Source organism: Janibacter sp. Soil728 (genome assembly GCF_001428305.1).
Classification (GTDB): Bacteria; Actinomycetota; Actinomycetes; order Actinomycetales; family Dermatophilaceae; genus Janibacter.
On sequence record NZ_LMRZ01000001.1, the window covers coordinates 394156 to 448647 of the forward strand.

The 54492-nt window shown below is 70.0% G+C and carries 59 protein-coding genes (2 of these 59 cut by a window edge); 33 read left to right on the forward strand and 26 right to left on the reverse strand.

The features are described from left to right. From iolB to ASG73_RS01900, 7 genes are all read left to right on the forward strand, one after another. Positions 1–12, forward strand: partial view of a 5-deoxy-glucuronate isomerase gene (gene iolB / locus ASG73_RS01870; RefSeq protein WP_082566925.1) — the final stretch only. The gene continues 924 nt to the left of window position 1, outside the view; only the last 12 of its 936 coding nucleotides appear in the window; its start codon lies off the left edge, out of view; it ends in the stop codon at positions 10–12. Next, positions 9–1982: a 3D-(3,5/4)-trihydroxycyclohexane-1,2-dione acylhydrolase (decyclizing) gene (gene iolD / locus ASG73_RS01875; RefSeq protein WP_055989954.1), complete on the forward strand. Its 1974-nt coding sequence runs from the start codon at positions 9–11 to the stop codon at positions 1980–1982. The genes iolB and iolD overlap by 4 nt, the downstream gene beginning before the upstream one ends. 70 nt (positions 1983–2052) lie before the next feature. Beyond that, positions 2053–3030, forward strand: a complete 978-nt coding sequence (locus ASG73_RS01880) for a sugar ABC transporter substrate-binding protein (RefSeq protein ID WP_200946644.1) — start codon at positions 2053–2055, stop codon at positions 3028–3030. Then, complete coding sequence (locus tag ASG73_RS01885; RefSeq protein WP_055989960.1) at positions 3030–4082, forward strand: ABC transporter permease; 1053 nt, start codon at positions 3030–3032, stop codon at positions 4080–4082. The genes ASG73_RS01880 and ASG73_RS01885 overlap by 1 nt, the downstream gene beginning before the upstream one ends. Continuing rightward, a complete protein-coding gene (locus ASG73_RS01890) occupies positions 4079–4987 on the forward strand; it encodes an ATP-binding cassette domain-containing protein (RefSeq protein ID WP_055989963.1) in 909 nt (302 codons plus the stop codon). The genes ASG73_RS01885 and ASG73_RS01890 overlap by 4 nt, the downstream gene beginning before the upstream one ends. A gap of 38 nt (positions 4988–5025) precedes the next feature. Continuing rightward, positions 5026–6075, forward strand: coding sequence for a Gfo/Idh/MocA family protein (locus tag ASG73_RS01895; RefSeq protein ID WP_268766351.1), 1050 nt, complete (start codon positions 5026–5028; stop codon positions 6073–6075). A gap of 143 nt (positions 6076–6218) precedes the next feature. After that, positions 6219–7715, forward strand: coding sequence for a CoA-acylating methylmalonate-semialdehyde dehydrogenase (locus ASG73_RS01900; RefSeq protein ID WP_055989966.1), 1497 nt, complete (start codon positions 6219–6221; stop codon positions 7713–7715). A 151-nt stretch (positions 7716–7866) separates the two neighbouring features. Here the strand turns inward: ASG73_RS01900 and ASG73_RS01905 are convergent, their stop codons facing one another. Next, complete coding sequence (locus tag ASG73_RS01905) at positions 7867–8679, reverse strand: alpha/beta hydrolase (RefSeq protein ID WP_082566926.1); 813 nt, start codon at positions 8677–8679, stop codon at positions 7867–7869. Between the two features lie 140 nt (positions 8680–8819). Between ASG73_RS01905 and ASG73_RS01910 the strand changes: the two genes are divergently transcribed. The 5 genes from ASG73_RS01910 to ASG73_RS01930 all read left to right on the forward strand — a co-directional run bounded on the left by ASG73_RS01910 (position 8820) and on the right by ASG73_RS01930 (position 14886). After that, positions 8820–10970: a HelD family protein gene (locus ASG73_RS01910; protein ID WP_055989969.1), complete on the forward strand. Its 2151-nt coding sequence runs from the start codon at positions 8820–8822 to the stop codon at positions 10968–10970. 215 nt (positions 10971–11185) lie between these two features. Then, on the forward strand, positions 11186–12304 hold the full coding sequence (locus ASG73_RS01915) for a fatty acid desaturase family protein (RefSeq protein ID WP_082566927.1): 1119 nt from the start codon (positions 11186–11188) through the stop codon (positions 12302–12304). Positions 12305–12315: 11 nt separating this feature from the next. Further along, the gene (locus tag ASG73_RS01920) at positions 12316–12627 is read left to right on the forward strand and encodes a non-heme iron oxygenase ferredoxin subunit (protein ID WP_055989972.1); all 312 of its coding nucleotides are present in this window, start codon (positions 12316–12318) and stop codon (positions 12625–12627) included. Next, positions 12611–13873, forward strand: a complete 1263-nt coding sequence (locus ASG73_RS01925; RefSeq protein ID WP_055989976.1) for an NAD(P)/FAD-dependent oxidoreductase — start codon at positions 12611–12613, stop codon at positions 13871–13873. The genes ASG73_RS01920 and ASG73_RS01925 overlap by 17 nt, the downstream gene beginning before the upstream one ends. Further along, positions 13870–14886, forward strand: a complete 1017-nt coding sequence (locus ASG73_RS01930; RefSeq protein ID WP_055989979.1) for a LacI family DNA-binding transcriptional regulator — start codon at positions 13870–13872, stop codon at positions 14884–14886. Before ASG73_RS01925 ends, ASG73_RS01930 begins: the two co-directional genes overlap by 4 nt. Positions 14887–14940: 54 nt before the next feature. Here ASG73_RS01930 and ASG73_RS01935 read toward each other — a convergent pair whose 3' ends face one another. From ASG73_RS01935 to ASG73_RS01945, 3 genes are read right to left on the reverse strand one after another with little or no spacing between them, the layout of a single operon-like run. Further along, complete coding sequence (locus ASG73_RS01935) at positions 14941–15972, reverse strand: Gfo/Idh/MocA family protein (protein WP_055989982.1); 1032 nt, start codon at positions 15970–15972, stop codon at positions 14941–14943. 1 nt (position 15973) lies between these two features. After that, positions 15974–16744, reverse strand: a complete 771-nt coding sequence (locus ASG73_RS01940; protein WP_055989985.1) for an SDR family oxidoreductase — start codon at positions 16742–16744, stop codon at positions 15974–15976. Then, on the reverse strand, positions 16744–17913 hold the full coding sequence (locus tag ASG73_RS01945; protein ID WP_055989988.1) for a phytanoyl-CoA dioxygenase family protein: 1170 nt from the start codon (positions 17911–17913) through the stop codon (positions 16744–16746). The genes ASG73_RS01940 and ASG73_RS01945 overlap by 1 nt, the downstream gene beginning before the upstream one ends. Positions 17914–18016: 103 nt before the next feature. Here ASG73_RS01945 and ASG73_RS01950 point away from each other — a divergent pair, with 103 nt between their 5' ends. Both ASG73_RS01950 and ASG73_RS01955 read left to right on the forward strand, forming a co-directional pair. Next, entirely contained in the window at positions 18017–18280 is a 264-nt protein-coding gene (locus tag ASG73_RS01950) for a type II toxin-antitoxin system VapB family antitoxin (RefSeq protein WP_055989990.1), read from the forward strand. After that, complete coding sequence (locus ASG73_RS01955; RefSeq protein WP_055989993.1) at positions 18277–18669, forward strand: type II toxin-antitoxin system VapC family toxin; 393 nt, start codon at positions 18277–18279, stop codon at positions 18667–18669. The genes ASG73_RS01950 and ASG73_RS01955 overlap by 4 nt, the downstream gene beginning before the upstream one ends. A gap of 21 nt (positions 18670–18690) precedes the next feature. Here the strand turns inward: ASG73_RS01955 and ASG73_RS01960 are convergent, their stop codons facing one another. Then, positions 18691–20163, reverse strand: a complete 1473-nt coding sequence (locus ASG73_RS01960; protein ID WP_055991316.1) for a multicopper oxidase family protein — start codon at positions 20161–20163, stop codon at positions 18691–18693. Further along, entirely contained in the window at positions 20160–20537 is a 378-nt protein-coding gene (locus ASG73_RS01965) for a hypothetical protein (RefSeq protein ID WP_055989996.1), read from the reverse strand. Before ASG73_RS01965 ends, ASG73_RS01960 begins: the two co-directional genes overlap by 4 nt. Positions 20538–20663: 126 nt before the next feature. Between ASG73_RS01965 and ASG73_RS01970 the strand changes: the two genes are divergently transcribed. Then, the gene (locus ASG73_RS01970) at positions 20664–21458 is read left to right on the forward strand and encodes a MerR family transcriptional regulator (protein ID WP_055989999.1); all 795 of its coding nucleotides are present in this window, start codon (positions 20664–20666) and stop codon (positions 21456–21458) included. Between the two features lie 111 nt (positions 21459–21569). Here the strand turns inward: ASG73_RS01970 and ASG73_RS01975 are convergent, their stop codons facing one another. Next, complete coding sequence (locus tag ASG73_RS01975) at positions 21570–22202, reverse strand: DUF5701 family protein (RefSeq protein WP_055990003.1); 633 nt, start codon at positions 22200–22202, stop codon at positions 21570–21572. A 125-nt stretch (positions 22203–22327) separates the two neighbouring features. On the opposite strand from ASG73_RS01975, the gene ASG73_RS01980 reads away from it, so the two are divergent. Continuing rightward, positions 22328–23092: a CHRD domain-containing protein gene (locus ASG73_RS01980; RefSeq protein ID WP_055990006.1), complete on the forward strand. Its 765-nt coding sequence runs from the start codon at positions 22328–22330 to the stop codon at positions 23090–23092. Here the strand turns inward: ASG73_RS01980 and ASG73_RS18240 are convergent. Beyond that, a complete protein-coding gene (locus ASG73_RS18240; RefSeq protein ID WP_235499328.1) occupies positions 23076–23426 on the reverse strand; it encodes a hypothetical protein in 351 nt (116 codons plus the stop codon). The genes ASG73_RS01980 and ASG73_RS18240 overlap by 17 nt on opposite strands. Positions 23427–23430: 4 nt before the next feature. Here ASG73_RS18240 and ASG73_RS18245 point away from each other — a divergent pair, with 4 nt between their 5' ends. The 6 genes from ASG73_RS18245 to ASG73_RS02010 all read left to right on the forward strand — a co-directional run bounded on the left by ASG73_RS18245 (position 23431) and on the right by ASG73_RS02010 (position 28102). Beyond that, entirely contained in the window at positions 23431–23847 is a 417-nt protein-coding gene (locus ASG73_RS18245; protein ID WP_235499329.1) for a class F sortase, read from the forward strand. Positions 23848–23948: 101 nt separating this feature from the next. Further along, a complete protein-coding gene (locus ASG73_RS01990) occupies positions 23949–24341 on the forward strand; it encodes a YciI family protein (RefSeq protein ID WP_055990008.1) in 393 nt (130 codons plus the stop codon). A gap of 19 nt (positions 24342–24360) precedes the next feature. Continuing rightward, positions 24361–25668 (forward strand): RNA polymerase sigma factor, encoded by a 1308-nt coding sequence (locus ASG73_RS01995; RefSeq protein WP_055990011.1) that lies wholly within the window; start codon positions 24361–24363, stop codon positions 25666–25668. A 33-nt stretch (positions 25669–25701) separates the two neighbouring features. Beyond that, positions 25702–26049 (forward strand): ArsR/SmtB family transcription factor, encoded by a 348-nt coding sequence (locus ASG73_RS02000; protein WP_055990014.1) that lies wholly within the window; start codon positions 25702–25704, stop codon positions 26047–26049. A gap of 18 nt (positions 26050–26067) precedes the next feature. Then, positions 26068–26553 (forward strand): SRPBCC family protein, encoded by a 486-nt coding sequence (locus tag ASG73_RS02005; protein WP_055990017.1) that lies wholly within the window; start codon positions 26068–26070, stop codon positions 26551–26553. A gap of 121 nt (positions 26554–26674) precedes the next feature. Beyond that, entirely contained in the window at positions 26675–28102 is a 1428-nt protein-coding gene (locus ASG73_RS02010; protein WP_055990020.1) for an alkaline phosphatase PhoX, read from the forward strand. Between the two features lie 24 nt (positions 28103–28126). On the opposite strand, the gene ASG73_RS02015 is transcribed toward ASG73_RS02010, so the two are convergent. The 3 genes from ASG73_RS02015 to ASG73_RS02025 are packed head-to-tail and all read right to left on the reverse strand — an operon-like array spanning position 28127 to position 29882. Next, the gene (locus ASG73_RS02015) at positions 28127–28429 is read right to left on the reverse strand and encodes a sulfurtransferase TusA family protein (protein ID WP_235499330.1); all 303 of its coding nucleotides are present in this window, start codon (positions 28427–28429) and stop codon (positions 28127–28129) included. After that, positions 28422–28904, reverse strand: a complete 483-nt coding sequence (locus tag ASG73_RS02020) for a glutathione peroxidase (protein ID WP_055990023.1) — start codon at positions 28902–28904, stop codon at positions 28422–28424. Before ASG73_RS02020 ends, ASG73_RS02015 begins: the two co-directional genes overlap by 8 nt. 9 nt (positions 28905–28913) lie before the next feature. Then, the gene (locus ASG73_RS02025; protein ID WP_055990026.1) at positions 28914–29882 is read right to left on the reverse strand and encodes a GlxA family transcriptional regulator; all 969 of its coding nucleotides are present in this window, start codon (positions 29880–29882) and stop codon (positions 28914–28916) included. Between the two features lie 101 nt (positions 29883–29983). On the opposite strand from ASG73_RS02025, the gene ASG73_RS02030 reads away from it, so the two are divergent. Next, entirely contained in the window at positions 29984–30619 is a 636-nt protein-coding gene (locus tag ASG73_RS02030; protein ID WP_055990029.1) for an isochorismatase family protein, read from the forward strand. A 213-nt stretch (positions 30620–30832) separates the two neighbouring features. Here ASG73_RS02030 and ASG73_RS02035 read toward each other — a convergent pair whose 3' ends face one another. From ASG73_RS02035 to ASG73_RS02045, 3 genes are all read right to left on the reverse strand, one after another. Next, positions 30833–32296, reverse strand: a complete 1464-nt coding sequence (locus ASG73_RS02035; protein WP_235499331.1) for a DUF4041 domain-containing protein — start codon at positions 32294–32296, stop codon at positions 30833–30835. 221 nt (positions 32297–32517) lie between these two features. Beyond that, positions 32518–34785, reverse strand: coding sequence for a heavy metal translocating P-type ATPase (locus ASG73_RS02040; RefSeq protein ID WP_055990032.1), 2268 nt, complete (start codon positions 34783–34785; stop codon positions 32518–32520). 36 nt (positions 34786–34821) lie between these two features. Beyond that, positions 34822–35028, reverse strand: a complete 207-nt coding sequence (locus ASG73_RS02045) for a heavy-metal-associated domain-containing protein (RefSeq protein WP_055990034.1) — start codon at positions 35026–35028, stop codon at positions 34822–34824. Positions 35029–35168: 140 nt separating this feature from the next. Between ASG73_RS02045 and ASG73_RS02050 the strand changes: the two genes are divergently transcribed. Both ASG73_RS02050 and ASG73_RS02055 read left to right on the forward strand, forming a co-directional pair. Beyond that, positions 35169–35828 (forward strand): lysoplasmalogenase family protein, encoded by a 660-nt coding sequence (locus tag ASG73_RS02050; protein ID WP_055990037.1) that lies wholly within the window; start codon positions 35169–35171, stop codon positions 35826–35828. After that, the gene (locus ASG73_RS02055) at positions 35825–37054 is read left to right on the forward strand and encodes an MFS transporter (RefSeq protein ID WP_235499332.1); all 1230 of its coding nucleotides are present in this window, start codon (positions 35825–35827) and stop codon (positions 37052–37054) included. The genes ASG73_RS02050 and ASG73_RS02055 overlap by 4 nt, the downstream gene beginning before the upstream one ends. On the opposite strand, the gene ASG73_RS02060 is transcribed toward ASG73_RS02055, so the two are convergent. After that, positions 37055–38548, reverse strand: coding sequence for a DHA2 family efflux MFS transporter permease subunit (locus tag ASG73_RS02060; protein WP_055991330.1), 1494 nt, complete (start codon positions 38546–38548; stop codon positions 37055–37057). A gap of 56 nt (positions 38549–38604) precedes the next feature. On the opposite strand from ASG73_RS02060, the gene ASG73_RS02065 reads away from it, so the two are divergent. The 3 genes from ASG73_RS02065 (at position 38605) to ASG73_RS02075 (ending at position 41484) form a co-directional block, all read left to right on the forward strand. After that, positions 38605–38880 (forward strand): DUF2277 domain-containing protein, encoded by a 276-nt coding sequence (locus tag ASG73_RS02065; protein WP_055990040.1) that lies wholly within the window; start codon positions 38605–38607, stop codon positions 38878–38880. Positions 38881–39247: 367 nt separating this feature from the next. Beyond that, positions 39248–40621: a replicative DNA helicase gene (dnaB, locus tag ASG73_RS02070; protein WP_055991333.1), complete on the forward strand. Its 1374-nt coding sequence runs from the start codon at positions 39248–39250 to the stop codon at positions 40619–40621. 134 nt (positions 40622–40755) lie between these two features. After that, positions 40756–41484 (forward strand): class I SAM-dependent methyltransferase, encoded by a 729-nt coding sequence (locus ASG73_RS02075; RefSeq protein WP_055990043.1) that lies wholly within the window; start codon positions 40756–40758, stop codon positions 41482–41484. Between the two features lie 60 nt (positions 41485–41544). Here the strand turns inward: ASG73_RS02075 and ASG73_RS02080 are convergent, their stop codons facing one another. Continuing rightward, positions 41545–42384 carry an oxidoreductase gene (locus tag ASG73_RS02080; protein ID WP_055990046.1) on the reverse strand — a complete coding sequence of 280 codons (840 nt, stop codon included), beginning with the start codon at positions 42382–42384 and terminating at the stop codon, positions 41545–41547. A gap of 144 nt (positions 42385–42528) precedes the next feature. Here ASG73_RS02080 and ASG73_RS02085 point away from each other — a divergent pair, with 144 nt between their 5' ends. Beyond that, entirely contained in the window at positions 42529–43044 is a 516-nt protein-coding gene (locus tag ASG73_RS02085) for a TetR/AcrR family transcriptional regulator (protein ID WP_200946645.1), read from the forward strand. A gap of 420 nt (positions 43045–43464) precedes the next feature. Further along, positions 43465–44610, forward strand: a complete 1146-nt coding sequence (locus tag ASG73_RS02090; RefSeq protein ID WP_055990050.1) for an FUSC family protein — start codon at positions 43465–43467, stop codon at positions 44608–44610. 13 nt (positions 44611–44623) lie between these two features. Here ASG73_RS02090 and ASG73_RS02095 read toward each other — a convergent pair whose 3' ends face one another. The 7 genes from ASG73_RS02095 to ASG73_RS18515 form a co-directional block, all read right to left on the reverse strand. After that, positions 44624–46252 (reverse strand): phosphodiester glycosidase family protein, encoded by a 1629-nt coding sequence (locus ASG73_RS02095; RefSeq protein ID WP_055990053.1) that lies wholly within the window; start codon positions 46250–46252, stop codon positions 44624–44626. Positions 46253–46303: 51 nt separating this feature from the next. Beyond that, on the reverse strand, positions 46304–47035 hold the full coding sequence (locus ASG73_RS02100; RefSeq protein ID WP_200946646.1) for a Pr6Pr family membrane protein: 732 nt from the start codon (positions 47033–47035) through the stop codon (positions 46304–46306). Between the two features lie 42 nt (positions 47036–47077). Then, positions 47078–47596, reverse strand: a complete 519-nt coding sequence (locus ASG73_RS02105; RefSeq protein ID WP_055990059.1) for an SRPBCC family protein — start codon at positions 47594–47596, stop codon at positions 47078–47080. Next, positions 47593–47931, reverse strand: a complete 339-nt coding sequence (locus tag ASG73_RS02110) for an ArsR/SmtB family transcription factor (protein ID WP_235499333.1) — start codon at positions 47929–47931, stop codon at positions 47593–47595. Before ASG73_RS02110 ends, ASG73_RS02105 begins: the two co-directional genes overlap by 4 nt. A gap of 76 nt (positions 47932–48007) precedes the next feature. Next, a complete protein-coding gene (locus ASG73_RS02115; RefSeq protein ID WP_156466102.1) occupies positions 48008–48406 on the reverse strand; it encodes a nucleoside 2-deoxyribosyltransferase in 399 nt (132 codons plus the stop codon). Between the two features lie 49 nt (positions 48407–48455). Then, positions 48456–48944, reverse strand: a complete 489-nt coding sequence (locus ASG73_RS02120; protein ID WP_055990068.1) for a PaaI family thioesterase — start codon at positions 48942–48944, stop codon at positions 48456–48458. Continuing rightward, positions 48941–50818, reverse strand: a complete 1878-nt coding sequence (locus ASG73_RS18515) for an alpha/beta fold hydrolase (RefSeq protein ID WP_327077472.1) — start codon at positions 50816–50818, stop codon at positions 48941–48943. Before ASG73_RS18515 ends, ASG73_RS02120 begins: the two co-directional genes overlap by 4 nt. Before the next feature lie 85 nt (positions 50819–50903). Here ASG73_RS18515 and ASG73_RS02135 point away from each other — a divergent pair, with 85 nt between their 5' ends. Both ASG73_RS02135 and ASG73_RS02140 read left to right on the forward strand, forming a co-directional pair. Next, the gene (locus ASG73_RS02135; protein WP_055990071.1) at positions 50904–51326 is read left to right on the forward strand and encodes a winged helix-turn-helix transcriptional regulator; all 423 of its coding nucleotides are present in this window, start codon (positions 50904–50906) and stop codon (positions 51324–51326) included. Between the two features lie 26 nt (positions 51327–51352). Further along, a complete protein-coding gene (locus tag ASG73_RS02140) occupies positions 51353–51886 on the forward strand; it encodes a hypothetical protein (RefSeq protein ID WP_055990074.1) in 534 nt (177 codons plus the stop codon). Positions 51887–51908: 22 nt separating this feature from the next. Here the strand turns inward: ASG73_RS02140 and ASG73_RS02145 are convergent, their stop codons facing one another. The 3 genes from ASG73_RS02145 to ASG73_RS02155 form a co-directional block, all read right to left on the reverse strand. Beyond that, complete coding sequence (locus tag ASG73_RS02145; protein WP_055990077.1) at positions 51909–52124, reverse strand: hypothetical protein; 216 nt, start codon at positions 52122–52124, stop codon at positions 51909–51911. 136 nt (positions 52125–52260) lie between these two features. Further along, positions 52261–52731, reverse strand: coding sequence for a nuclear transport factor 2 family protein (locus ASG73_RS02150; protein WP_055991339.1), 471 nt, complete (start codon positions 52729–52731; stop codon positions 52261–52263). A gap of 92 nt (positions 52732–52823) precedes the next feature. Further along, positions 52824–53996 (reverse strand): ScyD/ScyE family protein, encoded by a 1173-nt coding sequence (locus ASG73_RS02155; RefSeq protein WP_055990080.1) that lies wholly within the window; start codon positions 53994–53996, stop codon positions 52824–52826. 289 nt (positions 53997–54285) lie between these two features. Here ASG73_RS02155 and ASG73_RS02160 point away from each other — a divergent pair, with 289 nt between their 5' ends. Further along, positions 54286–54492 carry the 5' portion of a TraR/DksA family transcriptional regulator gene (locus ASG73_RS02160; protein ID WP_055990083.1) on the forward strand. 132 nt of this gene lie beyond the right edge of the window, so 207 of the gene's 339 nt are visible here — the first part of the coding sequence; it begins with the start codon at positions 54286–54288; the stop codon falls past the right edge of the window.

Genomic DNA, 54492 nt, shown 5'->3' on the forward strand with positions numbered 1-54492 from the left:
GGGGAGCGATGAGCGAGGCGAGCGTGCGGCTGACCGTCGCCCAGGCGCTCGTGCGCTTCCTCGGAGCCCAGTGGAGCGAGCGCGACGGCGAGCGGCAGCGCCTCTTCGCCGGGGTGCTCGGCATCTTCGGCCACGGCAATGTCGCCGGTGTCGGCCAGGCGTTGCTGCAGGCCGAGCTCGCGAGCGGTGAGGGTCCGGGCCACCTGCCCTATGTGCTGGCCCGCAACGAGCAGGCGATGGTGCACACCTCCGTCGCCTACGCGAAGCAGAAGGACCGGCTGCAGACCTGGGCGTGCACCGCCTCGGTCGGCCCCGGCAGCACCAACATGCTCACCGGTGCCGCGCTCGCGACGATCAACCGGATCCCGGTGCTGCTGCTGCCGAGCTCGACCTTCGCCACCCGCTCGGCCGGCCCGCTGCTGCAGGAGCTCGAGCAGCCGCACGGTGGCGACCTCACGGTCAACGACGCCTTCCGCCCGCTCTCGCGCTTCTACGACGAGGTGCGTCGGCCCGAGCAGCTGCCGAGCATCCTCCTCTCGGCGATGCGGGTCCTCACCGACCCCGCAGAGACCGGAGCGGTGACGATCTCGCTCCCGCAGGACGTCCAGGCCGAGGCCCACGACTGGCCGCTCGAGCTCTTCGCCGAGCGCACCCACCACGTGGCCCGGCCGCCGGCCGAGCCGTCCCGGGTCGAGCAGGCCGCGCAGATCATCCGGTCGGCCCAGCGCCCGATGATCATCGCCGGCGGCGGCGTCCACTACTCCGGGGCCGAGGACGCGCTCGCGACCCTCTGTGCCGCGACCGGCATCCCCGTCGGGGAGACCCAGGCCGGCAAGGGCTCGCTCCTGCACGGCCACCCCCAGCTCCTGGGCGCTGTCGGCTCCACCGGGACCACCGCTGCCAACGCCGTTGCGGCGCAAGCCGATGTCGTCATCGGCATCGGGACGAGGTACCAGGACTTCACGACCGCGTCCCGGACGGCCTTCGCCGCCGAAGGGGTGCGCTTCGTCAACCTCAACATCGCCTCCTTCGACGCGGTCAAGCACTCAGGGCTGACCGTCGTCGGTGACGCGCGGGAGGCGATCACCGCCCTGACCGACGTGCTCGCCGGCTGGTCCGTCGACGACGGCTACCGGGAGGAGCAGACCCGGCTGTGGGCGGACTGGGACGCGCAGGTCGAGGCGGCCCACCACCCTTCGTCGCAGGTCACCGATGCACTCGCCGAGGGGCTGCTCACCCAGGGCGCCGTCCTCGGTCTGGTCAACGAGCTGAGCGACCCGCGGGATGTCGTCCTCTGTGCCGCCGGCTCGATGCCCGGCGACCTGCACAAGAGCTGGCGGGTTCGCGACCGGCGCGGCTACCACGTCGAGTACGGCTACTCCTGCATGGGATACGAGATCCCGGCCTCGATCGGGATCCGCTGGGCCGACCCGACCCGAGAGGTCTTCGCGATGGTCGGCGACGGCGGCTACCTGATGATGCCGACCGAGCTGGTCACGGCTGTGCAGGAGCGGACCAAGGTCATCGTCGTGCTGGTGCAGAACCAGGGCTTCCACTCCATCGGCTCGCTGTCGCAGGACCTGGGCAGCCAGCGCTTCGGCACCGCCTACCGCGGCCGGAGCGACGCGAGCGGCCGGCTCGACGGCGAGGTCCTCCCGGTCGACCTGGCCGCCAACGCCCGCTCGCTCGGCTGCCACGTCATCGAGGTGCACGACCGCCCGGGGTTGGCGGCCGCGATCGCCGAGGCCAAGGCCGCCCCCACCGACGGCGGACCGATCGTCATCCACGTCGAGACCGACCCGCTCGTCCACGGCCCGGACTCCGCCAGCTGGTGGGAGGTGCCGGTCAGCGAGGTGAGCGACCTCGACAGCACCCGAACGGCGCGGGTGGAGTACGAGCGACACAAGGCCGGACAACGTTCGCATCTCGACCCGGCGGATCTCTCGCCGGACGATGGTGGCAAGCAGCAGAATCACAACTGAATCCGGTGCCCGCCCGGGCCTCGACCCCCTTCCCCCGCAATGGAGCGAGGGATCTGAGAAAGGCAGAACCATGTCCCGTATTTCACGCGTCAGCGTCATGGCGACCTCGGCCGTGGCCGCGCTCGCCCTGGCCTCCTGCTCCTCCTCCGGGGGCAAGCAGGAGGACACCGGGGCAGATGCCGCCGGTGGCAAGGCCGACACCCCTGAGATGACGGTCGCCCTCATCACCCACGCCGCACCGGGAGACACCTTCTGGGACCAGGTGCGTGCAGGAGCCGAGGACGCTGCCAAGAAGGACAACGTCAAGCTCGAGTACACCGCCGACCCGGACGGGGCCCGGCAGTCCACCCTGGTGCAGCAGGCCGTCGACAAGAAGGTCGACGGCATCGCGGTGACCCTCGCCAAGCCGGACGCCATGAGGGCCAACGTGGAGAAGGCCGTCGGTGCCGACATCCCCGTCGTGGCGCTCAACGGCGGTATGGAGGACTGGAAGGACATGGGCGTGCTGTCCTACTTCGGTCAGGACGAGACCCTCGCCGGTGAGGCCGCCGGTGAGCGCTTCACCACGGAGAAGGCCGGCAAGGTCCTCTGCGTCATCCACGAGCAGGGGCACGTCGGGCTCGAGGCTCGCTGCAAGGGCGTGGCCGACAAGTTCAAGAACACCGAGAAGGTCTACGTCAAGGGAACCGACACCGCCAACGTCCAGTCGACCCTGACGGCCAAGCTGCAGCAGGACAAGGACATCACCAACGTCATCACGCTCGGCGCGCCGATCGCGATGGTCGCCACGAAGTCGATCGGGGAGGCGAGCAGCAAGGCCAAGCTGTCCACCTTCGACCTCAACGACGACGCGCTCAAGGCCATCAAGGACGGCAAGATCGAGTGGGCCGTCGACCAGCAGCCCTACGTCCAGGGCTACATGGCCGTCGACGCGCTGTGGCTGCGCGTTCAAAAGGGTGCATCCATGGGTGGTGGCCAGCCCGTCTACACCGGCCCGGCGTTCATCGATGACAAGAACGTCGACATCCTGCTCGATCAGGCCAAGTAATGAGCACCCCGACCGCCACGGCACCTCCCCCGGGTGACACCGATGACCGCGTCGTCGCGAAGGGGAGGATGGGGCTCCTCTTCGCCCGACCCGAGATCGGCGCGCTCATCGGCGCCCTCGCGGTGGCCGCGCTCTTCCTGGCCGTGGCACCGTCCTTCCGCAGCCTGGGCAACACCGGCACGATCCTCTATGCGGCAGCGTCGATCGGGATCATGGCGGTCGGGGTGTCCCTGCTCATGGTGGGCGGCGAGTTCGACCTGTCCACCGGTGTCGCGGCGACTGCCTCGGGGATCTGTGCGGCGTTGACCGCGTGGAACTTCGGGCTCAATGTCTGGATCGGGGTGATCGCCGCCCTGGTGTTCTCACTGGCGGTGGGCGCCTTCAACGGCTGGATGCTCATGCGTACGGGGCTACCCAGCTTCTTGGTGACGCTGGGGACCTTCTTCGTGCTCCAGGGGGCCAACCTGGCCGTCACCCGGCTCGTCGGTGGCACCGTCTCGACGCCGACGATCTCGGACATGGCCGGCTACGAGTCGGCGCGCTCCGTCTTCGCCTGGAGCGTGCAGATCGGTCCGGTCGACATCAAGTCGCTCGTCGTCTACTGGCTGATCATGGTGGTCGTCGCCGCGCTCGTGCTGCAGAAGACCAGCGTCGGCAACTGGATCTTCGCTGCGGGCGGTGACTCGGACGCGGCTCGTGCCGTCGGCGTCCCGGTGAAGGCGGTCAAGATCGGTCTCTTCATGACCGTCGGGTTCTGCGCCTGGATGCTCGGCATGCACCTGCTCTTCTCGTACAACGTCATGCAGTCCGGCGAGGGCGTGGGCAACGAGTTCATCTACATCATCGCCGCAGTCGTCGGCGGGTGTCTGCTCACGGGTGGCTATGGCTCCGTCGTGGGTGCCGCACTCGGTGCGCTGATCTTCGGCATGACCCGGTTGGGCATCAACTACGCGGGCTGGAATGTCGACTGGTTCTACACCTTCCTCGGCGTCATGCTCCTCCTGGCGACCTTGGTGAACCTCTACGTGAAGAAGAAGGCGGATTCCCGATGAGCACCGAGACCATCCACCGCCGTCCGCCCGGTGTCGAGCCGCTCGTGATCATGCAGGACGTCGGCAAGTCCTACGGCAATGTCCACGCCCTGCGGGGGGTCAACCTCGAGGTCTACCCGGGTGAGGTGACGTGCGTGCTCGGCGACAACGGCGCCGGCAAGTCGACGCTCATCAAGATCATGGCGGGCCTCCACGAGCACACCTCGGGCAGCTTCGAGGTCAACGGGGTCAAGCGTCATCTCGCCTCGCCGCGCGCCGCGCAGGCACTGGGGATCGCGACGGTCTACCAGGACCTCGCGCTCGCGCCCCTGATGTCGGTGTGGCGCAACTTCTTCATGGGCAACGAGATCCGCTCGGGACTCTTCCTCGACGCGAGGCGGATGAAGACCATCGCGGACGAGGAGCTGCAGAAGATGGGCATCCAGATCGGCGACCTCGACCGCCCGGTCGGTGGCCTGTCCGGTGGGCAGAAGCAGTGCATCGCGATTGCCCGCGCCATCTACTTCGGCGCCAAGGTCATCATCCTCGACGAGCCGACGGCTGCTCTGGGTGTCAAGCAGTCGGGGGTGGTGCTGAAGTACATCGCCAAGGCGCGCGACGCCGGCCTCGGCGTCGTCTTCATCACCCACAACCCGCACCATGCCTACCTCGTGGGCAACCACTTCATCATCCTCAAGCTCGGCCGGCTGACTCTCGACGCACCTCGCGATGCGCTGACGCTCGACCAGCTGACCGCGGAGATGGCCGGTGGGCAGGAGCTCGACGAGCTCAAGCACGAGCTGGGTGACGTCAACCCGGGCAAGGTCGTGGATCCGGACAATCCGGAGATCGAGCTGGCCGGACCGGGCAAGCCCAAGGTGCAGGCCGGGTCCTCCCGCGACCACGAGCCGAAGGGAGAGGTGTGACCTCCCCGGGTCCTGAGGTGCTGGGTCCCACGTCCCGAGTGGGCGGGACGAGCCTCGAAGGGTCGCTCCGGGTCGGTGTCGTCGGGGTCGGACTGATGGGGGCCGACCACGCCCGCCGGCTCGCCACCCGCATCGCCGGCGCCACCCTCACGGCGATCGCCGACCCCGACGGTGATCGGGCACGCGCGCTCGCCGACGAGCTCGGTGGCGTCACGGTCCACGACGACCCGCTCGCCCTGATCGCCTCCGGCGAGGTCGACGCGGTCCTGCTCGCCTCGCCCGGATCCGTCCACGAGGAGCAGCTGCTCGCGTGCATCGAGCAGGGCAAGAAGGTGCTGTGCGAGAAGCCGCTGACGATGGACAGCGAGTCCTCGCTGCGGGTCATCGAGGCCGAGCGGGCCGGGGGGCGGCCGCTGGTGCAGGTGGGCTTCATGCGGCGCTTCGACCCCGAGTACATGCGACTGCACGAGCTCATCGAGTCAGGCCGGATGGGCCGCACGCTCCTGCTTCACCAGACCCACCGCAACAAGAGCGTGCCCAACCCCGACTTCCGCTCCGAGATGATCGTGCGTGACAGCCTGGTGCACGAGGTCGACTGTGCCCGTTGGCTGCTCGCCGAGGAGATCGTCTCGATCCAGGTCATCGGCCCGGCGCCGACCTCGCACGCCCTCGCCGGCGTCGTCGACCCGCAGGTGACGATCTTCCGGATGGCCTCGGGCGCGGTCGTCACCAACGAGGTCTTCGTCAACAGTCGCACCGGCTACGAGGTGCGCTGCGAGGCCGTCGGGGAGGACGGCAGCGCGATCATCGGTCGCCCCTGGGGGGAGGTCTACACGACCGTCGCCGACCCGGCGGGCGGGGACGGGGCGTGGGGTGGGCCGATCGTGCCCGACTACCGCGTGCGCTTCGAACGGGCCTACGACATCGAGGTGCAGGCCTGGGTCGACGCGACCCGTCGCGGTGAGCGCACCGGCCCGACGAGCTGGGACGGCTACGCCTCGACCGTCGTGTGCACCGCCGGGATGGAGTCGCTGGCCACCGGCCAGCCCGTCGACGTCGTCCTGGCCCCCATACCTGCATTGCCATAGGGCAATGCACGTTTTGGGCCGTTCGTCTGCATTGCCATAGGGCAATGCAGGTCCTCGGGAGCCAAGCACCGGGACGAAGGGGGGTTCCGCCCCCTTCGTCGAGTTGTTAATATGTCCTGACAAATAGCCTTGAGGAGGCACGCATGAGCACCCCCACCCGCATCACCCACCTGGTCGGCCACTCGCCGTGGGAGGGGGAGGCCGAGCGCACCTCCGAGGTCTTCAACCCCGCCACGGGCGAGGTCACCGGTGCCCTCGACCTGGCGAGCAGCGAGACCGTCGGTGAGGTCGTGGCCGTGGCCAAGGCGGCCGCCAAGGAGTGGGGCACGGTCTCGCTCGCGCGGCGGGTGCGCATCCTCTTCGCCTTCCGCCAGCTGCTCGAGGAGCGCAAGGACGAGATCGCGCTGGCGATCACCGCCGAGCACGGCAAGACCTATGACGACGCCAAGGCCGAGATCTCCCGCGGGCAGGAGGTCGTCGAGTTCGCCTGCGGCATCCCACACCTGCTCAAGGGCGGCTTCTCCGAAAACGTGTCGACGAGCATCGACGCCTACTCGATCCTGCAGCCGCTCGGCGTCGTCGGCGTCATCTCACCCTTCAACTTCCCGGCGATGGTTCCCCTGTGGTTCGTCCCGATGGCCATCGCCACCGGCAACACGGTCGTCATCAAGCCCAGCGAGAAGGACCCGACCGCGGTCAACCTCATCGCCGACCTGTGGCGCGAGGCCGGCCTGCCCGATGGCGTGATGAATGTCGTCCACGGTGACAAGGAGGCCGTCGACGCGCTCCTGGACCACCCGGACGTCAAGGCGATCTCCTTCGTCGGCTCGACCCCGGTCGCCCGCCATGTCTACGAGCGGGGTGTCGCCAACGGCAAGCGCGTCCAGGCCCTCGGAGGCGCCAAGAACCACATGCTCGTCCTGCCCGACGCCGACCTCGACCTGGCGGCCGACGCAGCGGTCTCGGCCGGGTACGGCGCCGCCGGGGAGCGCTGCATGGCGATCTCCGTCGTGCTCGCCACCGAGTCGATCGCCGACGAGCTCGTCACCAGGATCGTCGAGCGGACCAGGACGCTGCGCACCGGCGACGGCATGGGCGAGTCCGACATGGGCCCGCTCGTCACCAGGGCTCACCTGGACAAGGTGACCGGCTACGTCGAGCAGGGCGTCGCCTCGGGCGCCGAGCTCGTCGTCGACGGACGCGAGGGGGCGGGTGACCTCGGCCCGGGGTACTTCCTCCAGCCGACCCTCTTCGACAAGGTCACGCCGGACATGTCGATCTACACCGACGAGATCTTCGGTCCCGTCCTGTGCATCGTGCGGATCGACTCCTACGACGAGGGGCTGCAGCTGATCAACGACAACCCCTACGGCAACGGCACGACGATCTTCACCAACGACGGCGGCGCCGCGCGGCGCTTCCAGCACGAGGTCGAGGTCGGCATGGTCGGCATCAACGTGCCGATCCCGACACCGATGGCCTACTACTCCTTCGGTGGGTGGAAGAACTCGCTCTTCGGTGACACCCACGCCCACGGCATCGAGGGCGTGCACTTCTTCACCCGCACCAAGGCGGTCACCCAGCGCTGGCTCGACCCGAGCCACGGCGGGCTCAACCTGGGCTTCCCGGAGAACGACTGACGACGGCGCGACGGTCGAGGCTCCGGACGAAGGGAGTCGGCTGCGCCCGCCGAAGTCCTTCGTCTCCCTCCGGGCCGCCTTGTCCTGCCCGACTTCGGCTTGATGTGCGCAGCCGACTCCCTTCGTCCTGCGCGCTGCCCAGCCCGGCGGCTCAGGCGTCGATCTGCGCGTGCACGAAGCCGAGCACGTCGTCGAGGACCTCTTCGCGGTTGGTCTCGTTGAAGATCTCGTGCCGCGCGTCGGGGTAGCTCTTGGCGACACCGTCTGCGGGCCGGATGTGGGCCCAGCCCTCGCGGCTGGGATCGATGGGCACGAGCTGGTCGTCCTCGCCGTGCAGCCAGATCGTCGGGACGCGCAGGTGGCCGCCGACGTTGATCGCCTCGATCGTCGAGCGCAGCGCCTTGAGCGTCGCGCGCTTGAAGTCCCCGTGCCAGACGAGCTCGTCCTCCTCGTAGGCGCGGCCGACATCGGGCTCCCGGCTGAGGGTCGAGATGTCGATCGGGGTCGGCGGGATCTCGTCGAGGTCGGCGAGGGCGGTGGCGGCCCAGGAGCCGATCACCGGCCCGGAGAGCACGGTCGCGCTGAGCAGGTCGGGGTGGCGCTGGGTGTAGCGCGCCGCGATCATCCCGCCCATCGAGTGGCCGATGAGCACCAGCGGCAGGTCGGGGTGGTCATCGTGGGCGCGCTGCACGAGCAGGTGCAGGTCGTCGACCACCGGCTCGAAGTCCTCGATCAGAGCCCGCTCGCCCTCGCTGCGGCCGTGGCCGATGTGGTCGTGGGCGTAGACGACGGCACCGTCGGAGGTGAGTCGGTCGGCCACCCACTGGTAGCGCCCGATGTGCTCGCCGTAGCCGTGGGCGATGACCGCCACCCACGTCGGGTCAGCGGGCGGGCTCCACAGCGATCCGATGAGCAGGCCGGCGTGGCCCTGGGTCTCGATGTCCTCGGGCGGGATGCTGCTCACGGGGTCCTCCTGGGTGACGTCGGTGTCTGCCTCCAGTCTCGCAGCCCGAGGGGGGCGAAGGGAGGCCCCGTCCCGACCCGTGGGAACGGATCCGGCAGGGTGCGCGTTGGACCAAGCCGCACCAGACGACGGGGAGAGCCTTGGCCGCACGCCACACCGACCAGACGACCGCTCACGACGCGCTCCGGGAGGAGCAGGAAGCACTGGACACGGCGCACGAGCGCCGCACGAGCCTGATGGCCGAGCTGGCGCAGCGGCTGGAGCGCAGCGCCACGCAGGACTCGGTCGCCGCGACGGCACTGACGGCGACACGGGCGCGCCGGGCCGAGCTGGAGCAGGCGGAGCAGGGGCTGGTCTTCGGGCGGCTCGACGGGCAGGACGGCAGCGTGCTGCGCATCGGTCGGGTCGGTGTGCCGGCGCTGGGTGACGACGCGGACCCGCTCGTCGTCGACTGGCGCGCGAATGCCTCTCGCGCCTTCTACACCGCGACTGCTGTTGCGCCGCAAGGGATGTCGCGCCGTCGACACATCCGGACGGATGGCCCGCTGGTCGTCGGGGTGGACGACGAGGCGCTCGACGGGTCGACCGACGGGGAGCTCGTGGGCGAGGGTGCGCTGCTCGCCGCGCTCGACGAGCGCCGCACCGGCCGCATGGGGACCGCGGTCGCGACCCTGCAGCGGGAGCAGGACGACATCGTGCGCGCCGATGCTCGCGGCGCCCTCGTCGTGCAGGGCGGGCCGGGCACCGGCAAGACCGTCGTCGCGCTGCACCGCGTGGCGTATCTCCTCTTTGCCCACCCACAGCTGGCCCGGGCCGGCGTGCTCGTCCTCGGCCCGTCGCAGCGCTTCCTCGACTACATCGGTCAGGTCCTGCCCGCCCTCGGCGAGACCGCCGTCGTCTCCGCGACCTGCGAGACCCTCGTCCCGGGAGTCCGGCCGAAGCGTTGGGAGGAGCGTCGCCTCGCCGAGATCAAGGGTCGTGCCCTCTGGCAGGAGGCGCTCACCCGGCGGGTGGCGGGGCTGGTGCCACCCCCTTCGGACCTGACAGTGCAGTGGGACGGCGAGGGATACACCGTCCCGCGGGCGACCGTGGAGCGGCTGCAGCGCAATGCGTTGTCCGGCCGCGGGTACCACCCGGCGCGGCGGATCTTCGTCGAGCACCTCGTCGACGTCCTCACCGATCTCGTGGCCGAACGCGTCGTCGAGCTGCTGGAGGCGACCGAGGAGGGTCTGGAGGACATCCTCGCCACGGTCGACGCCGGCCTGGCCAGGAGCGACGACCGCGGCGTGCAGACCCAGGCGTCGGGCGGAGCCGTGGACGGTGAGCTCAGCGAGGTCGAGGTCGAGGAGCTGCGCGCCCGGATCGAGGCCGACCCGGGTCTCGCGGACCACGTGCGGCAGTGGTGGCCGGACCGGGATCCGGCCGCGGAGCTGCGGGCCCTGCTGGCGGACCGGTCCGCGCTCGCCGAGCTCGCACCCGACCTGACCGACGAGGAGCGTGACCTCGTGGCCGCCGAGCCGGCCACCCCGGCGCCCAGCGACGTCGCCCTGCTCGACGCGATGGCCGATCTCCTCGGTGAGGAGGGGAGCCGCCGGCAGCAGGGCGAGTTCCTCGCGGACCGCGCTGCAGCACAACGCGACTGGGTCTACGGCCATGTCGTCGTCGACGAGGCGCAGGAGCTGTCGGCGATGGAGTGGCAGATGGTGGCCCGTCGCTGCCCGGCGTACTCGATCACCGCGGTCGGTGACATCGACCAGACCGAGGCTCCGCATGACCACAGTACGTGGGAGGGGGCGGTCGGCGAGGTCCTCACCGATCGGTGGAGGCAGTCGGACCTGACGATCTGCTACCGCACGCCCCGCGAGGTCATGGAGCTCACGGGCCCGGTCCTCGAAGCGGCCGGCAGCACCAACCAGCCGCCCCAGGCGGTGCGCAGCAGCGGGATCGAGCCCTGGATCCTCACCGCCACCCCGGACGAGCTCGCCGACCTGGTGCGCCGCGAGCACGCGGGGCTCGTCGAGCGCTGGGCCGGAGGGTCGGTCGGCGTCATCGCGCCGGTCGAGCGGGTCGAGGCGCTGGGAGCCGCGCTCGGTGCGGGGGCCACCGTCATGAGCGCGACCCAGGCCAAGGGTCTGGAGTGGGACGCCACGCTGCTGGTCGACCCGGCCGGCGTCGCCGCCGAGCCGCGGGGTCTGGGCGGCCTCTATGTCGCCCTGACCCGCTGCACCCAGGAGCTCGGCCGGGTCGAGGTCGCCCCGCCGCACCCATCCCCGCCGCGCGGGTGGAGGTAAACGCGCGGGTGTTTCGTCGGCGAGCCCGCCTCCACCCGGCAGGCCCGCCCACCCCCGCCGCGCGGGTGGAGGCTGACTCGCCGGTCTTTCGTCCGCGCGTATACCTCCACCGAGCGCGGGGGTGGGCGGGCGAGAGGCGAAGGGGGATTGACGCCGCCTCCTCCGCCGCGCCACACTTGTGGGACCGGTCCCACACCGACGGCGAAGGAGCCGAGATGACGACCCGTGACCGCCTCGCCTGGTACTCCCTCGAGGGCGAGGCCACCGACTTCGCGGTGGCCCACGGTCTGAGCACCGCCGACTGGTACCGCACCGACATCCCGCGCAAGCGGATGAAGGAGCTGATGCGCCGCTCCGACGCCCCCGCCATCCGCGACACGATCATCTGGCTCGGCCTGATCCTGCTCAGCGGCGCCGCGATCATCGGGCTGTGGGGATCGTGGTGGGTGGCCCCCTTCGCCCTCGTCTACGGGGTGCTCTACGGATCCGCCGGCGACTCGCGGTGGCACGAGGCGGGGCACGGCACGGCCTTCCGCACCCGGTGGATGGACCAGGCGGTCCACCAGCTCGCGTGCTTCTTCATGATGCGCAACCCGGTCACCTGGCGGTACTCGCACGCCCGGCACCACAGCGACACGCTCGTCGTCGGCCGTGACCCGGAGATCGTCGCGATGCGCCCCGCGCGCCTGGGTCGGATCCTGCTCAACCTCGTCGGGCTCGTCGACGTCCCCCAGGCGATCCTGACGATGCTGCGGCTGTCGGTCGGCCGGCTCTCCCGCGACGAGCGTGACTACGTCCCCGAGCAGGAGCACGCGGCAGCGTTCCGCGTGGCGCGGATCTGGCTGGTCGTCCACGCCGTCGTCATCGCGCTCGCCCTCGTCACGACCTCGTGGCTACCCCTCGTGCTCGTCGGCGGACCGCGCGTCTACGGCTGCTTCATGCACGTCGTCTACGGCCTGACCCAGCACTCCGGGATGGGGGAGAACGTCATCGACCACCGGCTCAACACCCGCACCGTGATCCTGGGTCCGATCAACCGATTCCTCTACTGGAACATGAACTTCCACATCGAGCACCACATGTACCCGATGGTCCCCTACCACCGGCTGCCCGAGCTGCACGAGCAGATGCGCCACGACACCCCTGAGCCCTACCCGGGTCTGATCGCCGCCTACCGCGAGATCATCCCCGCGGTCCTGCGGCAGCTGCGCGACCCCTCGTACTTCGTGCGCAGGGAGCTGCCCGCCACCGCTGCTCCCTTCCACGGCCCCGTCGACGGACTCCTGCCGCCGACCACTGCGACGACGACCACGACCGCCGCGACTGCGGCCTGAGAGGGGTGCCCATGAGCTGGACCAGGGTCTGCGAGGTCGACGACGTCGAGGAGGAGGACGTCATCGGTGTCAGCATCGACGGACGCGACATCGCCGTCTACCGCGCCGAGGACGGCAGCTTCTACGCCAGCGAGGGGCACTGCACGCACGAGCGGATGCTGCTGTGCGAAGGTCTCGTCATGGACGGCATCATCGAGTGTCCGAAGCACAACGGACGGTTCCGCATCACCGACGGCAAGGCCATGGGCGCGCCCGTGACCGTGGACCTGCGCACCCACCCGGTCAAGGTCGAGGACGGGGAGGTCCATGTCGACCTCGGCTGACCTCTCCTCAGACGTGCGGCGGATCGTCGTCGTCGGCGCCGGTGAGTGCGGCACGCACGCAGCGATGGCGCTGCGGGACAAGGGATTTGACGGCGAGATCACCCTCATCGGCCGGGAGTCCGTGCACGCCTACGAGCGACCACCCCTGTCGAAGGGAGCACTGGCCGTCGACGAGATGGCTCTCGTCCACCCGTGGACGCCGGAGCAGCTCGCGCAGGCGCACATCGACCTGCGGCTGGGTGTGGAGGTGATGGGCATCGACCTAGAGGCCGGCACCGTCACCACGACCGCTGACGCCGGCGGCGAAGAGGAGATCCCCTGGGACCGCCTGCTGCTCGCCCTCGGCTCCGACCCACGTCGCCTCCAGCTCGACGAGGTCACCTACCTGCGCACCCACGAGGACGCGGAGGCGCTGCGCGCGCTGCTGCACCCCGATGGGCATCTCCTCGTCGTCGGGGCCGGGTTCATCGGGCTCGAGATCGCCGCCGGGGCGCGTGAGCGCGGCATGGACGTCACGGTCGTCGAGGCCGGGTCGCGGGCGCTGGGGCGGATCGTGCCCGAGGAGGTGGCGGCCCAGGTCGTCGCCCTGCACGAGGCGCACGGGGTCCCCCTTCGTGTGGCGACGACGGTGACCGGGCTGCGACGCGAGGGCGACCGGGTCCGGGCGGTGCTCTCCGACGGTGACGAGCTGCTCGTCGACGCGGTCGTCGCCGGGATCGGCGCCACCCCCACGACCGCGCTCGCCGAGGCGGCCGGCCTGCTCGTCGATGACGGGATCGTCGTCGACGAGGCGCTGCGCACCTCCGATCCGAGGGTCTTCGCCGCTGGGGACTGCGCGTCCTTCCCCGACGCCCGCTCCGGCGGCCGGGTGCGGCTGGAGTCCTGGCGCAATGCCCACGACCAGGCCGAGACCGCCGCCGCGTCGATGCTCGGTCAGACCGAGGCGCACGTGGCCGTCCCGTGGTTCTGGTCCGACCAGTACGACCAGATGCTCTCTGTCGCAGGGCTGCCCGGCACGGGCGAGCGGGCAGTGCTGCGACATCGTGATGACGGGGTGCTGCTGCACCTCGGCCTCGACGCGCAGGACCGGCTCGTGCATGCGGCTGCCGTCGGCCCGGGGGCGGGCGTGGCCAAGGACATCCGGGTGGCGGAGAAGCTCATCGCCGCCGCGGTGCCGCTCGACCCGGCGCAGCTCGAGGACCCGGGAGTCCCCCTTCGCTCGATCCTCAAGGCGGCCACCGCGTGAGTCCGCGCGGGAGCGACCACCCGGTCACCCTGCGCACCGTCGCCGAGCGCGCTGGGGTCTCCAAGTCGTCGGTCTCCCGTGTGCTGCAAGGCTCCTCGCGCGTCAGCCCCGAGGCTCGGGCTGCGGTCGAGGCGGCGATCGTCGAGCTCGGGTACCGGCCCAATGCCGCCGCGCAGAGCCTCGGAGCCCGACGCACCAAGACCATCGGGGTGCTCGTCAACGACCTGCGACAGCCGTGGTTCGTCGACTTCCTCGCCGGTCTGGGTGAGCGTCTGGCCGAGCACGACCTGCATGCCTTCGTCGCCGACGGACGTCTGGACCGCGGGCTCGACGACCGGCTGCTCCACGCCTTCGTCGACATGCGCGTCGACGGCCTGGTGCTCGCCGGGACGATGCCGGTGACGGACACGATCCGCGAGGCGGCCCAGCGTCTGCCCGCCGTCATCGCCGGTATGCGCGACCTCACGCTGCCGACCGTCGACGTCGTCGCCGAGGACGATGCCGAGGGGGCCCGCCTGGCGGTCGAGCACCTCGTCGGCCTGGGCCACGAGCGGATCGCCCACATCGCCGGGCCGGACGCCGAGGTCTTCCGCCAGCGGCGCGCGGGCTACGAGGCGGCGATGCGGGCGGCGGGCCTGGGCGAGCACATCCGCGTGGTCGAGGCCGACATCACCGAGGACGACGGGTTTGCCTGCGGCGCAGCGCTCTTCGCCGCCGACCCGCCCACGGCGGTCTTCACCGTCAACGACCTGGTCTGCACGGGGGCGATGGCCGCTGCGAGGGACGCCAGCCTCTCGGTGCCGGAGGACGTCTCCTTCGTCGGCTTCGACGACAGCAGCATCGCGCGCATGCGGTGGGTCGGGCTGACGAGCGTCGACATCCAGCCGCGGGCCGTCGGTGAGCTCACCGCGGACCTCCTCGTCGATCGCATCGCCGAGCCGGACCGGCCGGCCCGCGAGCACCTCGTCGCGCCTGCGCTGCGGGTGCGCACCTCGACGGCAGCTCGCCCGTAGAGCCCTCGGGTGGAGGTGGACTCGCCGACGATTCACCCGCGCGTTTACCTCCAATCAGCGGGAGGCGGAGGCGGAAGCGCGCACCTCCTCGATCGTCACCGGGCGGTGCTCCGCGGCAGAGAGAGTCGCCGCCTCGGCGGTCCACGTCGTGCCCATCGCGTCGGCGACGGTGCACGGGTTGTCGACCTCGCCCGCCGCGACCTGCGTGAAGACGCCCATCTCGGTGCGGAAGGCCTCGGTCAGGCGGTCCATGAAGAACTCGTGGGCGGGCCCGCTCGGCCAGGTGATCCCCGGCTGTGTGGAGCGAAGGGGGAGCCCCTCGTCCAGTCCTGCGGCCACCGCGTCCTTGACCCCGTGCACCTCGAGCCGCACGTCGTAGCCGCGGCCGTTGGTGCGGGTGTTGGACACGACGCCGATCGTGCCGTCGGAGAGGGTGAGCAGCGCCGAGACCGTGGAGTGGTCGCCGTGCGCCGCGTACATCTCGTGCGGGGCGTCCGGGTCGACCGCTCCCGTGGCGTAGACCTCGACGACCTCCTGGCCGGTCACCCAGCGCACCGCGTCGAAGTCGTGCACCGAGCAGTCGCGGAAGACGCCGCCGCTCACCGCGAGGTAGGCGGCCGGCGGGGGAGCCGGGTCCAGCGTGGTCGAGCGCACCGTCGTGATCCGACCGAGCGTGCCCGACCGCACCGCGTCGCGTGCGGCGACGAAGGCCGGGTCGAAGCGCCGCGGGTAGCCGATCTGCACGGGCACGTCGCTCTCGGCGACCGCTGCCTCGACGGCCAGGGCGTCGGCGAGGGTCCCGGCGATGGGCTTCTCGCACAGGGTGGGGATCCCCTGCGCCACGGCTGCCCGGATGAGGTCGGCGTGTGTGTCGGTGGCCGCCGCGATGACGACGCCGTCGAGGCCGTCGGCCAGCAGGACGGCAGGGTCGGCGACGGCCCGGGCCTTGGCGATCCGGCCGGTCACCGCGTCGACGGCGGCCGCGACGGGGTCGGTGACGACGAGCTCCTCGACGTGCTCGAGGCCCGCGAGGGTGGTGGCGTGGAAGGCGCCGATGCGCCCGAGTCCGATGAGTCCGATGCGCATCTCAGTCCTGTCCTCCGATGACCTGCTGGTCCCAGTCGATGACGGAGCCGGTGACGACCCCCGAGCGGTCGGACAGGAGGAAGACGACCGCGTCCGCGATCTCGTCCACCTGTCCGAGCTTGCCCATGGGCAGGCGCGCGCCCGCCTGCTCCACCCAGTCGTCCCCGGCGTCGTGCCAGCGTCGCTGGGTCGTGTCCTCGCCCGACGTGTGTGTCCACCCGATGTTGAGCGCGTTGACCCGGATGCGGTCGAAGCGGTGCGCGTGGGCGACATTCTTGGTCAGCCCGGCCAGGCCCGCCTTGGCCGCGACATAGGGCGCCAGGTAGGGCTGCCCGCCCCGAGCGCTGATGCTCGAGATGTTGACGATCGTGCCGGGCTCGCCGCGCGAGGTCATGTCCGAGATCGCCGCCTGCATGGTGAAGAAGGGACCGCGCAGGTTGGTCGCGATCTGCCGGTCGAAGAGCTCGGGCGTGGTGTCGAGGATCGACCCGCGGTCGGTCAGGCCGGCGCAGTTGACGAGGCAGTCGACCCGGCCGTGCCGCTCGATCGCCTGCGCCACAACCCCCTTCGCCTGCTCCGGGTCGGAGACATCACCGATGACGGCACTGACGGCCTCGCCCAGCTCGTCGACGAGGACCTCGCCGGGCTCGAGGCGGCGGCCGGTGACGACGACGGAGGCACCCTCGCGGACGGCTGCGCGGGCGATGCCCGCACCCAGCCCGGAGGTGCCGCCGACGATGACGACGACCTTGTCGGTGAGCAGATCGTGCATCAGATCTCCTGGGTGGCGCGGCGGGTGGAGTGGGCGGTCAGGCGGGCGGCGAGGACATCGGGAGAGGTGCCCTCGGCGAGGGCCTCGCGCACGACGTCCGCCTGCGAAGGGGGTGACATCCCGTCGACGGGCTGGTCCAGATCGAGGTTGGTCGGGAAGGCGTAACCCTCTGCGCTGGCGGCCACCGCGTGCCGCACGTCGTGCCCGGCGGCCGTGCGGGACAGCAATGTCGGGTAGATCGCGGTGACCACCTGCTCACGGTCGACCGACTCCATCGCCCGACCGAAGGCGGAGCTGATCTGCAGCAGGTTGGCCATCCGGCGCACATCGCTCGTCGTGTTGGACCCGGCCGCGTGGAAGAGAGCGGGGTTGAAGAAGACGGCATCCCCCTTCGCCAGCGGCAGCTGCACGTGGTGCTCGGCGAAGTAGTCCTGGAACTGCGGGAGCCAGTAGGCGAGGTAGCCGTGGGAGTACTTCTGCGAGTGGGGCAGGTAGAGGGTCGGCCCGGTCTCGATCGGCATGTCGCAGTGGGCGATCGCACCCTGCAGGGTGAGCACGGGCGAGAGCGCGTGCACGTGCCGCGGGTAGCGCTCGGTGACCTCGGGCGAGGTGAAGCCGAGGTGGTAGTCGCGGTGCACGGTCTGCCCGACGCCGCCGGGGTTGACGACGTTGACCTGACTGGTCACCTGGTACCCGGGGCCCAGCCAGGACCGTGCGGCCAGGGCGACCAGGTCATCCGCGTAGTAGTCGACGAAGTCCTCCGGGTGCGCGACCGCCAGCTTTTCGAGCGCGTTCCAGATGCGGTCGTTGACGCCACCGGCCGCGAAGTGGTCGCCGACCTCGCCCCCCGTGGCCCGCTCGGCCGTGATGATCTCCTCGAAGGCCGCGGACACCCGGTCGAGGACGGGGTGGGGGAGGGCGCCGGCCAGGACGAAGATGCCCGGCCCGTCGGCGAGGACCGCAGCGAGCTCGGACTCGACCGCGGCGCACCCCTCGTCGGTCGCGGTCGCCTCACGCAGGGTGGCCGCGTCGTAGATCGGCACCTGCTGATCGACGCGGTCGGTGAAGGCGAGCACCGGGTCGTGCTGGGCAGCGAGGAGATCGCGCAGGTCCTCCACGTGGCAGTCGGCCTGCCGCAGCCGGGCGAAGGGAGTGGACATCGGTGTCATGCCCCCAGCATTCCCTGTCCGGCTGGACGTCGTCGAGGTCCCAGGACCGCACCCTCCTCGATGATGGGTAGACTTGTTCTTACCAGGGTAGAAAGGGGTCGTCGTGGGTCTGAACATCAAGAACCAGCACGTGCACGATCTCGCCCGTGAGCTGGCCCGTCGCACCGGAGCCACCCAGACGGGCGCCATCGAGGACGCACTCCAACGCCGGCTGGACGCGCTGCGGTCGAACGACGCAGAGGCGGCGCGTCGGCGGCGGCTGCATCGGCTCATGGACGAGATCGAGGCCGAGACGACGGATGAGGAGCGAGCCCTGACGAGTCGGGCCATGGACGAGCTGTACGACGATCGCGGTCTGCCCACATGATCGTCGACACCTCCGTGATCGTCTGCATCCACGAGGGGGAGCCCGAGGCCCGCCAGTACTTGGACGTGCTGCTCGACACGGACACCCCGCGGATCTCGGCCGGGACGCTCCTCGAGACGTCAGTCGTCCTGGACTCCCGACAGCCGTTGCGCAGCTCGCGCCGTCTGGACCGGCTCGTGAGAGACCTGCAGCTTCAGGTGGTCCCTGTGGACGAGGCGCAGGTCGAGATCGCTCGGGTCGCCTACCGGGACTACGGCAAGGGGTCAGGTCACGCCGCGGGGCTCAACTTCGGGGACTGCTTCGCGTACGCGCTCGCCACGACGACGGGCGAGTCGCTGTTGTACAAGGGCGAGGACTTCGGCCACACGGACGTCACGCCCGTGCTCTGATCGACGGCGCGGGCTGCGAGATCACCCGACGGAGAAGTCCGCCATCATCATTCGGTCCTCGTGCTCGAGGTTGTGGCAGTGCAGGACGTACCGCCCGCGGAATCCCTCGATCGGCACGAGCACCTCGGCGCGGGAGGTCGGGCCGATGTCGATGGTGTCCTTCCACGCCGGCGCCCCGTCCTGGTCGACCTGGAAGTGCACGAGGTGGGCGTGCACCGGGTGGTGCACGTCGGTGGTGAAGCGCCACCGCTCGACGGTGCCGAGCTCGGCGCCGAAGAGGTCCTCCCCGGGACGGTAGGGCTGCCCGTTGATCGACCACATGGGCAGTGACCGGTCGTTGCCGGAGTGCGAACCGTGTCCGCCGGGCATGGGCTGGCCGAGGGCGAGGTGGAAGTCTCGGGTCGTGACCACGAGCGATGGGTCGATCCGCTCGATCGTGGACAGCCGCTCGGGCACGTGGGAGTCGTCCGTGGCCCGCCGGGCGACGTCGAGGCGCATCACCTGCGCCATCGCGCCGTCGCCGAGCCGGTTGACGAGGGTGACCTGCTCACCGACGCCGTACTGGGAGAAGTCGATGACAACATCCGCTCGCTCGGCCGGCGCGAGGGTCAGCGTCGAACGGTGGTGGGGTTTGGTGAGCAACCCCTGGTCGGTGCCGACCTGGACGATGTCCTGCCCTGGGTCGAGGGCCAGCTCGAGCCGTCGAGCGTTGCAGGCGTTGAGGATCCGCAGCCGGTACCGCGCTGCGTCGACGTCGAGACGCGGCCACGGAGTGCCGTTGACGAGCATGACGTCGCCGAGCAGACCGCCGTGATAGCGGTGGTCGATCGCCCCGTCGACGACCGGGTAGACGAGCTCTGCGTCCTCGCCGAAGGACCGGTCGGTGAGGACGAGCGTCAGCTCGCGCTCACCGCGGGGCAGCCCGAGATCGACCTCGGCAGGGTCGCGCAGCACGACGGCTCCCGCCATGCCGGCGTAGACATTCGGCCCCGTGCGGTCCATCGCGTGGTCGTGGTACCAGAGCGTCGCCGCGCGCTGGTCGAGCGGGTACCGGTACTCGCGCTCCCTGCCCGGCTGCACGAGGTCGGTCGGGTAGCCGTCGTGCTCGGGCCGGGTCACGCCACCGTGCAGGTGGTTGACGACCGGGACGTCGAGCTCGTTGCGGACCGTCAGGGCGAGGGGATCCCCCTTCGTCGCCTCGATCGTCGGCCCGGGGAAGAGCCCGTCGTACCCCGCGATCTCCGTCGTGCGACCGGGAAGGATCTCGATCCCCTTGCGCCGCACCGTGACCCGCGCCCTGCCGTCCCGATCGGGACGAAGGGGGGTCAACCGCGGAAGCTCCGTGACGAAGGGAGCGGGCAGCGGCACCCTGCTCGGCAGCAGCGCCCCGGTCGAGCCGCCGGGAGAGGTCAGGGCCAGGCCGCACGCGGTGAGGCCGACCCCGGAGACGATGCCTCCGGAGAGGGTGAAGAGCTGGCGACGGGACAGGCTCACCGGGTCGCTCCCTTCGTCCACGGCCAGATCGCCAGGCACACGGCGAGGGCCACGAGCAGCACCCCGAGCGGGATGTGCACGGCGAGCAGCCTGGCGTGGCCGATCGCGACCTGGGCGGTCGTGAGCACGCCGAGGGCGACGCTGCCGATCCCGACCCACGGTCTGCGGGTGAGGACCGCGAGCAGCAGGCCGACGGCTGCCGTCGCCATGGTCGGCAGGACGAGGATCCCGCCGGCGATCGAGTGCAGGTCGAAGGCCGCCCAGCTGCCCTGGAGGAAGGACCCGATCGAGATCGGCTGCAGGACGAAGAGGATCGCCTGCGGGATGGTCAGCACGCGGAAGATCCACAGGGTCGCGAGGGCCGGGGAGGACATGTCATCGACGCTATGGACGGGGACGGCCAAGGACCATGGGCCGGACACCCCGGACGGAGGTGGGGCTCGCCCCCCTTCCGCCGTCGGGCTTGACCCTCACGCGACGTGAGGCAGCAGGCTCTTGCCATGACCAAGATCGCGCGGCTGTCGCAGACTGGCCTCATGGAGGCGCTCACGGTGGGACAGGTGGCCGAGACCTTCGGCGTGACGGTGCGGACGCTGCACCACTACGACGAGGTCGGGCTGCTGCACCCGAGCGAGCGCACCCCTGCGGGCTATCGGCTCTACACCGCAGGCGACCTGGAGCGGCTGAGCACGATCGTCGTCTACCGACGGCTGGGGTTCCGGCTGGAGGAGATCGGCGAGCTGCTGGCTGCCGAGGGCGCCGAGGTGATCGACCACCTGCGGCGGCAGCGCGACGAGGTCAGGTCCAGGTTGGCGGAGATGGCCGACCTGGTCGATGCGATCGATCGACGACTGGAGGCAGAGATGAAGGACCAGCCCGCAACGACCGAAGACCTCAAGGAGCTCTTCGGCGACGGCTACAACGAGGACTACCAGGCCGAGGCGCAGGAGCGCTGGGGCGACACCGACAAGTGGGCGCAGTCCCAGCAGCGCACCAAGGACATGACGCCCGCACAGTGGGCGGAGGTCAAGGCCGAGACCGAGGGCTTCGAGTCGGACCTCGGGGCGGCGGTCCGTGCCGGGACGCCGGTCGACGGCGACGCCGCGGCTGCCCTGGCCGAGCGGCACCGGGCGAGCATCGATCGCTTCTACGACTGCGACCACGAGTTCCAGGTCTGCCTGGCGCAGATGTACCTCTCGGACCCGCGGTTCACCGCGCACTACGAGGACATCGAGCCCGGCACCGCCCAGTGGCTGCACGACGCGATCGTGAGCAACGCGGCCAACGCCGGCTGAGCCGCAGGCGCGGCAAACTGCGCCAACGCCGGCTGAGGTGAGACGAGCGCCAGCGAGGAGCCTCGAAGCCACGGTGGCTTCGAGGCTTCGGCCGTGGACGGCCTACGCACCTCAGCCAGCGTTGGCTGCGCGTGCCGCGGCCGAGGCGAAACCGAGCCACGTGTGCCGGTTGCCCGCCCAGCACCACCCGACCTTGGGTGCACCCTTGCGCGCCGCGCCGTCACGGCCGGTGCCGTTGCTGATCCACAGGGCCGGGGTCCGCGAGTCCAGGCCCGCTCCCTTCGCCTTGGGCTTGCGCGAGGCGATCGTCATGAAGCACCGGTTGCGCTCGAGCCACTGCGGCTCCTGCAGCAGCCAGCTGATCCCCTCGCTCACGGTGAGCGGGTGGCGGCCGCGCTCGCGGATCGCGGGCAGTGCCTCGTCCGGGGACCAGTTGGCCATCTCGTCACCGCGCTCGAGGCCGGTGACCCAGTAGAGCGGTGCGTCCGGGACGACCTCGCCCTCGATCGGCACGAAGTCGTCGAGGTCCGTCAGGTCCTCGACGACGAAGCCGGGCGTGTCCCCGAGGGCCAGCAGGCGGGCGAGGTCGGCCGCAGACACGAGCGAAGGGTGGACCACCAGCACGCCGTCGCCCCCAGGGGCGTCGGGGACGAGGTCGGCGAAGGCGGCGTCGGTGATCCCGGCGAGGGCGGGCACCCCGAGCTCGACGAGGCAGGCGGTCTGGGTGGCGGCGTCGGCGGTCATCGTCGGTGCAACGAGGGGCCGGAAAACTTTCTTCCCCACAGTCCAATCCGGATCGGCAGCGGGTCCGAACCCCCTCCTGCCACATCGAGGCGGCACCTGGTCGCCGGGCTACAGGAGGACTTCCAATGCGCACCTCACGAATCGCCACCATCGCCGCGACCGCCGCCCTGGTCGGTCTGCCCCTGCTCGCGAGCCCCGCCAGTGCCGAAGGGCACGGGGGCGGTGAGCTGACGGCCACCTTGTCCCAGCTCAACGACTCCGGCGCCTCGGGCACCGCGTGGGCCAAGGTGACGGGTAACCAGGTCGAGATCAAGCTCGACACCAAGGGCCTGCTCGCCGGCGCCCCGCACGCCCAGCACATCCACATCGGCGGGACCAACACCTGCCCGACGAACGGGCAGACGGGCACCGGCGCCGACGGGGCCCTGACGACCACCGACGGAGCGGCCCAGTACGGCGCCGTCGCGGTCTCCCTGACCAAGACGGGCGGGATGACCGGGATGGACCACGCCCTGGACGTCGCGAACTTCCCGAGCGAGGGGGCCTACACCTACTCCCGCACGATCACCGTCGATGCAGCGGTTGCCAAGCAGATCGCCGCGGGTGACGGTGTCGTCGTCGTCCACGGCGTCGACCACGACGGCTCCGGCAAGTACGACGGAGCCGCGAAGTCGGACCTGGACCCGAAGCTGCCCGCCGAGGCCACCAACCCGGCCGCCTGCGGTGAGCTCAACGTCGCCCAGATGAACATGCCGCACGGCGGCGTCGAGACCGGTGGTTCCGACACCGCCGGTACCGAGTACGCCGGTGGGTTCGCCCTCGGTGCACTGGCACTGGGCCTGGGTGGGGTCGGTTTCGCCGCCACCCGTCGCATCAAGACCAACCGCTGATCAAGATGACGACCGAGCAGGCCGGAGGACGCCGAGGCCGAACAGTAGCCGTGGTGGCGTCTGCCGGCCTGCTCCTGGCCGGCGCCGGGACCGTCGGGTGGGCAGCCACCCACCAGGTCCCGGCGCCCCCCATGCCCGTGGCCACCTCGAGCTCGAGCAGCAGCTCCAGCTCGAGCGTGGCCACGCCCACCAGGTCGTCGACCAGCTCGTCGACCAGCTCCTCCTCGGCGACGTCTTCGGCCGCACCTTCGACGACGCCGGCAGCGCCCCCTTCGCCCACCACGGCGGAGCCGCTCGCCAGGTCCAAGCCCACCGCGGTCCGGCTGCCGGGCATCGACGTGGACTCACCGATCCACGGACTCGGTCTGGACGCCCAGGGCCAGCTGAAGGTGCCGTCGGGCGAGCGGTACGACGAGGTCGCCTGGTACGACGGCTCGCCCACACCTGGTGAGGTCGGGCCGGCGGTCCTCGAGGGGCACGTCACCGGGTCCGGCCACGATCCCTCCGTCTTCTTCGAGCTGGGGGCGACGAAGAAGGGGGATCTGGTCGAGGTGGACCGCGCGGACGGCAGCACGGCGACCTTCAAGGTCACCGATGTGCGCAAGTACCCGAAGGCCGACTTCCCGCGCGTCGACGTGTACGGCGCGACGGCGGGCCCCGAGCTGCGGATCATCACCTGCGGCGGCACCTACGACGGCGCGGCCCGACGGCACCTCGACAATGTCGTCGTCTTCGCCAAGCTCGTGGAGGACTGAGCAGGCAGGATGTCGAGGACGCCTCGTCGGCTCCGACGTCCGGGGTGTCATGGCCATCACGGCCGATCACCGACACCGCCGCCGGCGGCAGGAGGCACCACGTGAAGTTCGTCATCCTCATCCACTCCACCCCCGAGCCGTGGGGGCACCCCACCGGTGACTTCGTCGCCGAGCACCAGGCCCTGCCGCAGGAGCAGCGCGACGACATGAACGCGCACTTCGACCAGGTGCTCACCCAGCTGCAGGAAGCCGGTGAGCTCGTCGGCGGTGAGGCCCTGGGCGACCCGCGCAGCTCCACGCTCTTCCGCTGGGCCGACGGCGACCCGATCGCCTCCGACGGTCCCTACGCGGAGACCAAGGAGCAGTTCGCCGGGTTCTTCCTCATCGACGTCGCCAGCCGTGAGCGAGCCGAGGAGATCGCCGCCCACTTCGCCGGCCCCGGCGAGACGATCGAGCTTCGTCCGACGATGTGGCCGGGCGGCGACGAGCAGTGACGAGCACGCTGGCTGAGGTGTGAGTCCGCGCAGCGGGCGAGCCTCGAAGCCCGGCGAGGACGTCTGGCGGGAGCACACCGCCGACGTCCTCGCCGCGCTCGTGCGACGCAGCGGCGACTTCGGTGCGTGCGAGGACGCTGTCCAGGAGGCGCTGCTCGCCGCGTCCCAGCAGTGGCCGGTCGACGGGACCCCCGAGGACCCCAAGGCATGGCTGGTCCGAGTGGCCTCCCGCCGACTGATCGACGGCCACCGCAGCACCACCTCCCGGGAGCGAAGGGAGGAGGCCGAGTCCCGCTCTGCCGCACCGCTTCTCGACGGGCCGGTGCCCGACGGGCTGGTGTTCGGCAGTGCGGTCGCGCCGGGCGAGGACGACACGCTGCGGATGTGCATGCTCTGCGCGCACCCCGACCTGAGCGATGCCTCCCGCGTGGCGCTCACCCTGCGCGCCGTCGCCGGGCTGACGACGGCGCAGGTCGCGGCCTGCTTCCTCGTGCCCGAGGCGACGATGGCGCAGCGGATCAGTCGGGCCAAGGCGACGATCAGGGGCAGCGATGCTCCCTTCGCCCCGCCGACGCAGGATGACGCGGTGGCGCGGCTGCACGCCGTCCGACATGTCGTCTACCTCGTCTTCACCGCGGGGCACACGACCGCGGCCGGCGAGCGGCTCGTCGACACCGACCTGCAGCGCGAGGCGCTGCGCCTGGCCGAGCGGCTGCACCGAGCGCTGCCCCGCGACCCGGAGACCGCCGGCCTGCTCGCCCTGCTGCTCATCGACCACGCGCGCACGGACGCCCGGCAGGACGCGGCGGGCGACCTCATCCCCCTCGACGAGCAGGACCGCACGTGCTGGGACGACGCGGCCATCGCCCGCGGGGTCGCCCTCGTCGAGGAGTCGCTGACCAGAGGAGCGGTCGGCCCCTTCCAGCTGCAGGCCGCGATCGCCGCCGTCCACGGGGAGGCCACCACGGCGGGCGAGACCGACTGGCCGCAGATCGAGGTGCTCTACCGGATGCTGCTGCGCATTGCGCCGTCGCCGATGGTCGAGCTCAATCTCGCTGCGGCAGTGGGGATGTCGCAGGGTCCTGCTGCCGGTCTGGCGGCCCTGGAGCCACTCCTCGACGACCCGCTCCTCGCGCGCGGCCACCGGATCCACGCCGTCCGGGCGCACCTGCTGGAGCGGGCGGGGCGTCGCGAGGAGGCCGCCGAGGCCTACCTGCTCGCAGCCAGCCGCACCCAGAGCATCCCTGAGCAGCGCTACCTCAATCGGCGGGCTGCCGCTCTCAGGATTCTCGGGTGGCCCGAGAATCCCGAAGCCCCGAAGTCTTGACAACCTACAACCACACGGTTGTAGGTTGGTCTCATGACATCGAGCGACGAGGACCGGGCAGACGCCTTCTTCCACGCGCTCGCCGACAGCACCAGGCGCGACATCCTGCGCCGGGTGCTGGCCGGGGAGTACTCGGTGTCTGCCCTGGCCGTGGACTACCCGATGAGCTTCGCCGCCGTGCAGAAGCACGTGGCGGTGCTCGAGCGGGCAGGGCTGATCACCAAGCGCCGCAGTGGACGCGAGTCCCTGGCGAGCGGAGACGTCGAGGCCGTGCGAGCGGTCGGCGCGATGCTCACCGAGCTCGAGGACGTCTGGCGCGGACGGGTCAAGGGCATCGACGCCCTCCTGGCCCAGGACACCACCACCGACACCACCACCTGACCCACCCAGGAGATCGCCATGCCCCTCACCGATGTCACCACCGACCTCGACACCCGAACCCTCGTCATGACCTGCGACTTCCCCGTCACTCCCGAGCGCCTCTGGCAGGTGTGGGCCGACCCGCGCCAGCTCGAGCAGTGGTGGGGGCCAGAGACCTACCCGGCCACCGTCACCGAGCACGACCTGACTCCCGGGGGCCTCGTGAAGTACCACATGACCAGCCCGGAAGGGGAGAAGTTCCCCGGCGGCTGGGAGGTCATCGCCGTCGACGCCCCGCACCGGCTCGAGCTGCGCGACTTCTTCGCCGACGCCGACGGCAACCCGGTCGAGTCCGCGCCCGAGTCCCGGGTGGTCATCGAGATCACCGCGACCGACACCGGCGCCCGGATGGTCAACACCTCGACGTGGGAGTCCGCCGAGGACATGCAGAAGGTCCTCGACATGGGCATGGTCGAGGGCTCCACCTCCGCCGTGAGCCAGCTCGACGCGCTGCTGGCCGCCTGACCCGAGCCACCGCCCCGCCCCTTCACCCGGTGTTCGCCCGGAGGACCCGCACAGGTCCCCCCGGGCGAACACCGGGTTGCTGGACTGCATGGACATCCCCTTCCCCTCGCCAAGGAGTCCCATGTCCAGCTCCAACCTCGACCGCCGCACCCTGCTCGGCGGCTCGGCCGGCGCGCTCGGCCTGCTCGTCGCCGGGAGCGCTGCTCCCTTCGCCTCGCACGCGTCCGCCGCCCAGACCACGCGCCTCGCGGCCGGCTACGGCAAGCTCACCCCGGCCGGCCCGCTGCTCGCGCTGCCCGAAGGCTTCTCCTACACCGTCCTCGCCGAGTCCGGCACGACGACGGTCGGCGGCTACGCGGTGGCGGACAGCCAGGACGCGATGGGCTGCTTCGCCCGTCCCGGCGGCGGCTCGACGATCGTCTGCAACCACGAGGTCGGTGGCGACGCCGAGGTCGGCGTCCCGCACGTCGACGGTCTCGTCTACGACGCCGGCGCGAAGGGGGGTACCTCCACCCTCGTGGTCACCCAGGACAACAGCGTGGTCGAGCACTACACCTCGGTGGCCGGGACGGTCGACAACTGCGCCGGCGGCATCACCCCGTGGGGCACCTGGCTGACCTGCGAGGAGACCGACGAGCGCGCCGGCACCCACGAGGACGACGGGGTGACCTACACCTTCGAGAAGGACCACGGCTACGTCTTCGAGGTCGACCCGACCAGCCAGGCCGCCAACATCGGCAAGGCAAACATCCCGCTGAAGTTCCTCGGCCGCTTCGAGCACGAGGCCGCGGTCGTCGACCCCGGGACCGGCCAGATCTACCTGACCGAGGACGCCGACGAGCCCAACGGGCTCTTCTACCGCTGGACCCCGCCGGCCGGCTACCGCCAGGGCAAGGGCGCGCTGCACGCCCTGGCCGAGGACGGGGCCGTCGAGGTCGGCACGCTCGAGGCGCTCGTCGCGACCGAGCGCAACGGCCGCCACGTGACGGACCTGTCCCTGGCGACCCGCACGCAGACGACCTACACGACGACGTGGGTCGAGGTGCCCGAGCGCGACGCCCAGACCATGCCGATCCGCGAGCAGCTCACCGACTCCCAGGTCACCCGAGCGCGCAAGCTCGAGGGCCAGTGGTGGGGCGACGGCGGCGTCTACTTCGTCGCGAGCTACGGCCGCACGGACGACGGCTCGATCCACGAGCACGACGGCCAGGTGTGGTTCTTCGACCCGAAGAAGCAGACCGTCACGTTGACGACGATCTTCGCCGTCAACGAGGACGGCGCGGGCGTCGACGGCCCGGACAACATCACCGTCTCGCCCCACGGCGGCCTCGTCCTCGCCGAGGACGGCGACGGCGCCTCGCAGCTCATCGGGGTCACCGACCAGGGCAAGGCCTACCGCCTCGCGCTCAACCTCGTCGACGACAGCGAGTGGGCCGGGCCGACCTTCAACGCGGCCGGCACGACCCTCTTCGCCAACATCCAGGGCGACCCGGGCCGCACCTTCGCGATCACCGGTCCGTGGGGCCGGCCCTCCAACGCCCGGGGCTGATCCCGGACCGGCGCCCGGTGGCCCTCAGGTCACCGGGTGCCAGGGCCGGTCGGGCCGGGTGGCGACGGGGGAGCCGCTCACCCGCACCCCGTAGACCGGCGGGGGGCCGGCGTCGGCGACCCCGAGGTAGGTGTGGCCGGTGATCCGGCACCACGCCGGCAGGTCGATCGGGGCCACCGGGTCGGTCGTGCTCAGGTGCACGACCGACCCCTCGGCGAGCTCGGCGACGCGGGCACGCAGCAGGATGAGCAGCCGCGCGCACGAGAGGTCACCCCCGTCGATCCGCTCGACGGGCTCGTCGGTGCCGTCCACCGGCAGCTCAGGCAAGGACGGAGCGAAGGGCGGCGACCACCCGCTCGTCGTCCGGCTCCACCCGCGGGCTGAAGCGGGCGACCGGCGTGCCGTCGGCGTCGATGACGAACTTCTCGAAGTTCCACCGGATGTCGCCGCTCTCGCCACCCTCGTCCTGGGTGTCGACAAGGCCCTCGTAGAGGGCGTGGCGGCCGGGGCCGTTGACCTCGATCTTTTCGCTCAGGGGGAAGGCGACGCCGTAGGTCGCGGAGCAGAACTCGGCGATCTCCTCGGAGGTGCCCGGCTCCTGCCCGCCGAACTGGTTGCACGGCAGCCCGACGACCGCGAGGTCGGGGTGCTGCTCGTGCAGCGCCTCCAGCGCCGTGTACTGCGGGGTCAGCCCGCACTTGGAGGCGACATTGACCAGCAGGGCGGGCTTGCCGCCGGTCAGGTCGCGCAGGGTGCCGGGGGTGCCGTCGAGGCGGGCGAGGGGGGTGTCCAGGAGGGTCATGGTCCGACCCTAGCGCCCGCCCCCGACGGCCTCCGGGGCCGTGAAGCGGTGGCGGTAGGACGTCGGGGTGGTCGAGTAGGCGGCGGTGAAGTTCTGCCGGAAGGTGACCACGCTGGCGAAGCCGCAGGCGGTCGCGATCGACCCGATGGGACGGTCCGTGCTCTCGAGGAGGCGCCGCGCCTCGTCCAGGCGGTGGGACATGACCCAGCGAGCGGGCGTCGAGCCGGTCACCTCGGTGAACCGCCGGGTGAAGTTGCGTCGGCTCATCCCGGCGTGCGCGGCGAGCACCTCGACGGGCAGCGGCTCCTCAAGGTGGGACAGGGCCCAGTCGATGGTCGCCCCGAGGTGCCCCACTCCTTCGCGCTCGGGCATCGGGCGGATGACGTACTGGGCCTGGTCGCCGTCCCGGTGCGGGGCCACGACGAGGGTCCGCGCCACCGTCGCCGCGGCGGCCGAGCCCAGGTGCGCCCTCACGATGTGCAGGCAGGCGTCGATGGCCGACGCCGTCCCGGCCGAGGTGAGGACGTCCCCGTGGTCGATGTAGAGGGCCGCGGAGTTGACCATCAGCCCCGGTCGCCGCTCGTGCAGCTGGTCGACGGCCTCCCAGTGGGTCACGACCTCCCGACCGTCGAGCACCCCGCTGTCGACCACGGGGAAGGCCCCGAGGCACAGCCCGGCGATCTGGCTGCCGCGGTCCCGCGCAGCGCGGATCCCCGCGGTCAGGGTGTCCTCGGTGGCGGGCAGGTCGGCCGGCCAGGCCGGCAGGACGACTAGCTCGGCCTCCTCCATCGCGCCCGGTCCGGACACGTCCTCGATCCGCAGCCCCTCGACGGTGCGGATGCCGCGGCCGTCCGTCGTCCACACCACGGGGTCCCAGCCGGACGCGAGGCCCTGGCGGCCCACCTCGCCGAAGACGGCGAGAGGCGCGGCCAGATGGAACATGGTCATGCCCTCGAAGGCATGCACGGCGATGCGCATTGTGGCCCGATCTCATCGATACATGTCATGTGCGACCCTCACGGTAGAGGGTCGTGGAGCGCGATGCTGGAGCCAGATCCCATCGAACCCAGGAGCAGATCGTGACCACACCCCGCCGCGCCCTCGTCGTCGTCGACGTCCAGCAGGAGTACTTCGACGGGATCCTGCAGATCCAGTCCCCGTCGCCCGAGCGCACCCTCGCCAATGTCGTGAGCGTCATCGACGTCGCGCAGGAGCAGGGACTGCCGGTCGTCGTCGTGCAGCACGAGCTGCCCGAGGGCGCGCCGGTCTTCGCGGCCGGCAGCCACAGCCACGCCCTGCACCCGCAGGTGCAGCAGCGAGTGCAGCCGACCTGGAAGCACGTGACCAAGGACAAGGCCAGCGTCTTCGCCGGCACCGACGTCGCCGAGTGGCTGGCGGAGCACGAGGTCGACACCATCACGATCGTCGGCCACATGGTCAACAACTGCGTCCTGGCCACCGCCGTCGGCGCCGAGGAGCTCGGGCTCACGGCCGAGGTCCTGACCGACGCGACGGGCGCCATCCACCTCGCCAACGAGGCCGGCAAGGTCTCCGCCGAGCAGCTGCACGAGACCCTGCTCGTGCTCCTGCAGTCCAACTGGGCGGCCGTCGCGACCACCGCGGCATGGACGGCCGCCACGCAGGAGGGGCGGGCCCTGCCCGCGAGTGACCTCGGCACCTCCGCGACGCAGGGACGGTCCGCCTTCGCCGGCTGACCCCCGCCCGTGGGCTCGGCTCGCTGACGGTCGCGGTCCGCACCGCTTCTGGATGTCGGAGCACGAGGAGCGCGGCGGCATTCCAGTTCTGCGAAGGCTTACCGCAGTTGATGGCCCTGCAGCTCTGACGGGACAACTTCCAGCCGTCGGACTTCCTGACTGCATGGGCATTTGGTGGGACCCGTGAAACGCGAGGCGAAAATAATGATGCGCCTACACAACCAACGGACGGGGTTGCTCACCTTGGACCACCTGGAGGCTTTGGTGATACTCCAGCGCCTCCGGCTCCTCGTTGAATTGGAGCAGCTCACCGGTGAGTTCCATCAAAAGGTCTCGAGCTTCCGATGGGGTGGCGTAGAAGAACTCACGCCGTAGGTTTACTCGGTTCACGCGAGTGACGGCCAGTCGCCGGTGCATCTCCGCCTCGATGCCGTAAGCGTCCTCGGAGAAGAACATCGCGTGGACATCGAAGTTGAAGGGGACGCTCGCGTCGCTCAGTTCTCTTACGCGGTCCATAGGATCGAGTCGACGTGTCATGCCAACCTTGATCATTCGTGCGCCCAAGGCCCCGACGTTTGAGATGACGTAAACGTATCCAGCTCGAACGTTGGCGGCGCGGTAGTCAACCTCCTCCATGGCCCTGTCGATCTCATCAAGCTGGGCACGAAGGCGGCCTGCTCCTTCCGAATCTCCCTTTTCTATCAATGCTTGGAGTGCGTTGGAGTAGTGCTGGCGCTCCTTGTCGAGCCGTGCCTTTTCGCGTGCGATTTCCAGCTCGACCTTCCGCTGCTCGCGCAACCGTTCCTTCTCTTCGCGCTCCTTCTCCTTTTCGCGGGCCAGCATCTCTTGATAGTCGGCCGTGAGTTCCATTTCGCGAATCCGTAACTGGTGGTAGTGCCCGGTGACGCGGATGCTCATCGTCTTGCCGAGCCGCTCGATGGTGGCGGTGACCTTGTTGAGGCGCTCTACAGCGGATGCCAGCTTGTAGGGCTTCATGCCGCGGACCAAGTTGTCCGCCTCGGCGTTGTAAGCGCGGAGCATCAACTTCGAGTAATCCCGGAGCATCTTCTTGCCTTGTGCTTCCGAACCATTGACTGTCCAGCCCTGAGCTGTCTCGATGGCGCCGCCATCTTGCCGGGCAAGCGCCTTGATCTGGTCCTTCAGTTTTGCCAGTTCATCCTTGTATGTGACTGAGTCCGAGAGCGGGTGACGGTAGTCGTACAGGCCAACTTCCTGAAGGATCTCCGCTTCTTGAGTCTTCACGACTCTGCTCCGGAGGTCGTCGAGTTCCGCCTGCAGGGTCGCCGTCTCCCGGACCAATTGGTCTCGCATCTCCCGGATCTCGACCTTTAGCGCCTCGCGCTGACGCTCCAAGTCGGCTACCTCGAGAGCGCCGAGTCGGTCCAACTCACTTTTCAGGCGGGCAATCTCCTCATTCGCGTTGTCGAGGCTTGCGAGCACTTGTTGGGCATGTTTGCGGACTCCGAACAGTGGAACCTTCGGCTCGGCGTGCCTTTCGGACTTGGTGGATGCCTGAGTCTGTAGCGCCGCCTGCGATGGAGCGTGAGGACCGGATGTTGCAGGCGCAAGGTGGTTCGTCCATTGGTCGCCATCCCAGTATCGGAGTTGGGTGTCGTCCTGTGGGTCCGAGTACCAATTTGCTGGCCATTTGCTCACGTCGCGCTCCCCGAGTCTTGAGCCAATTCGGCATTTCCCAACGTACCTTCGGCCAGGGAAAGAGGCTCTGCGTGACTTTGCCGCCTGTTCCCCTGTAGCCGCAGCCTGCCATGGAGCACCGACCGCGCACTGGCTGTTGGCTTGACGACCTTCCTGAACTACGAGACCCCCCTTCGTCATGAGGCGAAGGGGGGTACTCGCGTCGTCGTCGACGGCCCGGCTCAGTGGGCCTTGAAACCCCGCAGGCGCAGGCTGTTGCTCACGACGAAGACCGAGGAGAAGGCCATCGCCGCGCCGGCGATCATCGGGTTGAGCATCCCGGCCATCGCCAGTGGGATCGCTGCGACGTTGTAGGCGAAGGCCCAGAAGAGGTTGCCCTTGATCGTCGACAGGGTGCGCCGGGCCAGCCGGATCGCGTCGACCGCGACCCGCAGGTCACCGCGCACGAGGGTCAGGTCGCTGGCCTCGATGGCGACATCGGTTCCGGTGCCCATCGCCAGGCCGAGGTCGGCGGTGGCCAGGGCGGCCGCGTCGTTGACGCCGTCACCGACCATGGCGACGACCTTGCCCTCGCCCTGCAGCCGCTCGACGACCGCGACCTTGTCCGCGGGCATGACATCGGCGTAGACGTCCTCCTCGGCGATCCCGACCTCGGCCGCGACGGCCCGGGCGACGACCTCGTTGTCACCGGTGAGCAGGATCGGCCGCAGCCCCAGGGCGCGCAGCTCGGTGATCGCCTGCGTCGAGGTGTCCTTGATCGCGTCGGCGACGACGACCAGGCCACGGGCCCGACCACCCCACGCCACCTGGACGACGGTGCCGCCGTCCTGCTGGCGAGCGGTCGTCGTGGTGTCGAGCTCGGTGCAGCGCATCTGGCCGGCGTCGGTGAGCAGCGCGGGCCGGCCCACCACGACCTCGTGCCCGTCGACGCTCCCGCGGACGCCGAGCCCCTCGACGTTGGCGAAGTCCTCCACCTGCGGCAGCTCGCCGACCCGCTCCCGGGCGCCGGTGGCGATGGCCTGGGCGATCGGGTGCTCGGATGCGGCCTCCAGCGCACCGGCATACCGCAGCACGTCGTCCTCGGCGACACCCTCGGCGGCGACGACGTCGATCAACGTCATTCGACCGGTCGTGACGGTGCCGGTCTTGTCGAGCACGATCGTGTCGACCTTGCGGGTGGACTCCAGCACCTCGGGGCCCTTGATGAGGATGCCCAGCTGGGCGCCGCGACCGGTACCGACCATGAGGGCGGTCGGCGTCGCCAGGCCGAGGGCGCAGGGGCAGGCGATGATCAGGACCGCGACGGCTGCGGTGAAGGCCATCGACAGCCCGGTCCCGATGGCGATCCAGAAGATCAGCGTCGCCAGCGAGAGCACGAGGACGATCGGGACGAAGATCCCGGAGATGCGGTCGGCCAGGCGCTGCGCCTCGGCCTTGCCGTTCTGCGCGTCGGCGACCATCTGGGCCATCTGCGCCAGCTGGGTGTCGCCGCCGACGCGGGTGGCGCGCACGACGAGGCGACCGCCGGCGTTGACCGTCGCACCGACGACGCCGTCGCCCGGGGCGACCTCGACGGGGACCGACTCGCCGGTGAGCATCGAGGTGTCGACCGCGGAGGTGCCGCGCTCGATCACGCCGTCCGTGGCGATCTTCTCGCCCGGACGGACGACGAAGAGCGTCCCGACTGCCAGCTCCTCGACGGGGACCTGCCGCTCGGTGGTCCCGTCGGCGTCGAGGACGGTGACCTCCTTGGCGCCCATCTCGAGGAGCGCTCGGAGGGCGGCGCCGGCCTGGCGCTTGGAGCGCTTCTCGAAGTAGCGTCCGGCGAGGATGAAGGTCGTCACCCCGGCCGCGGCCTCGAGGTAGATGTTGCGCGAGCCGTCACCGCGCTCGACGGTCAGCTCGAAGGGGTGCGTCATACCGGGCATGCCCGCGGTGCCGAAGAAGAGGGCGTAGAGCGACCAGGCGAGCGCCGCGAGGGTGCCGATCGACACCAGCGTGTCCATCGTCGTCGCGCCGTGCTTGAGGTTGGTCCAGGCGGCCTTGTGGAAGGGCAGCGCGCCCCAGATCACGACCGGCGCGGCCAGGGTCAGCGACAGCCACTGCCAGTTGGTGAACTGCAGCGGTGGGATCATCGCCATCGCGATGACCGGGATCGACAGGATCGCCGAGATGATCAGCCGCTGGCGCAGCTGCTCGGTCTCGTCGGGGAGGGCCGGGCCGTCCCCCTTCGCCTCCTGCGTGCGGGGGAGAGCCGCCCCGTAGCCCGCGGACTCGACCGTCTCGACGAGGCGCTCCGGCGTGACCTCGGGGGCGTAGGTGACCTTCGCCTTCTCGGTCGCGTAGTTGACCGAGGCGCTCACCCCGTCGAGCTTGTTGAGCTTGCGCTCGATCCGGTTGGCGCACGAGGCGCAGGTCATGCCGGTGATGTCGAGCTCGACCTGCGTCGAGCCCGCCGTCGGGGTCGGCAGGGTGTGCGGGGCGGTCATGTCTCTCTCCTGTGGTGGCGAAGGGGGTGGTGCCGGTCAGACCAGCTGGTAGCCGGCCTCTTCGACGGCGGTGCGCACGGCTGCGGCGTCGACGGGCTCGGCGCTGCTCACGGTCACGACGCCGGTCTCGAGCTCGACCTGGACGCCCTCGACGCCGGCGATCTCCTGGATCTCCTCGGTGACGGAGCTGACGCAGTGGCCGCAGGTCATGCCGGTGACGGTGTAGGTGGCGGTGGTGCTCATGGGGATGTCCTTTCGACGGGGTGTTGCTTCGTACAAGTACTGTACCCCCCTAGGGTATTCCGTCAAAGACGGAAAGCTCCCCTCTCGCCCACCACGTGGCCTCGCCCTCGCCCTGCGCGGACGCTGACTACTCTCAAGACATGCCAGCCCTCGCCGCCCTCGTCGTGGTCACCCTGATCCACCTCGGCGCGCAGGCAGCGGCGCCGGGCGGAGTGCTCGCCGATGTCACCCAGGTGCTGCTGATGCCGCTCCTGCTGTGGTTCCTCGTCACCACGACGCGACGACCCCACTCGCTCCTCGTGCGTCTGACGGTGGTGGCCCTGGTCCTGTCCTGGCTCGGCGACACGGTCCCGCGCTTCGTGGCGGACGGCAGCGAGCTCGGCTTCATGCTCATGCTCGGGGCCTTCCTGCTGGCGCAGCTCGCCTACGTGGCTGCCCTGTACCCCTTCGCCGAGAGCAGCATCGCGCGCACCCGGCCCGCCCTCGTCGCTCCCTACGCCCTCGCGCTCGTGGCCTTGCTCGTCGTCGTGACCCTGGGCAGCGGATTCATCTGGCAGGTGGCGCTCTACGGGGTCGCGATCATGACGATGGCCGTGCTGGCCACCGGCCTGGACCGCGTCGCCACGATCGGGGCGATCATCTTCGTCATCTCCGATGCGCTCATCGCGGTGCGCGCCTTCGCCGATGTCGAGCTGCCGCTTCACGGGGTGTGGGTGATGCTCACGTACGTCGTCGGTCAGGCGATGCTCGTCGCTGCCATCGCCCACCGCGACCGGGTGGATCACGTGCGGCACGGGTGAGCGTGATCGTCGGCGCGCACGAGGGCCATCTGCCGGGGACGCCGGAGTACCGCCGGGTCGTCTGGTCGCTCTTCGCGGCGGGGACGGCCACCTTCGTCCTGCTCTACTCGACGCAGTCGCTGCTGCCGGACTTCACCCGGCACTTCGGCGTCTCGAGCGAGAGTGCCACGCTGACGATCTCGCTCACGACCCTGGGCCTGGGCTGCGGCCTGCTCATCGCGGGACCGTTGTCGGATGTCGTCGGACGCACCCGGCTGATCCACCTCTCGCTGCTCGCGTCGGTGCTCGTCGGGCTGGCGTCCGCGCTCGCGCCGACGTGGACCTCGCTGCTCGTGCTGCGCTTCGCATCCGGGTTCGTCCTCGCCGGGCTGCCGGCCGTCGCCACGGCGTACCTGCGCGAGGAGCTGCACCCTTCGAGCCAGGCGAGGGCGTCAGGGCTCTACGTCGGCGGCACGGCCTTCGGCGGGATGTTCAGCCGGTTGCTCGCCGGCGCGGGAGCGGAGGTCGGTGGCTGGCGGTGGGGGATCGGGGCGACGGTCGCGCTCGGCCTCGCATGTGCCGTGGTCGTGCGCGTGTGGTTGCCGCCGTCACGCGGGTTCGTCGCCGTGCCCGGCAACCCACGGGCGCTGCTGGCCATGACGCGCAATGCGCTCACCGACCGTGGGTTGCTGATGCTCTACGCCATCGGTGGCTGCGTGCTCGGGGCGATGCAGGCCCCCTTCAACATCGTCGGTTTTCGCCTCACCGAGGCGCCCTTCCATCTCGGGCTCGGCCTGGCGAGCCTGGTCTTCCTCGTCTATCCGCTCGGGACGATCAGCGCGGCGTGGTTCGGCCGGCTCGCCGACCGCCATGGGCGAAGGGCGGTGGTCCCGGTGGGAGCGGGGATCGCGGCCGTCGGCGTGCTCGTCACGATCCCTGACCACCTCGTCACCCTCGTCATCGGGCTGGCGCTCGTGGTCATCGGCTTCTTCGCCGTGCACGGCATCGCGAGCGGGTGGGTGCCGATGCGGGCACACGCTGGTGGGGCCAGTGCCAGCCAGGCGGCGTCGCTCTACCTCTTCACGTACTACCTGGGCTCCGCGGTCTTCGGCACGATCGCGGGCCTGGCCTGGACCCATCAGCAGTGGCCGGGGGTCGTGGCACTGTCGCTCGTGCTGCTCGCGGCCACGGCCGGGCTGACCATCCTGCTGCGGCGCACGCCATCGCTCGTGCCCGGCCAATCGTGACTACGACGCGGGTACGTCGTCGAGCGGCGCGCTCTCCTGGGGCACGTCCTCGGTCGTCATGTCGGCCCTCGGCGTCGAGACCATCAGGCAGGTGACGACGGCGATCGCGGCGAGGGCCGTGAGCATGCCGAAGGCGACCTGCACGCCCGAGGCGCGCTCGGCCACGGTCGGGTCCGTGCCTGCGACGAGGGACATGACGGCGATGCTCGTGGCGGTGCCCGCGGCGCCGAAGACCTGCTGGGAGGAGCCGAGCAGCGCTGAGCCGTGGGCGTAGAGCGAGCTCGGCAGCGACCCGAGCCCGGCCGTGAAGAGCGGGGTGAAGAGCAGTGCCAGCGACAGGCTGAGCAGGACGTGCAGGAGCAGGATCGTCCACTGGCCGACGTGCGGCACGAGGACCGTGAAGAGGCCCAGGGTGACGGTCATGCCGACGGCGCCGGGGAGGACGAGAGGGCGGGCGCCGATCCGGTCGTAGAGGCGTCCGATGGTCGGCCCGAGCAGACCCATCGCGATGCCGCCGGGGATGAGGAGCAGGCCGGTCTCGAGGGTGCTCAGGCCCAGTCCGCGCTGCAGGTGGATCGGCAGCAGGATGATCGAGCTGATGAGCGCGGCGAACCCGAGGCACATGGTGACGAAGGCGCCGGTGAAGCTGCGGTGGGTGAAGGCGCGCAGGTCCATCAGCGGGTCGCCGTGGCGGGCGAGCGCGAGCTGGCGCAGGACGAAGGCGATGAGGGCGACCGCGGCGACGCCCGCGGCCAGCGCCGGGTCGACGACGGGCTCGGGGGCAGGGTCGCCGGTGCCGCCGTGGCCGCCGCCGAGACCCGAGAGGCCATAGACGAGACCGCCGAAGCCGACGGTGGCCAGCGCGACGCTGAGGATGTCGAGGCGGCTGTCCTGACGCTCGCCGACATCGGGCAGGTGGCGCAGACCCAGCCACAGGGCAGCCGCAGCGATGGGCAGGACGGCGATGAAGATCAGGCGCCAGGTCCCGAGCTCGAGGAGCAGACCGGACACGGCGGGCCCCATGGCGGGGGCGACGGCGATGACGAGCGAGACATTGCCCATCGTGCGGCCCCGGTCGGCGACGGGCACGAGGTCCATGAGCGTGGTCATGAGCAGCGGGATCATGATGGCGGTGCCGGCGGCCTGGACCACCCGGGCGGCCACGAGGACCTCGAAGGTGGGGGCCGCTGCCGCGATGGTCGTGCCCACGGTGAACAGGCCCATCGCCAGGGCGAAGGTGCGCCGGGTCGCCAGGCGCCGCATGATCCAGCCGGTCATCGGGATGACGACGGCCATGGTGAGCATGAAGGCGGTCGTCAGCCACTGCGCGGTCGTCTCGGGGACGCGGAACTCGTCCATGAGGCGCGGGATCGCGTTGTTCATGATCGTCTCGTTGAGGATCACGACGAAGGTGGCGACGGTGAGCACGCGCAGGACCAGGGTCGTCTGGGCAGGCGTGGTCACGGCGTGCGGCGCGGCCGCGGGGGAAGGCATGTCCTCCATGGTCGGTCAGAGCGCCGACATCGACCAAACGGGAGGAGACTGGTGGCATGTGCCGAAACATCCGACAGCTGCACAACTTCGAGCCCCCGGCCACGAGTGACGAGGTGCGCGCCGCCGCGCTGCAGTACGTGCGCAAGGTGAGCGGGTCGACCAAGCCGAGCCAGGCCAACCAGGCGGCCTTCGACGAGGCGGTCGAGGAGATCGCCCAGGTGACCCAGCACCTCCTCTCGCACCTGACCACCAACGCGCCGCCGAAGGACCGTGAGGTCGAGGCGGAGAAGGCCAAGGAGCGTGCCCGGATTCGTTACGGAAAAACGGGCTGACTGGACTTGCGCGACGGGGCCGAATATGTCCTCCGGGCGTGTCACCGGAGGATTTACGGCGTGTCGCCCCTGTGGATGATCTGCGGATAAGTTTTTTCGGGTCCACATCTGTGCGATCGCGTTTGTGCAGGTCAGAAGGGGTGCTGTGACCTGTGTGACGTCGAGATCCACAGGGTTGTCCACTGGCTGTGCACAGTGCTATGGCGCGTCGTCCACAGTCTGTCCACATCTTTGTCCACAGGCCCGTTTGTCGTTGTCGGTGCGGAGTGCGACTCTGCTCTGACGTCTCCTTCGGGGGGCGTGCGGATCCCCCTTCGCCGGGGTCGTAGAGGACTCATGGAGGGCACACGCGGTGACGACGACCGAGATGGACACGGGCTACGGGGACTCGGGCTCGTACTCGTCCGGGCCGCCGTCCGATCGCCTGCCGCCCCAGGACCTCAATGCCGAGCAGTCGGTCCTCGGCGGCATGCTGCTGAGCAAGGACGCGATCGCCGATGTCGGCGAGACCGTCCGGGGGCACGACTTCTACCGGCCGTCGCACGAGGTCATCTTCGACGCGATCATCGACCTCTACAGCCGGGGCGAGCCTGCCGACGCGATCACGATCGCGGACGAGCTGAGCAAGCGCGGCAACCTGCAGCGTGCCGGTGGGCAGGCCTACCTGCACGACCTCATCCAGTCGGTGCCGACCGCGGCCAACGCGGGGTACTACGCGCAGATCGTCGCCGAGCGGGCCGTTCTGCGCCGACTCGTCGAGGCCGGGACCAAGATCGTCCAGATGGGCTACGCCCAGGGCGGCGGTGACGTCGAGGAGATCGTCAACTCCGCGCAGGCCGAGGTCTACGGGGTCGCGGAGAAGCGCGGCGGCGAGGACTACGCCCCTCTGTGGGACACGCTCAACGAGACGATGACCGAGATCGAGGTCGCGGCCGGGCGCACCGACGAGATGACGGGTGTGCCCACGGGATTCACCGATCTCGACGAGCTGACGCACGGTCTGCACCCGGGGCAGATGGTCGTCATCGCGGCGAGGCCGGCCGTCGGAAAATCTACGCTGGGAGTGGACATCGCCCGTGCGGCGGCGATCCACCACCAGATGCCGAGCGCGATCTTCTCCCTCGAGATGAGCCGCAGCGAGATCACCATGCGTGTCCTCGCGGCGGAGGCGAGCATCCAGCTGCAGCACCTGCGTCGCGGCAAGATGAGCGACCCGGACTGGCGCAAGCTCTCCCGGGTCGTCGGACGGATCAGCGACAGCCCGCTCTACATCGACGACTCGCCCAACCTGTCGCTCATGGAGATCCGGGCCAAGGCGCGGCGGCTGAAGCAGCAGCACAACCTCAAGCTCATCGTCATCGACTACCTGCAGCTGATGAGCTCGGGCAAGAAGGTCGAGTCCCGTCAGCAGGAGGTCTCGGAGTTCTCCCGTGCGCTGAAGCTCCTGGCCAAGGAGCTGCAGGTCCCGGTCATCGCGATCAGCCAGCTGAACCGTGGTCCCGAGCAGCGCACCGACAAGCGTCCGGCGATGAGCGACCTGAGAGAAAGTGGATCGATCGAGCAAGATGCGGACATCGTGATCCTGCTCCACCGCGACCGCGACCCAGGCTCGGAGCGCGAAGGGGAGGCCGACGTCATCGTCGCCAAGCACCGAAACGGCCCCACCGCTGACATCGTGCTCGGCTTCCAGGGGCACTACGCGCGGTTCTCGAACCTGGCGAAGGACTCTGGCGGGTTCTAGTTTCGAGAAGCACGGAAGTCTGCACCGCACCGACGGCAGTCCTGCCCTCAACGCGCCAGGTCGGCCGTTTGAAGCTGTGTGAGTGCAGTCGTCTCGGCGTAGCGGCGCCATCCTGTTTTGGCACACTGGCGTGCATGCCGTCCGAATCCCAGATTGCCGAGCAGCAACCCGATTACTACGACACCTTCGCTGATGCGTACACGCGGGAGAACGAAAACGGCCTGTTCAACCGGTGGTACGCGCGGCCAGCGGTCTTGGACCTGCTCGGTGACGTCGCCGGGCGGCGCATCTTGGACGCTGGTTGCGGTTCCGGGCCGTTACTTTCCGACCTGAAACGGCGGGGCGCAAGCGTGGCAGGGTTTGACGCCAGCCCCGCGATGATCCGCCTCGCCCGGGAGCGGCTCGGAGACGCAGCCGACTTGAAGGTGGCCGATCTGACCCAGCCACTCCCGTACGACGACGAGGCGTTCGACGACGCGTTGGCGGTGCTCGTGCTGCACTACCTCGAGGACTGGTCGCGGCCGTTGGCCGAGCTGCGCCGGGTGCTGGTTTCCGGCGGTCGGCTGATCGTGGTGGTCAATCACCCCGCCATCCCGCCGGTGATGTACCCCGAGGTGAACTACTTCGAGACCGTGCCGAACGAGGAAAAGTATGACTTCGACGGCTTCTCCGCGACGCTGACGATCTGGTACCGATCGCTTAGCGCGATGTCGAAGTCGTTCACCGCCGCGGGCTTCAGGATCTCGGCGATCGACGAACCGGCGGTGTCGCCCGATACGCCGTCCGAGCTGTTACCGACGAGCGACGTCGACCCCACCCGTTTCATCGGATTCATCTTCTTCGCCCTCGAGGCCGTCTCCTAGGTTCGTGCCTCGATCGCATCTGGGGGCGCGGCGCAGCAGCAGACCCGCCCGCCCAGCGACTCAGCGCATACCGGTCATACGGCGCATGAGTGCGTCGTAGGCACGGGTCGGCAGGCAGCGGTGGATGAATAGGAGCGGCCTGGCGCCGGAGCCGACGGCGTAGCGGGTCTTGGGCCGGCCAGCGGCGGCAGCCTTGACGATGGTGTTGGCAATGACCTCGGGGGATGAGGCGCGCTTGGCCGTCGACTCTGACCTGGTGACCTCGGCGACGGACTTCGTCTGCTTGGCGTACGCCCCGGCGCCGGATGCCTCGTCCAGGTGGTCGGCGACGATCGAGTTGAACTCTGTGGCGATCGCTCCGGGCTCGATGATCACTACGTCGATCCCGAACTCCTTGGTCTCCAGTCGGAGGCAGTCGCTGAATGCCTCGAATGCGAACTTGGTGGCGTGGTACCAGGCGCCGAAGGGGGTGTAGATCTTGCCGCCCATGGAGGTGACGTTGACGATCGTGCCGCTGCGGCGCTCACGCATCCCCGGCAGGACGAGCTGGATGAGCCGGGCGGCACCGAACAGGTTGACCTCGAACTGACGACGGGCCTCCTCCAGCGGGACGTCCTCGACGGCGCCGTAGGAGCCGTAGCCTGCGTTGTTGACCAACACGTCGATGCGACCGGTCTGAGCGAGAATCTGCTTGATCCCGAGCGTCGTGGACTCTTCGTCGGTGACGTCCATGGCGAGCGTCTTGATGCCCTGCTTCTCCAGGTGCGCCATCCGCTCGATGCGACGGGCGACCCCGTAGACGATGAAGCCGGCGGCATGGAGACGCAGCACGGTTGCCTGCCCGATTCCTGATGATGCCCCGGTGACGAGGGCGACCTTCTGGGATGTTGCTGTGGTCACGGTGAACTCCTCGGGCTAAGATGAATTAATGTTCACTTTTTATCATGAACGACGGTTCACCTTTTGGCAAGTGGGGGGTTCGGCGTGACTCGATCTCCGATGCGGCAGGCCCGGGCCGACGCAGTTCGTAACAGGACCAACATCATGAACGCGGCGCGCGAACAGATCACCGCGGTGGGCCCAGACGTCGGCATGGAGCAGATCGCCAAAGCTGCCGGAGTCGCTGTCGGCACTCTGTACCGACACTTCCCGACCAAGGTCGACCTGGTCGCCGCGGTTGTTGGCGAGTTCGTGGCGACAGTTGCTGACCAGTCCGAAGCTGCAGTTGAGCGCATACAAGCTGGTGGTGCAGCGTTTGATGAACTCGCGGGGCTGCTCGATGACATCGTCCTCGCGACAGCGACCAATCACGCAGTCAAGGCAGCGGCGGCCGCACTCGATGCCGATGTCCACGACTCGCACGACGTTCAGCGGGCACAGTCCGCGTTGCAGACGCTGGTTGCCGCGGCCCAAGCCGATGGCACGGTCAGGACCGATCTCACGATCGACGACTTCTACTTGCTGCTGAGCAACGCTCCAGCCGATCAGACTCCGACCGCCATGGCGCGTTGGGTCGACCTGATCCTGTTCGGGATCAACGGCCCGCAGGCAGGAAGGTAAGGACGCGGCCGGTGACGGAGTCGAGGACGCCCGAGCTCCCGCCCGTCGCGGAAAGGGTCTCGATGCGTCACTGATGTGGACCGCTCATCTGCTCGCCACGCTTCTTCAACTGGCTGGACTTGGCGTCTCTCCCAGCCAAGGCGGGTAACCACCCGCTGTAGCTGCGATCGACGGGTTGCACGTGTGGTCAAGGCCTCGATCGTGCAAGGTGCCCCACGTAGCGGCAGCAACCTTCGTCGCGTCTCGACACAGGCTGATCTGTACTGACTCGTCACCGTGTGGTCCCCACGGGTACTTTGCAGGCAGCCGGCGACAAGGTCGTTCTGTGCGATCTAGGCCGGAGAACCTCACCGGATGTGCCTCTGACTGTGCCAGCGCCCGGCCTGACGTGGGCATCCCCCCACCCAACCAAGGACTGTCATGCAACCTCCCTGGCGTGAACTTCCGGGCCGACTGACTGAGCCTGAAGCGGCCACGGAGCTCCTGCAGCTCGTCAAGGGCGTGCTGGCGGGCACGGCCGCGTGGTGGCTCTCGGTCAATGTCCTGCAGTCCCAACTCCCCTTCCTCGCCCCGTGGACGGCGTTGCTCACCGTCCATGCCACGGTGTATCGCTCTCTGTCTCGGGGGCTGCAGACCACCATCGCCTCGGCGATCGGCATCGTCCTCTCCTTCGCCATCGGTGCGTATCTGGGCGTCAGCCTCTGGACCTTTGCGCTCGCCCTCCTCGTGGGGATGATCGGGGCACGGATGTCGTGGATCCGCGACGAGGGTGTGGCCATCGCGACCACTGCTGTCTTCGTGCTCGGCAGCGGCTTCAACAGCCAGGCCCCTCTCCTCTTGGACCGGATGCTCGAGATCTGTGTGGGAGTCGGTGTCGGCGTTGCCGTCAACTTCGTGCTCATCCCGCCGATGCGAGACCTCCAGGCCACCCAGTACGTGGACAGCATCAACCGGCAGATGGGTGCTGTCCTCAGCAACATGGCGAGTGAGTTCTCGACCTCGTGGGACACCGATCAAGCGGACGCCTGGCTCCGAGAGGCGGAGTCGATGAGTGCAGAGCTGGAGTCGGCGTGGCAGACGGTGCGATTTGCCAGAGAGAGCGAGCGGGTCAACCCGCGGACCGGGCTGCGTAGGCGACGGGCCCGTGCCGGCAAGCCCCAAGGCCCCGGTATAGAGGTGGCGAACTACGAAAACACTCTGGAGCGCGCCGACGAGGGGGTCGTCCACCTTCGTCATCTGGCCCGCACCCTGCGCGAGGGCGCTCAGATCGAGGGTGAGTGGGATGCGCGCTTTCGCGAGCGGTGGGTGGAGATCGTCGAGCAGGTCGGTCACGCCTTCGCTGACAACGACGCCGAGGCCGAGGCGGAGCCGATCCAGGGGCGCCTCATCCAGCTCGGCGTTGATCTGCAGGTCGAGGGTCAGCTCCCACCGCACTCGTGGCCACTTTACGGATCGCTCATCGCCAGCATGAGCCACATCGCCGCCATAGCGGACGACGTCGCCTCCGCGCGGGCTGCGCGCGAGGGCGGCCCCCCTGGCGCCCGCGTCGGGAGCCGAGGGGGGTAGACGCGGTTGTCCGTCAGCGTACGACGATGGCATCCCCGACCGGGCGCTCGCCGCCGGCATCGGACGGGCTCGAGACGAGCTGGTCCTTGACGGACATCGCCGTCGACCCGCCTCCGTCGAGGTTGATCGCCTCCCGCATGCCCAGGGACTTGGCGACCGCTGCTGCCTCCGGTATCGACACCCCCAGCTGATCGGGCTGCCGGCCGTCCACAGTGACCAGGACCGTCCTCCCCTTCGCATCGGTCCCGGCGAAGGTGCGCGGATTGCGCTGCAGGACCCAGCCGTAGTCGAAGCTGGGGTTGTCCACCTGATTCATCCCGTCGCGCTTCTGCGTGATGTGCTCCGACCCCGAGCGGACCAGCTCCGGGCCGCCGTTCACGACGGTCGTGCGTGGGGTCAGGGGCGCCCCGATGTCGACCCTCTCCTTGACGCCCACCCGATCGCCCACCTCGAGGGTCTCGAGCACCGTTGTCTTGCTGCCGATCCCCTGCACGGAGGTCTCACCGTCCCTCAGCTGGGCCCCCCTGCTGTGCAGGACTCGCGTGACGCGGCCGGACCGGTCGAGCACCGCCTCGGTCCCGGGCCCGGAGGGTGTCCGGGCACCGAAGGACGAGTCGAAGGCGACCAGCTCGGAGGAGTCGGTGCACGTGGTGTCGTGCATCGGCAGGAATGTCGGGGAGTCACTGGCGTCACCGCCGCAGTTGCGGATGAGACCCGGGACGCGGTTCTTGCCGTCGAGGTCCACGGTGCGCGAGCCGAGCCGGATCGTGCCCTCCCACGTGGGACGGGTGACGGCGGTACGTCGCGCGTCCTGCTGCAGCACCAGGGCCGGGCGGTCGCCGACCGGCTCGGACGCGAAGACGCCGTCGTAGACGCCGACCCCCGAGGGGTCGCCCTCGGCGCCAGCCTTGGGACTCATGGTGAAGAAGCCTCCGTTGACGGCAGCGGACGCGCCGGTGGATCGCGCCAGTTCCGTGGTCTTCTCACGCTGCTCCAGGTCCGGCCCGTAGGTGCCGGTGAGGCGGCCCTCGAACGAATTCGGGTCGATCGTGACGACGTTGACGCTCCAGTGCCCGCTGGCTCGGCTCCCGCCGTCCCACCCCGCGTACCAGGTGCGCCCGCTGAAGCCGTGGGCCTTGAGCTTCGCGGCCGTGGCGTCGGCCTCGGTCCGACTCTGGTGGGTCGTGGACAGCCTGACGCGATGGCCGATCACTCCCGCGTCGACGTCCGCGACGGCCGGTTGACGCACGGGCTCTGCCCGGCTGCTGAAGCCAGCGGCGCGCAGGTGGGAGACCAACGCGTCGGCGCTCGCCTTGTCCTGCACCGAGCGTGCCGGGCCGTCGGGGTCCTTGCTCGAGGAGGTCGGCGGGATGTTGAGCTCGACCACCCACGGCACGTCAGGGCTGGGCGCTCCACGATCGATGTGGGTGAATGTGACCCCTGGTTGGAGTGTGCGGCTGGTGCGTTCCTCGGGCAGATCGGACGGGCCGAGGGGCAACGGCTCGCTGCCCCTCGTCACGCTGGTGTCTGCCGGGCCCTGGGTGCTGGCCGACGCGCTCAGCGTCGGGATCGCCGTCGAACCGGCCATGAGGATGCCGACCGCGCCGGCGGAGATCGCTGAGACTCTTCTTCTGGAGGTCATGGCGCCGAGCGTTGGCCACCAAGGTGACGGGAGCGTGGCTTCTTCGTGGCCTCAGCGGTGCCGCACCCGGTCCACCCGGGGGCTCTCCCTTCGCCCAACCCAGACGACGAAGGCTGCGACGGCGCAGATCACGACGGCGATCCCGGTGATGTAGCCGGCGACACCCGTGTATCCGCTGGGCACGACGTGCGGGTCGAGGAAGGGATAGGGGTACCACCACGGGGCGCTGGACATGGGCGAGGTCACCAGGTTGGCGCGCGCCAGCGTGTAGAGGACCCACAGGATCGGGAAGACGAGCACGACCCCGATCGCCCGCCAGGGCAGCACCCGGCGACCGGGGGACCACAGGAGGTCGGCCAGCATGACCAGCGGACCGACGACGTGCAGCACCTCGTTGGACCACGGGACCGTCGTGCCGTCCGGCAGCACGACCCCGCGCAGCAGCAGGTTGTAGACGAGGCCGGTCACGATCATGTAGGTCGACGTGCACGCGAGCAGCACGGTGAGCCAGCGCGGCTCTGGAGTGTTGCCGCGACGCCATGCCCACAGTGAGCCCACGGCGAGTGCCACGGCAGCGGCGACATTGGACTGGATGGTGAAATAGCTGAAGAAGTTGCCGACCACCGTGGGCAGGTGGCTGCCGTGAGGGGTCTGGCTGGCGGCCGCGGTCTCGATCGTGCGGGACAGCTGGGCGAGGATCGCGGCGGAGATGAGCACTGCCGTCACCAGCCTCAGCCCTGGCCACACCGAGGAGTGCCGGGCGTGCGATGGCTGAGTGTCCACGTGCCGAGGCTAGCGCGCAGGGCGGTGCCCGACGGCGTGCCGCTACGCGCGAGGTTGAGCCTCGGTGAGGCCCGCATAGATGGCACGCAGGGCGTTGAAGGCGTCGTTGTCCCAGGCCTGAGGTCGTCCGTCGAGGGCCGGCTCGAGGCGATCCAGGGAGTGGTGCAGCCCGAGGACATCACCGCGCTCGATGGCCATGTCGACGTCAGGGACGAAGTACGTGGCACGCAGCCGGGTGCCGGTTGGCACGCTCTCCAGCTCCCAGCGCATCCACGATCCCGGACTGGTGTGGGTGTGCTCGAGCAGCGTCGGCGCCTCGAGCCTGACGATCCGGAACTCCAGTGTCGGGAAGTCCATGTCGGGCCAAGCGAAGACCAGTGAGCCCCCTTCGCGGAGGTCAACCGAGATGTCGGCAGCGAAGGGGGGCCACCAGTCGGCGAGGCGGGTCGGCTCGGTGATCGATGCCCAGACCTCCCCGATGGGGAAGGCGAGGTGGCGGTCGAAGCGGACGATGCCCCCCTCGGGGGTGCGCTCGATCGTGCCATGGGGGCTGGACGTCATGACGGCTCCTTGGTTGCGTGCTGCGTGGCTGTGCGTTCGAGATGCTGCTCGAGGGCATCGAGGTGGTCGGCCCACATCGCCCGGTACGGTCCGAGCCACTCGTCGAGCTCTCTGAGTGGCTCGGGCTGCAGACGGTAGAGGCGCCGTTGCGCATCGCGACGGACCTCGACGAGTCCCGCCTCGCGCAGCACCTTGAGGTGCCGGGAGACTCCCGGCTGGTGCATGCCGACGATCTCGACGAGGTCGCTCACCGAGCGTTCGCCGCCCCGGACGGCATCGAGGATGCGCCGGCGGGTGGGTTCGGCGATGGCGTCCATCACTGCGGTTGTGGTCACCAGATGAACATACGCGCTCACATATATGTGCGCAAGAGAATGTACGGGCTCGGCGCACCGTCCATCGGGGGAGGCCTCAGGCCACCGTCGCCAGCCACTCGCCGACGTGGGCCACCCGGGTCACCGCGGGATGGAAGTAGAAGACGCTCTCGTGCCGGATCGGGCCCGCGACGACGACGTGTCGGACGCGCCCGCCTCCGGTGGCCGAGGCGAGGGCAGCACCCAGCTCGACGAACATCCCCCGCCCGGGGTGCTCCGAGGCGACGACGATCACCGCGTCCGCCGTGAGCACGGCGTCGAGGTCGTCGCGCGCGATCCGGGCCGACGCCTCCGGCGCGCTGTCGTAGTCCGACAGCTGCGAGTCCGGGCCACGACTCCAGTCGAGTGTGAGCTCGTGCCCGGCGGCGACGACCTCTGCCTGCACCCGCCGGACCCCCTCGACATCGGCGAGCGGGCCCGCCACGTAGATCCTCATCACCCGACGCTCTCACGTCGGCAGTCGACCCGCCCTCGAGACGAGAGCCTCAGGCGATCGGGAAGATCAGGCAGCTCGCCACCGCATGCGCGATGACCCGGTCCCGGGAGTCGGTGATGCGCGCCTCCGCGGTGGCCGTCCGCCGACCGATCGTCGTCACCTCGCCGCGGCAGCGCAGCAGACCGCTGTCGAGGTCGGCCTTGCGGGTGAACTTGATGGTCAGGTCGAGCGATGTGTAGCCGGTGCCGGCGGACAGCTTGGTCTGCACGGCACAGCCGAGCGCGGAGTCGGCCATCGTGGCGAGCATCCCGCCGTGCACCGACCCGATCGGGTTGAAGTGCCACTCGGCGGGCTCCATCTCGAAGACCGCCCACCCGTCACCGAACTCGACCGGCACGATCCCGGTCGACGCGCTCAGCGGCGGGTGCGGCAGCTCGCCCGTCGCCATGCGGTTGAGGAAGTCGAGGCCATCGGTCGTCGCCGCGGCCTGTGCCAGGACCTGCGGGTCCTGCCAGGTGAAGGTTCGCTCCCGGCTCATGACGCCGCCAGGTGCTTCAGCAGCGCCGCGGTGAAGGCCTCGCCGTGCTGGAAGACGCCACCGTGGCCCGAGTTCGGATAGATCTCGAGGGTGCTGCCGGGGATGCGGCGGTGCAGGTCCTGCGACAGGACCGACGGCACCATCTTGTCGGCGTCACCGTTGGCGATCAGGGTCGGCGCCGTGATGCGGGAGAGGTCCTGCGGCTGCGCCCGACCCCACCTCTTGATGGCCTCGATCTGGGTGTGGAAGCCCGTCAGCGGCATCGGCTCGTCCCGGTCCATGACCCGGGCGCCGATGCGCGCGAGGTACTCCCGCGCGGCCTGCTTGCCGGTCGCGTCGCGGTGGAAGAAGAGGAACTCCTTGGGGTCCGTCCGCGCGAGGGCCCCACGCAGCACGTCGGCGTAGATGTAGGCACCGCCGGTCGGCCGGTCGATGCCCTCGCCACCCGCCGGGCCGGTCCCGGTGAGCACCAGCCGACGCACGAGCTCTGGGTGGTCGAGCGTCACCTGCTGCGCGACGAAACCGCCGAGGGAGAAGCCGAAGAGATCGACCTGCCGCAGCCCCATCGCCTCGATGAAGGCGACCGCCGCATCGGCCATGCCCTGGACGGTCGCAGCCACCTTGCCGGTGGACCCGCCCGTGCCCGGCAGCCCGACCGCGATGACGCGGTGCTCCTGCGCCAGCGCGTCCACGACCGCCGGGTCCCACTCGTCGAGCGTCGCCGCGAGGTGGGTCAGCAGCACGACCGGGGTGCCCCGGTCAGGGCCGAGCTCTCGGTAGACGAGGGACTCGTCCGCGGCCGAGATCCGCTGTGTCGCAGCGGTGCTCCACGTCATCGCCCGGGGGGTCGCCCCCTTCGTGCTGGTGGTCGTGGTCTCGTCCTCGAGGGTCACGACGACCTTGCCCCGGTTGCTTCCGGACAGCGCCACGTCGAGGGCCTCCTTGGTCTGGGCGAAGGGGAGGGTCGTCCCGACCTGCGGGCGGATGATGCCCGCGTCGACGAGCTCCGCGCCACGGCGCAGGTGCTCGCGGTCGGGCCGGATGAAGAGGAATCGGTACCTGACGCCGAGCGCGGCGGCGCGGCGGCGCACCTTCGCGCTGAGCCCCCGGATCGCGACCTTGACGACCGGGTTGACGCCCGCCTGGTCGGCGAAGTCCGGGTCGGGCGGGCCGGTGATCCCGATGACGAGACCGCCGCGGCGCACGACGCCCAGCGACGTCTCCAGCGTCTCGCCACCCTGCGTGTCGAGGACCAGGTCGACGTCGGAGAGGACCTCGGCGAAGTCCTCCGTGGCGTAGTCGATGACGATGTCCGCGCCGAGCCCCCGGACGAGGTCCGCGTTCTTCGCACTGGCAGTCGTCGCGACCGTGGCCCCGAGGTGCTTGGCCAGCTGGACGGCGACCGTGCCGACGCCGCCGGAGCCGCCGTGGATCAGGACGGTCTGGCCGGCCTGCAGGCCACCCATCTCGACGAGTGCCTGCCAGGCGGTCAACCACACGACGGGAAGGGAGGCGGCCTCGGCCGTCGTGATGGTCGCCGGCGCCTCGGTCAGGTTGCTCTCGGGCACCGCGATGACCTCCGCGTAGGCGCCCATCCGGGCCTGGTCGGCGTAGCCGAAGACCCGGGTGCCGGGCTCGAGGCCGGTGACCTCGGCCCCCTTCGCGATGACCTCGCCGGCGAACTCGCTGCCCATGACCATCGGCAGCCTGAAGGGGAAGATCTGCTTGAACTCGCCGGAGCGGACGCGCTCGTCGGCGTGGTTGACGCCCGCGGCGGCCACCCGGACGAGCACCTCGTCGGGGCCGGCCGTGGGGACCGGCATGTCGACGCGCCGCATGGGGGAGGAGTACTTCTCGAGGACGAAGGCCTGCATGGTGACTGCCTGACGTAGGTGGTTGCAATCTGTTACTGGTGACGCTATGGCATAGTGGTTACACAATGCAACTGGTGGAGGACCGATGATCACGTCACCGCGCTCGGGCTGCCCGATCAACCGCGGGCTCGAGGTGCTGGGCGACCAGTGGAGCCTGGTGATCCTGCGCGACATCGCTGCCTACGACCGCCGCGGGTTCCGCGAGCTGCTCACCGGCAACGCCGAGGGCATCAGCGCCCCGGTTCTCTCCCGCAGGCTGACCGACCTCACGACCGCCGGCCTCCTCGTGAAGTCACCGACCCCCCGAGGCAAGCAGGGGCGCTACTCCCTCACCGAGCTGGGCATCGCCACCCTGCCCGTGATGGTCGAGCTCGCCCGGTTTGGCATGGCCGTCGACCCGAGCACCGCGGATGCGCAGCCGGAGTTCGTCCGCACGGGCGACGCCGACGAGGTCGCGACCTGGCAGCACGTCCTGCGCGAGCGGCACCTCGTCACCGCGGAGCGGTGAACCGCACCGCTCGTAGACTGCCGCGCATGACGCCCTGCCGCCTGCACATCACCGGCGCCAGCGGGACCGGCACGACCACGCTCGGCCGTCGGCTCGCCACGCAGTGGGCGGTGCCGCATGCCGACTCGGACGACTACTTCTGGGTGCCGACCTCGCCGCCGTACACGACCAAGCGCGAGGAGGCCGCGCGGATCCGCCTGATGCGCGAGGTCTTCGTCGGCCGCGACGCCTGGGTGCTGTCCGGGTCGCTCATGGGGTGGGGCGACCCGCTCACCCAGAGCTTCGATGCCGTCGTCTTCCTCTCCGTCGACCACGACGTGCGGATGAGCCGCCTCCACGCCCGGGAGGTGACCCGCTACGGGTCGCGCATCGAGCCCGGCGGCCTGCACGAGAGCGCGCACCGCGACTTCATGGACTGGGCGAGCGGTTATGAGGACCCCACGACCGACGGCCGCAACCGGGCCCAGCACGAAGCGTGGCTCGCCACCCTGACCTGCCCGGTGCTTCGCCTCGACAGCACCCGCGGAGTCGACGAGCTCGTGGCCGAGATCGCGGGGTAGCGCCCCCTTCGCCGCGCCGGTCTCAGACCTCGTCGCGCTCGTCCTCGTCGTCCGGGACGGGCTGCGACTGCTCCCAGACATCGGCGGGATTGGCATCGTCGCTCAGCCCGAGGGGCTCCTCGGGCAGGCTCTGACCGTCCTCGTCCTGCGTGCCTGTCGACAGTCGTTGGTCGGCGGCATCTGCCTCGGGGACGTCGTCGGGGAGATCGTCCGCGGGTTCCGGTGTCCGAGTGCTCATGATCGCTCCTGTGCGCTGGGGGCGGTGGCTCCTCGAGGCTAGCGAATCCGCGCCCTCTCGGTCACGGTGACAGGATCGCCGCGGGGCGCCTCGAGGCGCGACCCACCGCGCGGACCGGTGGCTCGCCTTGACCCGTTCACAGCCCCAGCTCGCTGAGTCCGGGGTGATCGGGAGGTCTCGGGGTGCCAAGCTCCCAGTGGAACTTGCGGTCCGCATCATCGATCTCCAGGTCGTTGATGCTCGAATGCCGCCAACGCATCAATCCGTTCTGGTCGAACTCCCAGTTCTCGTTTCCGAACGATCGGTACCACGATCCGGTGGTGGCCTGCGACTCATAGCAGTAGCGGACGGCGATCCGGGTCTCGGTGAATGCCCAGAGCTCCTTGATCAATCGATAGTTCAGCTCGCGGGCCCATTTCTGCTCCAAGAACTCGATGATCTGCTCGCGACCCTGGACGAAGGATGTCCGATTACGCCACCAGCTGTCAGCGGTGTACGCCAACGCGACACTGGCGGGGTCCTGCCTGTTCCACGCGTCTTCAGCGCCGCGGACCTTCCGAGTCGCGGTCTCGAGGGTGAACGGAGGGGTGGGCGGTTTGATCGTCATGACGAGCCTCCAGGTGACTGTCTCAGCGCACTGCCGCGGGTCGCTGGCCTCGTCTGACCAGCGACCCGTGGTCACGTGCGTTCTTCCGTGGATCAGCGCAGCGGGAGCGCGATCACCTGACCTCCACCGGGCGCCACGCTGCCGGCCGTGACATAGGCGGTCTGACCCGTGATCGCGATGCCGTACGGAGCGAAGAGGCCCCCGGCGACGACGCTCGCGTCTCCGCCCCCCTTCGGGATCGAGACGACGGAGCCGACGGGGCCGCCGAGCAGGCCCTCGCTGGCGATCTGCACGGCGTACAGGACCCCACCCGGGCCGAAGGCGAGGTCGGTGACATTGGTCAGGCCGCTCGCGTAGACGCTGACGGCGCCGCTCGAGTCGACCTTGTAGATGTTGGCCAGACCCTTTTCGAAGGGGAAGCCGGTGAGCTGGCTGACGTACAGCGAGCCGTCGGGACCAGTGATGGCGGACGTGGGGACCGCCTGAGCCGGGATCTTGGTGCCGGGCGGCAGGCCGAGGAAGGGGGGCGCCGTCGCCATCTGCGCCTGGAAGGTGGCGTGGGTGGTCATGGAGCCGTCCTTGGCGACCTCGATCAGGTCGTTGCCGCCGGCGTCAGCGACGACGTAGCCCGACCCGACCTGGGTGAAGCCGGTCGGGTTGCTGTCCGGCGCATCGGTCGGCGGCACCGGGTTGTGGGCGGCCTCGTGAGCGGCGAGATCGGCCACGAGAGTCGTCGTGGACGAGCCGATCGTGCCTGTCCGCAAGGTCCCCATCTGCGCGAGCTCGGGGTGCTCGGTGCGGACCGCCGGGTCGTTGCCGAGACCGATGGTCAGGACCAAGGTCTTGGACCCCTGGGCCATGACGTCCTGCGGCCCGGTGGCGTTGGAGCCGCGCGGCGGGGCCGCGGGATCATCGGAGGGCGCGGAGCCGAGCGAAGGGAGACCAGTGAGGACACGCGACTGGGTGCCCTTGTTGACGTCGATCCGGGTGATGGCACCGGACATGCCGAAGCAGGCTGGGCCCTCGGCGGTGTCGATGCAGGGACCGTCACCACCGACTCCGGCCTCGGCGACGAAGAGGTCGTTGCCCGGGCCGAGCGAGAGGTGGCGGGGGTTGTCGAGGCCGCTGGCGACGACGGTGTACCCGGGGTCCGCGGCCGCGGCTCCCGGGAGGGCGACCAAGGCGGCGGCGAGAGCCGCGGAGCCAAGGGTGGGGAGGGCGATCCGACGTCTACGCCGGGCAGAGAGGAACGACGACGTTGTCATATCTGTTCTCTTTTCAACAGGGACGGGGCCCTGGGACGGGCGCCGCGCCTCCTCAGGGTCCCACCGTCGGCACGCCCTGCCAAGGGTCATGATGTTGGCGATGACCCCAGTGGTGGGACTGAAGGCGAGCTCCTGCAAGGACCTTCGCCCGACCGACGCCACGACCTACTGCCGAGCTCGACGGCGTAGTCGCCCGCGGGCAACCCCCTTCGCTCCGAGGTGGCTTGGTGGTGGGCGCGGCGCCCACGATGCACTGACCTCCTCGACGCGCTGAGTGCAAGATGGGCGGATGGCTGATCCGCGCACGACACTGCACGAGGAGCGAAGGGGGACCCTCGCCCGCCTCGCGACGCTCACCGGGGACTTCGCGGCCATCGTCGAGGCCAGCGAGGGGAGCAATGCCGACGACGAGCACGACCCCGAGGGCGCGACGATCGCCTTCGAGCGCTCGCAGCTCGACGCGCTCGTCCAGCAGGCGCGCCACCACGTGAGCGAG

Bases quoted from the DNA above. Each gene is read 5' to 3' on its own strand.
- iolD (WP_055989954.1), top strand. From the start codon at position 9: ATGAGCGAGGCGAGCGTGCGGCTGACCGTCGCCCAGGCGCTCGTGCGC.
- ASG73_RS01880 (WP_200946644.1), top strand. From the start codon at position 2,053: ATGTCCCGTATTTCACGCGTCAGCGTCATGGCGACCTCGGCCGTGGCC.
- ASG73_RS01885 (WP_055989960.1), top strand. From the start codon at position 3,030: ATGAGCACCCCGACCGCCACGGCACCTCCCCCGGGTGACACCGATGAC.
- ASG73_RS01890 (WP_055989963.1), top strand. From the start codon at position 4,079: ATGAGCACCGAGACCATCCACCGCCGTCCGCCCGGTGTCGAGCCGCTC.
- ASG73_RS01900 (WP_055989966.1), top strand. From the start codon at position 6,219: ATGAGCACCCCCACCCGCATCACCCACCTGGTCGGCCACTCGCCGTGG.
- ASG73_RS01915 (WP_082566927.1), top strand. From the start codon at position 11,186: ATGACGACCCGTGACCGCCTCGCCTGGTACTCCCTCGAGGGCGAGGCC.
- ASG73_RS01920 (WP_055989972.1), top strand. From the start codon at position 12,316: ATGAGCTGGACCAGGGTCTGCGAGGTCGACGACGTCGAGGAGGAGGAC.
- ASG73_RS01925 (WP_055989976.1), top strand. From the start codon at position 12,611: ATGTCGACCTCGGCTGACCTCTCCTCAGACGTGCGGCGGATCGTCGTC.
- ASG73_RS01935 (WP_055989982.1), bottom strand. From the start codon at position 15,972: ATGCGCATCGGACTCATCGGACTCGGGCGCATCGGCGCCTTCCACGCC.
- ASG73_RS01940 (WP_055989985.1), bottom strand. From the start codon at position 16,744: ATGCACGATCTGCTCACCGACAAGGTCGTCGTCATCGTCGGCGGCACC.
- ASG73_RS01945 (WP_055989988.1), bottom strand. From the start codon at position 17,913: ATGACACCGATGTCCACTCCCTTCGCCCGGCTGCGGCAGGCCGACTGC.
- ASG73_RS01955 (WP_055989993.1), top strand. From the start codon at position 18,277: ATGATCGTCGACACCTCCGTGATCGTCTGCATCCACGAGGGGGAGCCC.
- ASG73_RS01965 (WP_055989996.1), bottom strand. From the start codon at position 20,537: ATGTCCTCCCCGGCCCTCGCGACCCTGTGGATCTTCCGCGTGCTGACC.
- ASG73_RS01970 (WP_055989999.1), top strand. From the start codon at position 20,664: ATGACCAAGATCGCGCGGCTGTCGCAGACTGGCCTCATGGAGGCGCTC.
- ASG73_RS01975 (WP_055990003.1), bottom strand. From the start codon at position 22,202: ATGACCGCCGACGCCGCCACCCAGACCGCCTGCCTCGTCGAGCTCGGG.
- ASG73_RS01980 (WP_055990006.1), top strand. From the start codon at position 22,328: ATGCGCACCTCACGAATCGCCACCATCGCCGCGACCGCCGCCCTGGTC.
- ASG73_RS18240 (WP_235499328.1), bottom strand. From the start codon at position 23,426: ATGCCCGGCAGCCGGACCGCGGTGGGCTTGGACCTGGCGAGCGGCTCC.
- ASG73_RS02000 (WP_055990014.1), top strand. From the start codon at position 25,702: ATGACATCGAGCGACGAGGACCGGGCAGACGCCTTCTTCCACGCGCTC.
- ASG73_RS02005 (WP_055990017.1), top strand. From the start codon at position 26,068: ATGCCCCTCACCGATGTCACCACCGACCTCGACACCCGAACCCTCGTC.
- ASG73_RS02010 (WP_055990020.1), top strand. From the start codon at position 26,675: ATGTCCAGCTCCAACCTCGACCGCCGCACCCTGCTCGGCGGCTCGGCC.
- ASG73_RS02020 (WP_055990023.1), bottom strand. From the start codon at position 28,904: ATGACCCTCCTGGACACCCCCCTCGCCCGCCTCGACGGCACCCCCGGC.
- ASG73_RS02025 (WP_055990026.1), bottom strand. From the start codon at position 29,882: ATGCGCATCGCCGTGCATGCCTTCGAGGGCATGACCATGTTCCATCTG.
- ASG73_RS02040 (WP_055990032.1), bottom strand. From the start codon at position 34,785: ATGACCGCCCCGCACACCCTGCCGACCCCGACGGCGGGCTCGACGCAG.
- ASG73_RS02045 (WP_055990034.1), bottom strand. From the start codon at position 35,028: ATGAGCACCACCGCCACCTACACCGTCACCGGCATGACCTGCGGCCAC.
- ASG73_RS02050 (WP_055990037.1), top strand. From the start codon at position 35,169: ATGCCAGCCCTCGCCGCCCTCGTCGTGGTCACCCTGATCCACCTCGGC.
- ASG73_RS02060 (WP_055991330.1), bottom strand. From the start codon at position 38,548: ATGCCTTCCCCCGCGGCCGCGCCGCACGCCGTGACCACGCCTGCCCAG.
- ASG73_RS02065 (WP_055990040.1), top strand. From the start codon at position 38,605: ATGTGCCGAAACATCCGACAGCTGCACAACTTCGAGCCCCCGGCCACG.
- dnaB (WP_055991333.1), top strand. From the start codon at position 39,248: ATGGACACGGGCTACGGGGACTCGGGCTCGTACTCGTCCGGGCCGCCG.
- ASG73_RS02075 (WP_055990043.1), top strand. From the start codon at position 40,756: ATGCCGTCCGAATCCCAGATTGCCGAGCAGCAACCCGATTACTACGAC.
- ASG73_RS02085 (WP_200946645.1), top strand. From the start codon at position 42,529: ATGAACGCGGCGCGCGAACAGATCACCGCGGTGGGCCCAGACGTCGGC.
- ASG73_RS02090 (WP_055990050.1), top strand. From the start codon at position 43,465: ATGCAACCTCCCTGGCGTGAACTTCCGGGCCGACTGACTGAGCCTGAA.
- ASG73_RS02095 (WP_055990053.1), bottom strand. From the start codon at position 46,252: ATGACCTCCAGAAGAAGAGTCTCAGCGATCTCCGCCGGCGCGGTCGGC.
- ASG73_RS02105 (WP_055990059.1), bottom strand. From the start codon at position 47,596: ATGACGTCCAGCCCCCATGGCACGATCGAGCGCACCCCCGAGGGGGGC.
- ASG73_RS02115 (WP_156466102.1), bottom strand. From the start codon at position 48,406: ATGAGGATCTACGTGGCGGGCCCGCTCGCCGATGTCGAGGGGGTCCGG.
- ASG73_RS02120 (WP_055990068.1), bottom strand. From the start codon at position 48,944: ATGAGCCGGGAGCGAACCTTCACCTGGCAGGACCCGCAGGTCCTGGCA.
- ASG73_RS18515 (WP_327077472.1), bottom strand. From the start codon at position 50,818: ATGCAGGCCTTCGTCCTCGAGAAGTACTCCTCCCCCATGCGGCGCGTC.
- ASG73_RS02135 (WP_055990071.1), top strand. From the start codon at position 50,904: ATGATCACGTCACCGCGCTCGGGCTGCCCGATCAACCGCGGGCTCGAG.
- ASG73_RS02140 (WP_055990074.1), top strand. From the start codon at position 51,353: ATGACGCCCTGCCGCCTGCACATCACCGGCGCCAGCGGGACCGGCACG.
- ASG73_RS02145 (WP_055990077.1), bottom strand. From the start codon at position 52,124: ATGAGCACTCGGACACCGGAACCCGCGGACGATCTCCCCGACGACGTC.
- ASG73_RS02150 (WP_055991339.1), bottom strand. From the start codon at position 52,731: ATGACGATCAAACCGCCCACCCCTCCGTTCACCCTCGAGACCGCGACT.
- ASG73_RS02155 (WP_055990080.1), bottom strand. From the start codon at position 53,996: ATGACAACGTCGTCGTTCCTCTCTGCCCGGCGTAGACGTCGGATCGCC.